This is a genomic window from Leptospira venezuelensis (assembly GCF_002150035.1).
GTDB classification, from domain to species: domain Bacteria; phylum Spirochaetota; class Leptospiria; order Leptospirales; family Leptospiraceae; genus Leptospira_B; species Leptospira_B venezuelensis.
This window is the reverse complement of the sequence record NZ_NETS01000007.1, coordinates 345057-402727: the sequence shown is the minus strand read 5'-3', so window position 1 is coordinate 402727 and position 57671 is coordinate 345057. Positions and strand designations below refer to the sequence as shown.

Sequence of the window (57671 nt, the reverse complement as noted above, 5' to 3'; positions counted from 1 at the left end):
ACTTTTGTACCTTTGGTTCTTAAGAGAGTCAATCCGAATGTTTAGATCCCGATCCATCCACCCTTTATTAGATAGTAATAAAGAATAAAACGGGGGATCCTAAAAAGTGCAGCAGCAAAAAAAAGATCGAGCCTCATCTTCATTGCACCTGCTGCAACTGAGGTCCAAGAGTAAGGCAACGGAGTAAGGGCTGCAAGTACCACGGCCCAGAACCCGAATCTTTTTACGTATACTTCTAACTTCTCTTCATGATTTCGAATGAACTTAGAGAATACGGTTAATTTAGGAAGAAGGAATCTTCCTTGTGAATAAGAACATCCTCCTGCAAGTAAAGACCCAAACGAAGCAAAGAAGATTACCCAGAAATCGGGCATCTTTGCAGCCACCGCTAAGATCAAAAATGTATCCGGAGGAAAAAATACATGCACTGAGTCTGCAATAAATATAGAAAGTCCTACTCCCCATACGCCAGTGTAATCCAAGAAGAGTCCTGCAACCTGAGTGACTCTTTCATTAAAAAATCTTGCGAGAATCAGAACGATGAGTAACAAGATCACGCTTGCGATCAATGTTTGTCTGACTAAAGAGGTGATCACATTCTCCGTGGAATTTTTAAGTTCTTGGGATTCGGTTTTCAAAATTTACCTGCGATGAAACATTCTTTCCAGATCTTCTCTGGTTAATTTGACTAAGGTTGGTCTGCCATGAGGGCAACGGGATGGGTTTTCACAATAACTCAAACGATTGAGCATTTCTGCGATCAGATGGTCTGAAAGTTGATCTCCCTTTTTAACTGCGGATCTACAAGCCACACATTTTGCCATAAGATCGTATAACTCAGGTTCGGGAACTTCCTTGCCTCCTGTACGATTTAGAAAATCCAGAACGATTTCCTTTTCATGTCCTGGCAGAAAGTAACCTGGTACTTCTCGAAGTACCATTGTATCTTCTCCGAGTGAATCCAGTTTTAGACCTACTTCTTGGTATTCTCCCAATCTATCTTTTATATCTTCCGCTTCTTGTTTAGAAACAGGAATACGTATTGGCGTGAGAAGAGGTTGTATCCCATAATTTTTCTTTTTAAGCTTTCTTAAAACTTCTTCGTAACGGATCCTTTCATGAGCAGTATGTTGGTCTATGATATAAAAACCATCTTCTCCTTCTGCCAAGATGAACGTTTCAAACAAAAGACCGAAATGTTTCTTAGGAATAAACTCCGAATGTTTGATCGGAATATCCGTCAAATCATCTAATCTGGAGCCAGGTCCAACTGCTTCTACTGGAAATGAAGGAGAATGTTTCACTTCTTCATAAAGTGCTCCTCCTAAAAGTTGTTGTTCTGTTCCTGCAGAGGAAGAACTGGAAAAAGAGTATAACGTAGATTCCATTTTCTTAGGTTCAGGTCTTAAAAGTCTGTTTTTTAACTCCAAAAAACTGACCGGAGTGCTGGATCTAAGTTCTTTCTGGATCAATTGTAAGAAGAATGTATTAAATCCTTCTTCGTCCAGAAATCGGATCTCCTTTTTAGCAGGATGAACATTTACATCGATTGATTCGGGATCTACTTCAAAGAATAAGAAGCAGTAAGGATGAGCATTTGGAGGAAGAAGTTCATCATAACATTTCTTTAATAGATGAGAAGAATATTTAATTTCTACAGGTCTTCCATTCACGAATATAAATTGGCCGGTACGATTGGATTTATAAAAGTCTGGATCACTAATATAACCTTTTGCCTTCCAACCTTTTCTTTCCAGTTGGACCTCCAACAAATGGTCCCTGAAATTTTCGCCGAATAGGTCTATAATTCTTTCTCTTTTATCTTTAGGGGGAAGTCGATAAATCTCTTTATGATCCTGAACGAATCTAAATCGAATATCCTCTCTTGCGAGAGCCTGAACAGTTACCTTATCTCGGATCTTCTTATCTTCGGAACGAACTGATTTTAGGAATTTCCTTCTGACTGGAGTGTTATAGAATAAATCTTCAACTAGGATCTTAGTTCCTTGAAAGCCAGGGATGGATTCTTTGGAAAGTATTTGTCCTTTTTCCGCTCTTACCTTCCAAGCGGTAGGTTGTCCTGTTCCAGTCTCAATCGTGAGTTTAGAAACGGAGGCAATGGATGCCAGTGCTTCTCCCCTGAATCCGTAAGAAGAAACTAATTCAAGATCTTTTAATGTACGGATCTTACTTGTAGCATGTCTTTGGATCGCAAGAGGAATATCCTCTTCTTCAATTCCGGATCCGTTATCCGAAAGAAGAAGTGAGGTCAATCCTCCGTCTCTGGATTCCACTTCGATCGTGTCTGCTCCCGCATCGACCGAGTTTTCCATCATTTCTTTCAGGACGGAGTGAGCCGATTCTATCACTTCCCCGGCGGCGATTTGGTTGATAAGTTCCGGACTGAGTTCTTGGATCCTTCCCATATACTTTGGACCCAGCTTGGAAGGAGGAAATCTTATGTCAAGATTGGATTTCTGGTTTGGATAGTGAGATTTCCAGTATGAATTCCGAACCTTTACCCGGCACACTTTGGACGGAAATATCCCCATCCATTTTCTGAGCGAGGGCCTTACAAAGTGCGAGTCCAAGTCCGGCTCCTTGAAAAGGTTTAGTTACTCCAGAATCCACCTGCTGGAATGGGTTGAATATAGAACTGAGTTTATCTTCCGGAATTCCTATGCCTGAATCTTGGACCCGAAATCTAAGACGGTAGTCTAAATTATTATCCTGGACCTTCTCCCCTATAAGTTTAACAAATCCTTTCATTGTAAACTTCTCTGCGTTTTCAAGAAGGACCAAAAGCATTGTTTTGAATCTTTCTTCGTCCCCTTCCACAGTTTCGGGGAGATTATCAGAAAGTGTCACACTGAAATCCAGGTTTTTTCTACGGATCTTATCTTCCACTCTCATAGCTGCTTCATATATAGAGGCCTTCAGACTAAAACGTTTATTCAAAAGATATAATGTATCTTTTTCCAAACTAGAAGCATCTATCATGGAGCCAAGGATCACCATCATCGCATCCCCACTTCTCTTAAGAAGCTCCAACATCTCCTGATGTTCTGGTTTAATATCTGAATCCAATAACATCTGGGTGATTCCCATGATCCCGTTCATAGGAGTTCGGACCTCATGATCTACGTTGATCAAAAATTCACTTTTTGCTTTATTCGCGGCTTCGGCTTCATCTCTTGCAAATTCTAATTCTCTGGTCCTTTTTCGAACCAGCTCTTCCAAATTAGTATTCAAGATTTCTTGGACCTTCTCCCTTTCCCTGAATCCACTTAACATTTTGCTGGATAAAGAGAGAGAATTTCCGAGTACAAATATTCCAACCCCTATTCCGCTCAGCTCCCAGGAATCCAATAACTCAGCATGGAATAATATCTCGCTCGTCATGAAGAATAGAAGGAAGATAAAACCTGTAAGATAGATATAAGCTCCCGGCATTTTCTGTGACACCGCTCTTGCTAATACAACGAGAGCGCAAGCACCATTAAAAACAAACAAAAGATATGAAGGATTGATCAAATAAGAATAGATTGCAGGTCCGGTAAACAAAGTGATGAGTGTAAATATTCCGGCGAAAATATATCCCAACTTCAGGAATTTTTTTCCGAAGTTCATTGGAAACACTTCCAATAAAAAGTGTTGGGCCAAAGGCATTCCCATAAACCAGGAGATAAATTCAGTTCTAAGATATATTTCGGGTCCTACCAGAAAATGTTCAGGGAATAATCTGACTCCAGTGGAATACAATCTAAGCCCTACTGTGATGGAAAGAATTCCTAGGATCAAAGCAGAAGAATCTTTTTTATAAAATACTGATACAAAAATATGGAATAGACCTAAAAAGAAAAGTCCCCCACAGAGTATTCCTTCTAAATCCCTTCTATCCATATAGTATCGGCCTACACATTCTGGAGTGCCTATGATAGGAGGTTTCCAAAGTCCTCCTTTTCTATACTGATAATTCGAAATTTCAAAATCAAGATGAGCTAGGCCTTGCCATGTAGGAAGAATAGAATAACTAGTCTTAAGTTCCAGGCCATCTTCGGTTGGATCTCCTACCTTTCCCACCTCATTGATTAATTTTCCGTTAAATAGTATTCTATAATTTGTTCCTTGGTCATAAGAAACCAAATGTAAATTTTCTACAGGAGTAGAAGAGACTAGATCCACTCTATACAATGCTTTTCCGTATTTTGGAAATTCTCCCTCGTCAGAACCGGGCCAATCATGTTTGGTCCAGCTACCTGGGATAACACTTAAGGAAAATTTTTCAGGTTCTTTGGGAAGACTTATATCAGGAACAGTGCCCAACCAGGCAAATTTCCAGTTTCCGGTCATTCGGAAACATTTTCCCTGCTGGAGGGATTTTTCCCAATCTATAACACCATTCTCTAATAAAGCTTTTTTAGGAGAAGGTGTACAGTATGCGAAAAATAAGAATGCCGCCAGTAGAAAGAACGGATCCTTTTTAGAGAAAATTCTCATAGAGTTGGCTATCTTTTATCGATTTGCTGGAAATCGTCCAGGAGAAAATACGGACCTCGTCTTTTAAACCGAATCCGCCTGAGAACTGATAAACGGAGCCTTAGGAGACAAGAAATAACCACTTAATGAGGCAAATAACACAGGAGTAAAATTGGAAACTCCAGTTAAACCAGTAAGTAATATAGTAGTGCTAATAGGTGTTTTTGTAACAGAGGCGTTCACGGATGCCATTAAACAAATCAGCAAAAAGGATTCGTTCTCGGATGGAAAGAAGTCCATGAAAAATCTACCAGCAACCGCTCCAACGAAGAATAACGGTATAATAATTCCCCCTCTCCAACCGCTAGAAACAGTGATATTGATCGCCAATATTTTTAATAAAGCAAGAGTTCCGAAAAAGATCCAATTCCCCTTAGTGACTACAATCTCATTCAACTGGTCATGACCGAAATAACGGGTTAGAGGTTCATAATACGCAATGCAGCCTAAGAGTAATCCACCGATAGTGGTTTTTACAAAGATGGGAAGAGTTATTTTAGAAAAAGAAAATTTAGTAATTCTGAATATTCCATAAAAGATCCATCCTACGAGCGCTCCAGCCATTCCAAATCCGATCGCATATTGAAAATCTTCTATTCCACCAGGAATATATTGAGGAAATTCCCAAGTTGGCCCAATTCCCATATCAGTCATAAACAAGAACACAAAGTATGCACTACAACTAGAAAGGAACGCAGGCAATAACGCTTCGTAATACTCTACCACATGTCTATGTTGTAGGATCTCCAAGGCAAATAGCGCTCCTCCTAAAGGAGAACCGAATAGAGAAGTAAATCCTGCGGCCATTCCGGCGATAGTCATGGATCGAAGTTCTTCTCCCTCTAATCCTAACTTCTCCGCAAACCAACTTCCGAAAGATCCAGTAATTTGTACAAGAGGAGCTTCGGGACCTGCACTTCCTCCTGAAGAAATACTAAGCAATGAAGATAAACTCATAGAAGCATTATTCTTAGGATCGAGCTTTCCTCCCCTGAAACGAATATTATCGATTACTAATGAAATTTCTCCGGGCTCCCCCAAAAAGTAAATAAGAAGACCTATCCCTAAACCTGCCGAGGTCATGATTAAAATAATGTAATGTCCCTGGAAATCAGCCAAAAGTTTGGTAAGATATTCTAGGATTTTCCAAAACACCGCGGAGAATACTCCCGCAAAGATTCCGAGGAGTACGTATAGAATACTCCATCTGGAAAGCATGAATGGATTCTTTTTAGATAAGATGAAAACTGGATTTTTTAATAGAGCTTGGATCCGATCCATAAATCTGCCGGTTTGAAAAATTCAGACAAAAAGAACAGACTCTTTATTTTTCGAAGTGATTACTCCGATTTTATGGACCAGTTCTCCTTTTTCTTCCAAAGCCGCAGTAGCATCAGCTACCGATTCTGGAGAAACGATGACTATGTATCCGATTCCCATATTAAAAGTGGAATACAATTCCTTTTCAGATAAATTCGGAAAATCTTTTTGAACTCTTGCAAAGAAAGGATTTTCAGGAAGTTTTTCTCTTTGGATCTCTACTGCTAAGGAATCAGAAAACACTCTAGGAATGTTTTCGTAAAAACCCCCACCAGTGATATGGACCATTCCTTTCACTTCCACCTTCTTGGTAAGATTTAGTATACTTTGGACATAGATCCTCGTAGGACGAAGTGCAAATTCCTTTAAGAAACCGACTAACCCTTGGTCTGCGGGAAGTTTTCTTCCTCCATCTAAATACAATTTACGAATAAGAGAAAATCCATTGCTATGAGGACCGGAAGATTCTAAACCTAAAACGATATCTCCGGGTTTAATCTTAGATCCATCTATTAAGTCTTCCTTCTCTACCGCACCTACTACGAATCCGCCTAAGTCGTATTCGTCGGGGTCCATAGTGCCGGGATGTTCCGCAGTTTCACCACCGAGCAATGCAGCACCTGAAAGTTTGCATCCTTTCACGATCCCCGCAACAATCCTTTCCATTCTTTCCGGGATCAATTTACCGCAGGCTATATAATCTAAGAAGAATAAAGGTTCTCCACCAGAGACAAGAATATCATTCACGCACATAGCAACCAGGTCTATGCCGATCGTATCATGGATATTGAATAAACGAGCAAGCTCTACCTTGGTGCCTACACCATCGGTACCACTGAGTAATATAGGATTTTTATAATTTTTAAGAAAGGAAACGTCAAAAGCGCCTGAAAATCCTCCAAGCCCGCCTAGAACTCTGGGGCCATGGGTGGATTCTACGTTTTGTTTGATCTTTTTGACGAATTCTTGGCCGGCTTCTGTATCGACTCCGGCGGATTTATAACTGATTTCTTCTTGCATGGACCCGCTCCAGAACAGAATTCCCGAATCGGATCTAATGCCCAGAAAAAAAGCTATTTCATTTGATCGATTTGTTCCATTGCGGAGAGCTCACCGGCAGCTGCAGGGCGAACTTTTAGGGCCTTAATCCCAGGTCCTAAGTCGACAGCTTCTCCAGCTTTTACCAAAACTCGTGCCTCGTCGTCCTTTCTTGTGATCTGAACACTCCCCTCTCTCACTGCAAATGTTCCTGTTTCGTTAGCAGGATTCACTTGGCCCCAAAATTGGGTTCCTCTAACAGCAGCTACTACGGTTGGAGTATCGATAGAGATAGATTCGTTCTTTTTCAGTTTGGCTACTTTTACCAAAATATTGCCTGAGTTGATCTTAATATAATTTTGATCCGCTCTCAATGCCGCGATGGAAGCCTCTGAACCACCTAAGAGACGAACTGTCCCTAGAGTAGTGGTTAGATCCAAGGTAGCATCCTTATCCGTTTTTACGATTTCGGATTCAATAACACGATCACTTGCTTTCAGAACGGAGCCTGCTTTTTCCGCAGTCGCTTTTCCTACGATAAAGGAGACGATTGCATCCGTAGTTTCCTCTTCTTTAGGTTTGCAGAAGAAGAACAAGCTCGGAACTAATAGGATCGTAACTAACTTTGAGATGGATATAGAGTTCATACGGATTCATAAAGCTAATACAAAGCACCTAGACCGGGAACTAAAAAAAAAGGCTGTAGGAAAAAAATTTCCACCTGTTATGGGGATACTTTTTGTAATAACTGGTAGGCTATACCTTCCGTTTCCTTTATGTTTACCGAGGAAGAAAAGAACAGATTGTAATTCGGATGACCTTGTTTTTCATCCAAATGAAGAGATCTGACTAAATGGCGGACGGTACCGAGGTTCCCATCATGTAGAATTGCTTCCGGATAGAGCTCTTTGATTTCGTTTTTCAGAAATACGTAATGAGTGCATCCCAACACAAGCGCACGGATCCCTTGTTCTTTAGGGACTTGTAATATGTTTTTGAGAAGAAGTTTTGCTTCTTCCCATTTTCCTTGATCCACTAGTGTAGCAAGACCGTCACAATTCAAGTGAACTACTCTTTCGGACGCGCCTAATTCGGACTTTAAGTCCTGCAATTTTTCTTCCCTATGAGTGACTGAAGTAGCGAGTAACGCAATTTTTTCACCAGGATGGGAAAGAAGTGCAGGTTTGATTGCAGGTTCCATACCAAATACTGGTACGGATAATTCTTCTCTTAATTTAGAAGCAGAAGCTGAGGTTGCGGTATTACATGCAAGAAGGATTGCATCTACTTCTTCCTTTAAGAAAATATTACATACATTGCGAGTGAGTTCCAAAACTTCGGAAGTCTTCTTCTCCCCATAAGGAGCATTTGCAAGATCTCCATAATAGATAAAGTTTGCAGAATACGGAAGTTCTAAGAGTTCCTTAAGAACGGAAAGTCCTCCCATTCCGGAATCCATTACTCCGATCTTAGGAACTCTTTCTTTATCGTTTTTCATATCCTAAACGGACGCTGTATAGTCCTCTATACTCTTTCTTAAAGTATTATAGATCCAACGGAATTTTTCCTCGTCTTCTTCCAGAAGAGTAACCCTAAAACCATCCCTATCCGTACAGAAAGAAGAAAGTGGAACCACACAAATACCTGTAGATGCCAGAAGATAATACACAAATCTACGATCTGGAGCACAATTTCCAAGTAGAGGGCGAATAAATTCTTCTGCCTTAGAATTGGAAATAGGAAGAGTCATCTTATCTCCCAAAATTCCCTTATCAAATGCAACAGTAAGATAGAATGCACCCTTAGGTTCCACAACTGTAACACCTTTCAGTCCTTTAAAAGAGTCGGTTGCAAGTTTTGCCTTCTTCTTGAACTTTTCATTTCTTTCTTTTAAGTGAGGAAGAAACTGAGGATGGGAATAAACTTCAGGAATTGACATTTGAGGAAGAGTGGTAGAACATACTTCCAACATCTTAGCATCCAAAAGAGATTTTACATAACGTGCAAAAACAGGATCTTTATCCTTGTTAAATATCTCCAACCAGCCGCATCTTCCACCCGGCCAAGGAAATTCTTTGGACACAGAACGAAGCGCCATTCCAGGGACCTTATTTCCGATCACTTCTGAAAGATGAATGGTTCCGGTTTCGGAATAATTCACATGAGCATAAGTCTCATCGCAGATAAGCATTACATCATATTTTTCCGCAATCTTAACTATCTCACGCATTACATTTTTATCATATACTGCGCCGGTTGGATTGTCCGGATTGATCAAAAGAATACCTGCAATCGAGTCATTATATTTGACCTTGTTCTCTATATCTTCCAGATCAGGCATCCACCCCTGCTCAGGATTTAAGTTATAGGTCATATGCTCATAACCGGAGTGAGCCGCTTCCGCAGAAGAAAGAGTAGAATATGCTGGACTTGGTCCTATAACTCGAGCCTCTCTTCTTAAGAAACCGAAAATTTTAGCGACTGCGTCACCGAGTCCATTAAAGAATAAAATATCATCGGCGGTGATTTGGGCCCCGCCTCTTTCGTTCACTTTGTCCGCTAAAAAATTTCTGGTCTTCTCAAATCCTTGCGTAGCCGTATAGGCCCAGGACTTGTCTTCGAGGATCAGATCAGATACAATTTTTTTCATCCAAGGAGCGACCTTTTCTCCTTTTTGGATGGGGTCCCCGATATTCTCGTACGTAATCGGAACTCCGAGAGCTTCTAACTTTTTAGCGACTCCTACGATCTGACGGATCTCGTAAATGAGAGCATCAGCACCGCTATGAACGATATTTCTTCTCATGTCTAGCCTTATGATTTTAGAAAAATTATTTCTGTATCAATCGAACGGTCAGTTCTTCCAGGTTTTTTTCCCTGTAGATCCTAAGTTTTAACCTGCCGCCTAATCCTACTATTCCGACCTGTTCCCTCAGATCATTAATATTTTTAACTTGGACTCCGTTTGCTTCCATAATGAAGTCATATCGTTTCAAACCGGAACTTTCTGCGGAAGAACCTGGATCCATATCATATACCAGAACTCCCTTCCAATCCGCAGGAATTCCGAGAGTCTTTCTATGATCCGGAAGTGGAACTGTGGCCATCACACCCAAGGTGGCAGGACGGATAATCCTCCCCTTATTCTCTTCGATGAGCTGGATAATTTTTTTGGCATAATTCATTGGAATGGCAAAACCAATGCCGGTGTTCCTACCTGAGTCGCTTCGGATCAAACGATTGATCCCGATGACTTCTCCGTAAATATTGAGAAGTGGCCCGCCGCTGGAACCTGGGTTGATCATGCTATCCGTTTGGATATGGGTCTGTCCGGTCTCATCCAAATCTTCTCTATACTTTGCAGAAACTACGCCAACTGAAAAAGATCTTTCCAAACCGAAAGGAGAGCCGATTGCGATCGCCCAATCGCCGACTTCTATTTTGTCGGAATCACCGAAGGATACAGGTTTGAGCCCACTTCCCTCTTTAATTTTGAGAAGAGCAATATCCGCTCTTTCATGGCTTCCCACAAATTTAGCTGGGAAAACACTACCATCTGAAGCGATCACTTCTATACTTTCCGCATCAGAGATCACATGAAAATTTGTGACAACGTATCCTTTTTCGTGGATGAGAAATCCGCTCCCGAAAGAGGAAAGTTTTTCTGTTCGATAATCGAAATATTGGTAAGGGCTTGTAATCGCTTCTGTTTTTTTGGTTCGAATAGAAACTACGGAATCCTTTGAAGAGTTATAAACATTTCGAAAAGCATTCTGTAATTGGATCCCGGCTTTTTGGTCGGAATAACCAAGAGGTTTGCTGCCGCGGAAAAAGGAGGACAAACCTCCTTCTCCGGGAAGAATAAGGACGAACAGGAATAAAACCAAAAGTCCGATATTGATCCATACGATTTTAGGAAGACGAATATTCATGCAATCAGACTCAACCCACCTTCTACCTAACGGAAAGAATCGTCGACTCCGATTCTTTTCCGGCATACCTGTTTTATTTTTTCTATTCTTTTCCGGCCAAGGATGTATTCCCTATCTCTATCATCTTGGAAAAGAACAGGCTAAGATATTACTACAAAGAAAACCAATCTCAGAAGTTTTAGGTGATCCTGAAATACCTGAGACCACCAAGACAAAATTGAAAGAAGTGGAGAAGATCAGAGATTTCGGAGTCCAAGAACTGGCTCTCTCTCCTGAAGGTGGATTTAAAAGTTTTGTTCAATTGGACAGACCTGCAATTGGTTGGCATGTAAGCGCTTGCCATCCTTTAAAATTCGAATCCTATACTTGGTGGTTCCCGATCGCAGGAACAGTTCCTTACAAAGGATATTTCCTATTAGAAAAAGCAAAAGAAGAAGAACAGTCCCTGAAAGAACAAGGCTTCGATACGAGAATACGTATCACTGCAGGGTATTCTACTTTGGGATGGTTCGAAGATCCGTTATTTTCTTCTCAACTTTACGAAGATCCAGGAGATCTAGCCTCGATTGTAATCCACGAAATGGCTCACGCTACAGTATATTTCCCTGGCGATACTTTATTTAATGAAAGTTATGCGAGTTTTGTAGAAGACCAAGGTTCGGACGAATATGTTTTAAAGATCGGTGGCTCAAAACTTTTAGAAGAAAGAAAAAGATCAGAAGAAGAAACTAAACTTTATAAAAATTTAATTATAGAAACTGCAAATTTACTCAAGACCGCATATTCAAAAGGTGGCGTAGAAGATGTCCTCCGTGCGAAAAAAGCGGAGATCATTTCCAACTTTCGAAAAAAGATCTTACAAACAAAATGGACTAAGATCAATTCCAAAAAGCTCGCTGAAAAAGATTGGAATAACGAAGACTTTATTGGAATGCTAAGATATAATTCTGGGTCAGGATATTTTAAACGAAGATTCGAGGAAGTGGGGAAAGATTTCTCCAAATTCCATGAAGAGATGAGAAAGCTGAAAGAGAAGAGCGCAGAAGAGAGGAAGGCACTATTGGAGGAGAAGTGATTCCGTTTTGGATGTTGGAATTCCAACAAAAGTAGGATCCAAAATTTAGTTGCGGAGTTGCTATTTTTGTGATATATGCGGATAACGCTCTCCCACGAGCCACTCCCCCCACCCGAACCAGGGTGGGGGCAATCTCAATCTCTGTGTTGGAGTTCCAACATAGTTTATTCTTTCGAAATAAATGATGTAGTAAACAATCTATACCCGTTCCAGTATTTATCTACTGGATAAACTTCTCTCATAGTTTCCATCGTTTTCAAAAAACGATTTCGAAGAGAAGTTTTAGAGTCTTCCTTTCTGGAAGAAATCTCTTTTAAAAATCTGGAATTATGAGTATCCGTCTGAAATCCAAGATTCACTATCCCTGGGCCTTTCCAGAATTTTCCTAAATAATATAATGAATCTCTTAAGTTTAAAGAAGCATTTCCAAAACCTTCCAAAAAAGAAGAAGATAACATCCAAACACCTTGCAAAGCTCCAGGTTCCGCTTCAGAAATGGAGCGATTTCCAAACAAAATTCCTTTTTCTCTATCTTCTACCAAAGGGATACGAACCACATGAAAAGGAGTGATCGATAGATTTCCCCTAGGAGAAAGTTCTAAGTTTTCCAACTGGAGTAATTTAGAATACCAATCCGGAGAATTCGAATCGTCTTTGGTTGCGATCCCAAATCCATCCCAGAATTCTTCCTTCTCTTTGTGTACAGGATTTTTAAGCAAAGTTTCAGGATCTGCAACATAATAGATTTCTTCTTCCGACTTAGGCAAAATAGGCGCCAAGAAATGATAAGAAGAAAGATACAAATACGTGGTCTTATTTTTAGCAGGACGAATATTCTGGCGAATTTCAGTTTCCAATGCTTCTCTCAATAAAACTTCTGCTCCGCCTTTATCTGCTTCTTCGTTGTATTTATAAATGGAAGCCCTTATTCTTCGATTGTCCTTAAAAGCAAGATCACCCTTAGATTTACCTTTTGTAAATTTAATATAGAAAGTTTTTAAGCCAAGGTCCATAAGAGCCAGGAACTCTTGGTTTTCAGGGATCCGATCTTCTAAAGCAAATGACACTTTATTAAAAAGAGGGAGATCAGAATAAGAAACTGAACGACCAAACATAGCAGAACGTACTCCCGAAATTTTATCCTTGATCAATCCTAGATCAAAGAATGTTTCTGAATCATTTTGCTGAAAGGAAAGTGTCTGTAAATATGTTATAAAATCGTTAAGCTCTCTTCTTTCAGACGGACTAAACTTCTTCTTTTTTCGATGCTTAACAAAACGATTTGTTAACTCCACAAATTCGGAAGATTTTTTAGAAGAAGCGTTTTCGTATTCGGAAAGATAATCCGAAAAGCCGGACTCAGAGATTTCGCCAGGCTTTTTGCCCTCTAAATAGTAAATTTTGGAATTAATAAATTCAATTTCGGAAGAGTAAAGTTCGTCTGAAATTCCTTTCGATTTAGAGATCCAATACTTCACCTTATCAAGATCTCCTCGGGAAAGATATGCTTTTGAAAACTCCAACATGATCTTCACTTGTCTTGGAAAATTTTTCTTAGACTTTTCCAGATCTACAAATGAATTCAAAAATTCTTCCATTTCCTTTCCGGTTTCCTCTGGAAGAGAATAGCGTAGGAGATCCAAAACAGAAGATCTGAACTCAGTATCCAAGGCCTCGAACAAAACCTTGGAAGAACTATGTATCTCCGAATATAAAGAAAGAGGAGAGAACCTGTGTCCTAATTTTTTACGATTTTCTAAAAAGGCCAAATGCCTCGGATAATTTCTATCTTGAGGATCTAACTCGATTTGATTCGAATTTTCGAACCAATCTTCCTCTTCTTCCAAAAGAGCCTTTTCTTTGCGAATCCTTTCCTCCATTTTCTTCCAGATCTCCAGATCTGATCCGGACGAGATGAATTGTTTAGCAAGTTCAAGTTGAGAAGAAGCCAGATCAGGATAATAAGCTTCCAAAGCTAAATTAGAAACTTTTAATCTAAATAAGAATGGGTCATATCTATCTACTGAAATATTCGTGTTAAGAGAATTACCTGGAAATTTTCCTTCTTTTAAAGTTAATATTCCGTTTATAATTTCATTCTTAGTTTCCGGCAGAGAGATCTCTCCACAATCCTTGTATTCAGTTTCCAGTAAGCGGGATAAACATAGGTTTAATCCTAATTCTTTTTGAGAATTTAGATCTCGATTTTCATAACGTAAGGAAAAAATTTTATCCAAAGAGGAATCAGGTTTTGATCTATGGTAGGCTCTTAATAAATCAGATTCAATTTTTAGAGCTAAACTTGAATTAGGTTCCGCATAAGAACGGGCCTTATGCAGACCAGAAAATACTTCAGATGAATCTGAAATTCTTTCGTCTTTCCTAGACTTAGCAAAAAGCCTTTCCGCTTCAACATTTCTATTTTCGGATCTTTCTAAAGCTCTTCCAAATCGAATTGCTGTGTTAGATGTTTTGCCCGTAAAAATTTCTTCCAAAGATTCTTTTATACAAGTTTCTCCAGGACATAGATACATCAGGTTTACGCCCGAACCTGAAAGCCCAGTAAATGCTTTTATGATCTGATGCCAGCTCGGTTTTTCGGAGTAAGTAAAGATTACAGCACCTATTCTATGTTCTCTGGAAAATATTTCCCTGAGCTCCATTACATCCTTCTTTCTTTCCCCAAAGGCAGAATCTCCTTTTAAATCTGGGAAAGGACTAATAAGAACATCAGTATCTTCTAATATATCTGTCCAAGAATCAGAATCTATCTTTCTATAATTCCAACCGGCAATAGGTAAAAAAGAAGAAATTACCTTAGGGGTTCTTTCATCTCTATTTAAAACAGAAGAAGAAAGCTTAAAACTGATTCCCGGGATTTGTGAACCTAATTTTTCACCTATAGATGTATTTCCCGGATCCAAAATAAGACTGCGGCCAGAATTTTCAAAATTGGACTTAATCCAGCTTTCCGCCTTGGATTCATTTTCAAAATTTTGGAATCTTAATGAAGAAACAGTTTTGATCCGCGCAAATATTGATCCCTTAGATTCTAACAAACGAATTTCAGTCTCGTTTTGTTTTATGACATCTTCTGCGACGATGCCAAAAGGATCTAAGAATGCAGCCTTCTTGGGAAATTTAGATCTTAAAACTTCTAGAGATTTAGAAACTTGAGAAGCTGCTTGGACAAGGGCAAGTTCTTCTCTTTTGATATCCCCCCTAGTTTCCAGTGCAAACTGATATTTTGAGTAAGTATTTTTGTAATATTTCCAATCGGATTCAAATTTTACATATTCTGTTCGAGCTTCTCTAAATTCCCAATTTCCTTTTTGAAAATTACGGAAATTTAATAATCTCTGGAGTCTGGTCCAATCGTTAAAAGCTGTATTTGTACTTCCAGAATCCAACTCGGCTCTTATTTTTGTTTCATATAAGTCCCTGAGGAGAAAACTTTTATTATCCGAGATGAGATGAAATTGTTTCTTAAGAAGTTCCTCTGCTTTGGATAATTTGACCTTTGCCTTATCTGGCTTTTTAGAATTCAGATCCAATCTTGCCTGTAAAACCCAGGTTTGAATGAGTTCAGCTCCAAAATAGAAGACGTTTGCCATCTCTTCTGCAGCTTTTAAACATTCCTCGGCTTTTTCTAAGTCACCTAATCTGTATAAAACGCTGGCCCTGCTTAGAAAGTGAAATACTCTTTCTTTCCTTTGAAATGGATCTTTAGAAAGCCCAACGATCTCCTTTGGCAACCCGGAAGGAGTTTCGAGCAATGAAGAAGAGATCCCTAATTTTTCAAAACCTTCTAACCATTCCCCTTTTTTAAAATTTTCCTCACCCAAATAATAAAGAACAGTCGCTTTCAATATATCAAAATCATAATATTGCTTATAGAATGCTTCTGAACAAACCAAATTCCCTTCCAACAGATCTTCCGACCAAGAAGAAAGGCAGTTTTCCATAGATTCTCTTTTAAATTTGTTTAGCTCTTTCAGAGCCTCGCTCAATTCTTCCGAATGACTAATTGGATCCTTTTGGTCAGTGGCTTCTATAGAAGCGAATAAAGAATATAAATATCTTTTAAAACTACTTGTCGATTTTCCGACAAGATTTGCAGAATCCTTGAGAAATTCATTTTCTTCTAAAAATGCTAATTTAGCTTTTTCGAATTCATTTCTTTTATATTGAAAAAATCCTAGATCGGCATAGGACTGGGACTGGATCAATTGTCCTGCCAAGGTCTTTCTCAAACCTTTTTTACTCGCATATTCTAATCGTTTATTTGTTTCTTCTGCGGCTAAGCGATAGTTTTGTTCTAATACAAGATTATTCACTCTTATCCCTGAAGATAATAATGGCTGGAAGACCGGAGGAATAGCTTCCGGAAATCTACCTGAACCGGAAATACGAACGGAGTCTGGAAGAACTGTGTCAAAAACAATATCCCAAATAGAATCCCAAACAGATTCCCAAAATTTGGGACTCACCTTCTTAGGAAGCCAAAGAGTGGTGCGAGAAGAAGCTTCCTTCTCTGCTTCTTTCAAATTCTCTTCGGATTTAGAAATATAACCTAATTTTTGATAAGAAATTGCTAATGCATTTCTGATATTGATCGGATCTACCAATTTAGAAGGATCATTCAACTCTAATGCTTCTGTCAGATAAGGAAGAGCCTGTGCATATTCCCCCAGTTCCATATGAGACAGGCCAGTCAGGGTCCGAAGAAGCGTCAATTTCTCTCTATAACTTTGTAAGTTCTTAGCGTAATCCGTTCCAGAATATAATTGTAAGAATTCATTTTTAGAATATAGATCCGATGCAGTTTTTAATTTTCTGACGGCATCCCCATACTTCGACATGTACATGGAAGCACGAGCTGAGTTAAATAAGAAGACGGCCTTCTGTCTGTAATCTTCAAATTGCGCTTTAGATATTATGTAATTAGAATAAGATTCTACTAATGAATATTGTTCATCTGCCTTGGGATAGTTCTTCAATAAAAAGTAATTATTGCCTAGATTCAATCTCAGATCTGAAAGTGCTTTTTTGTTATGGAAATTTTCTCCTAATAATTCCAAGATCTGGCTATATAATTCTATATTCTCTTCAAAGTTTTTTTCAGGGAAATATTTAGAATATTCATCCTTATATTTATCTTCATCAGCAGGCTCTTTGTCGTTAGGCTTTCTGGACTTCATAATGTCAACATATTGGTATAACCAACCTAAAAGTTGATAAGCATCATGATAGGTAGGTTCTGCAAATATGATCCATCTAAGCTCATACTCTGCTTGTTTAAAATCTCTAAGAGCTGCTTCTTTCTTAATCCGATCCATTGTACCGGAATTATAATAAAATGTTTCGCGAATTACGGAACGATTAATTAGATAATACGCATATCCATAAAGTGTGGCTAGATCCAAGAAGGCCCGAGCCCGAGGCAAAATCTTTTCTTTTTCGAAATATTGATCTATATAAACGAGTCCCTCTTTTTTATCTAATGGATCAAATTCAATAGGATTCAAATTTCCTAAAATGCCTGAGGCATTCTTTTCACTTACAGATCTCGCTAATTTAAAAGAAGTATCTACCATCAATTTTTGATAATAGATGGCGTAATCCTTATACACTGTATCCTGAAAGAGGCTTTTACTCTTTGCTAAGAACATATTTTCAGTATTATAGAAATAGTGGAGAGAAGCTTGGAAAAAGTCAGACCTGTTCTCGTAATTCCGGGCTAAATTCTCAAAATAGATAAAGAATCTTTCCATTTCCTTATCAGAGATTTCCACTCCTGAATCATGATCGTAATTTTCCAAAAATGTGCGAAGAGATTCTAGAGAATAGCGAACACTTCCCAGTCCTTTAAAATTAGAAGACCTTAATAGATGGATTCTAAGAAAGAGTGGGTCCTTAGGAGTGATATCTTTTAATAAGGGCTCCAGTATAGAATTACTTTCAACATATGCTCCTTGTCCAGAAAGCCCAGACGCCTTCGTATACATTAAAAATCTATACAATACAGGAGAGAGTTCTTTTATCTTATTTGATAATTCTATTTTTTCAGAGAGAGAAATTTTTTCAGAATCCGATTTTCCAACAAAAATCTGCTCCTCAAAAAGGCCGTATAAATTCCTGAGTTCTATCGTTTTAGATTCCGATTCATTTGCAGCTTGCAGAAGTGTAGAAGGAATAGCCCAATCCTTCCTCTTTGCTTCCTTAAGCTGAAGAGCTCCAATATTTCTTAAAATTTCATGAATATTATAATATCCCGGAAATCGAGCCACTAATTCCTGCTTCGAGTTCAGTGAGGCATCTATCTTGCCTGATCTCTCTTCCAAATTTCCGATCTCTTCTAAGATTGCGCCTGCCACTTGTGTATCCGCATGGTTTCGAATATTAGAAAAATATTCTTTGATCTCCGGGATCCCTTTGTTTTCCGATTCCAAATAGAATACATAGGCGAATCCCCATTTAGGATCCAAACGAGACGCATTCATCTCTTTTTTGATCTCTGAGGTTTTACCAGATTTCTTATAGATTGAATATTTTTCGTTTAGGACTTTCGCTTTAAAAACCGGATAAAGAGGATCTTCTTTATAATATAATTCTAAGGAATCCAACGCTAATAAATAATCATCTAATGACTGTTTCTTGCCGTATTCTTTAGCCAGCTCGAATTGTGCCGAAATATTAGAAGCCTTAGGAATAGATCCGCTTAAAGGAAGAAAATAAATATTTAAGGTTCCGTAATATGATGCGGTGAATAAAATACTTCCTCCATTAAAAGAGGAATATTTCGTATCAAATAAGGAAAAATTCCCGGATGTTAGCCTTCTCTCTTTCATATCAGAAAGATCCAACCGAATAATTAAGCTATTATCTCTCTCGTCTAATTTTCGATTTCCATCGGAATCGGAACGAATGGAAGTATAAAATAAATATCTACCATCAGGAGATAAGCTTGGAGAAAAATCTAAGTAAGAATCATTTGTCAGTCTTTTTGTTTTTCTGGTCGTTAGATCCAGAGAATAGATCTCACCTTCTCTGGAATCCGAATAAGATAGATAAACAATTGTGTTTCCATCTTGGGACCAATACGGATTTACTGCTCCGGACCTTGTAAGTAAGACAGGTTTTTCTTTTCCTTCTGTATCCCATAAGATCAAGTTTGGAGTTCCTGGAGTTAATCTATCCGAGGAAAACAATAGCACTCTACTGTCCTTTCCCCAAATGGGATCCGAATCTGAAAATTTATCGGACTTAGAAATATCAGAATATTCTAGATTCGTAATAAACTCGAAGTCATCGTTTAGAAATCGTTTTCCTTCTAATATCTTCTTTGCCCAGACTTCAGGTTCTATTTCTAAAAGAACTATATCTCCTGCTGTATCATATTGCTCCGATACAAATGCTAACTTTTTACCATCTGGACTGATCGCAGGTTTATATTCTGAAGAAGGATGCTCCGTAATAGGAACTACAATGGAACTCTTAAGATCTCTAAACCAAATATCATAATTTCCTTTTTGTCCCGTAGTATAAAAAAGATATCTTCCATCCTTGGTGGTGGAGTTATATAGGTTATTTCCTCTTTGTACAGTTAAAGGAAATGGTTTGTCATTTTCAGGATTAAAATAGTTTTTAGAGATGGGACCATAGTCGAATTCGATAGGCCTTACTCTTTGGGCCGGCATAAAAACGAGACAATTACAAAATAGAAATAGAGAGAAGAATAGAACCCCGCGTTTCATCAAAAACTATTCCTTCTTTTTCCAATTACCAGCAGAAGCCTCGTAATATTCCCCTATATCCGCTGAACGAAGCCAAGTTGTTTGGATACTTTCTTTGATTATGGCCTTCTCTTTTTCAGCAATTAAACGATTTGGATCCGAGAATGCCTTCTTTAACTTTTCTTTAATTACGATATCTCTATTTTCATTCGTGAGCTTAATTAGATCATCTATTCGAGATTTTCGTTTTTGATCTTGGAAAATTTTCTCCGCGCCCGCTTCCTTGATCTTAGGATTCCATCTGACTTTTCCATCTAACCCTTCGGCCAAAACTCCAAGACTTCTATATTCTCTCAGTTCTCTCGCTAAATAAGCCAGGATACGAAGCGCCATATAGAATTGATTATCAGAAGTATTTCCAAATTCTTCCTTGATCAGATCTCTTTCCCAGATCTCGGAGCCTGAAGAAGAAGTTTTGATAGAGGCTATAAGCCAGCCATCTTTTTCAAGATTTCGATCCTCTCCCAACATTTGTTTTTCCGCCGCAGTTTGTGTCTGGGTGAACGTGATAGGAGGAGCCTTTATGGGGCAATATACAAACAAGGGAAAGGATACAAAAAGAATAATATAGGATTTGAGAATATTCTTCATAAGTTCTACTGGTTGAAAGTTTCGATCTCGTTTTGGGCACGTTTGAGAAAGTTTGCCAAAGGCATTCTCTGTTGGGATACCTGGTTATTCTCCAACTGGATGATAGTTCCTAAAATAGAACGTTTGAATAGGATCACCGCGTAAACCAATCCTTTAGACAATTCCAATTCTATCTTATCTACTGCATAACTTCCGTAAATAAAATCAGTGAGGATATTAGAAGGTGCAAAAATATTGATCGCACTTTTTCCGAAATCGTTTCCGATCTGATAGATACTAAAGAACAAATTTAAATTTGGGACAGGATCTCCCAGATTCCTTCCCCAAAGATTCAGATCCGCCTTTACCTTTCCATCGTCAATTTTGGGCTGAGTTTTAGCAGGAAGTAATTGTTTTAGATCTATATCCTTGACTCTCAGAGAAACTGAATACTCCATTTTTTCAGGATCTCCAGAACCAACGTTAACGATCATATCTTTGCCCCAAATTTCCCCATCCAGAGTATATACTTTGAGATAATCCATTCGTAAATAATTTTCTGAATATTCTAAGTTAGCCGAAAGCCCTGGAACATCCGCCTTGGGCCGACTGTATTCGAAAGGAGTCCCTTTTAAGGAAGGATGATTTCCTATGATCTGTCGGATCGTAAAATTCGGAGCGGGAGTCCTACCGTAATTCATCACGAATTTTCTTTTATTTCCTTCGATTAGATTTTTGGTCTCTTTGACAGAAAGATCATGGGCAAAAGGAACATCTGCGTTCCACCCGTCTATTCGATACAGTTTGCAATCGTATCCGGGACAAACTCCACTTTGCACAAGTATATTAGAATTTTTAGATATTAGATTTCCTTGAACAATACTTCCGTACCAGTTGAATTTGGCCCCGGCCTCTCCCTGAAAAAATAATCCTCTAATAAGGCCACTTTCTTTAGGGGAAAGAAGTTTTAATTCTCCGTTCAAGCTTGGAATATAATCTCCCATAGACGGAAGAGGACCGTTTTTAGAAGCCCTGGCCAATTCTCCACTTAGTCCCAAATATAATTTTTTTGAAAATGCAGTTAATTCAAGTTTATCAATTTTTATCTTGGAGCTTGGACTTCCTATCATCTTTAGATCTAAAGAAAGTTTTCCATCTCGTAAATTCATTCCAGGAAGATCTACACCAAGACTTCCCTGGATATTCTGTCCTTGTTTTCCGAGTGAATAATAAAAATCCCCATCCAGTCCGATCTTTTTGCCTACTTGGTTTCTGACAGGGATCAATGTTTCTCGGAGTGATAAAGGAAGAAGAGGGACAAGATGTTCTAAATCTAGATCGAGTCCCGCTTTCTTCAGATCTAATACGAATGGTTCTCCAAGTCCGATCCTTCCACCTGTATTTAATTTTGCAGCGGAGTTTCCTTCAGGGGAGAAGGCTTGTAGGTTCAGATTAGATACTAATATTTCCTCAAGGCCCCATGCTTTTTTAGGGAAAAGGAATAGTGCTTTTAGACCTCCCTCCAAATTTATATTTCCGGAGTTCCCTCTGCCTAATGGAAATCTAAAACCTCTTGCTCTTAATTTTAAACCTGTATCCAACCCGGAAAAATCTTTTCCAAAGGCGGTAAGCTCCGCAGAAAATTTTCCGGAGTATCCAGTTAGATAATCTCCAAGTCCAAAATTGTCTAATTTCAAATTCAGATTCGGTCCTTCTGCTTGAGAATAATTTAAATTTCCCTCCAACAGAATTTCATTATAGATTACTTTCAAATTTTTGAATGAAAAAGATCTCATCCAAGGGAGCGGAATCTTGGATCCCGGATCTTTTTCACTCTGTGGATCGATCCGAATATCCCAATCCATATTGAATACTGGGATTGAATGTCTCTTCTTCCCCACTTTAAAATCTAGTGAATTTCCGCGGACTTCTCCTAGGACTCTAAGATTGTTCCAGCCACCTTCCGCCAAAATGGGAGCAAGACTTGCTTCTCCACTCATGGAGAAGGAGTTGAATCCAAGACTATGCAAAAAATCTGATAAAGGTGTGAGGCGTATACGCGACTTTTGAATCGCAAGATTTACGTTTCCTGAATCTGCGGCAAAGTCTGAAATTTTTCCGCTACCTTCTAACCAGGTGTCTTCTCCAACTTTCCATTCTAAATTTCTAAGTAGTAGTTCCTTCTTCTCCGGAGAAACATCTAAATCGTATTTTAAAGAAAAGCCGAAAGGTGCGCTGACTCTATTTGCAATTCGGATCGGTATTTTTTCTGAGCCAAGATCGAGCTTGGAATGGAACCCGGATTTGGAACCTTCTACCCTTTCCCAAATTAATGTACATCTAAACGGATGATCCAGTCCTCCGGAAGAATCTTGGAATCTAAGTTTGATCTGATTCTCCGGATTCAATTTTACTTTGAACTCATCTATCAGATCTAAAACTTTCAGATCAAATGGAATCCGAGTAAAACGATTCGTATCCAAAAGAAATCCAAGCTCCAACCCTTCTAACCCGGCGGAGTACGATTTGGATCCGTTTTCTGAATTTACTCGAACATTGATGTCTTTCAGATCTAATTCTAAGAATGCGCTGACTGGGAAATAAGTCCTGATCTCAGTAAGAGGTTCTGATTTTTCGGCGGGGGCTTCTTCTTTTTTGCTAGGAGGAAGAACGGAGGAGATATTCCAAAGGTTTCCTTTTTGCTTAAGGTCCAACTCCAATCCGTGGATGGAAATTTTAGAAATTTTCAATCTACCGAAGATGATAACTGGAAGATTATAGGAGATCCCCAGCTCTTTAGCGGTCATTACAGGCTTTTGACCCCAGTCGGTTGTGGGATATAATTTTACATCAGTGAATCTGAATCCATAGAATGGAGAGAAACTCCTGACATTCGCCTCAAACTTTCCCGCAAAAACGGAAGAGGCAATTTTATCGAATAGGATTTGTCCTGTGATTGAGTTGAAAAGGAGATGGTAGAAGAGAAAAACCCCCGCAATGATCCCAAGGCGGAGTTTTTTCTTTTTTAAATACTGTAGAAACTCGGAAGCCAACCGAAATGTTTAGGCTAATACTCGAAGGATTCGATAGCCTCTTCCAGCGTTTTGTAGATCTCGAAAATGCTGGCTAACTTTGTAATCTCCATTAGATTTTCGATATCGTTATTCAAATTGGTGAATACCATGCGACCTTTCAAACCGTCGATATGTTTGTAGATATTCAAAAACATCCCCAAACCTGCAGAGTTGATGAAAGGAACTTTTTTTAGGTCGATGATAAACTTCGGAACGTCACCTTTCGAGATATACTCCTCGATTTTTTGACCAAGTTCGAATTCATTGCCCGCTTTGATTGGGCCTTCGATCTTGACGATGTGAACGTCATTTTTAGTGGTGACTTTGATTTTCATAACCCTTTCTTGGATTTTTGTGCTTATATAAGATCTGCATTCCAGCCTCCTTGTAAAGCCCTTTTTTACAGAATTGACCAATAGTATCCTTGAAAGCTCCCAAAAATCAAAAAGACACAAGGTTATGACTCTGACAGAAATTACAGGAAATATTGTCGACATTTTGGCTGAATACAAACATCGTACCAAGGTCAGCAATGCCCGCAAAGCCCCCTCTTTTATCTCTAGTCATTCCCGTTTATAACGAGGAAAAAACCATCCCCGAACTTGTGAAAAGACTTCGGGGTCTACTCACTATCTTAAAAGAAAAACATCACTTCGGTAAAGAAGATGCAGAAATTCTTTTTGTAAACGATGGCTCAAGAGACGGGACCTTCGATGTCTTAAAAAAATTCTGCGAATCAGAGCCAGGCTTTTTTCTTTTAAACTTATCTAGAAACTATGGACACCAATTGGCAATCACTGCAGGGATCGATACTGCCAGAGGCGAAACAGTTGCCGTAATGGACGGTGATCTCCAGGATCCACCGGAATTTGTTGCGGACCTTTATGCAAAGATGTCAGAAGGTTACGATGTTGTCTATGCGAGAAGAAAGAAAAGAGAAGGTGAGTCCTTTTTCAAACTAATCACCGCTCATGTATTTTATAGGATCCTAAAAAAACTAACTAGGTTTGAAATCCCAATCGATACCGGAGATTTCAGGATCATGAGCAGAAGGGTGACTAATGTTTTAGTCTCCATGAAAGAACAACATCGTTATATCAGAGGATTGATCGCTTGGATTGGTTTCAGACAAACTGGTTTGGAGTATGATCGCGACGAACGTTTTGACGGAGAGACTAAATTTTCCGTTAGTAAGATGCTCAAGTTCGCTTTGGATGGGATCACTTCCTTCTCCTCTGCCCCGCTTAAATTTTCTTCTTATTTAGGATTTGCTTCTGCATTTTTCGGAGCATTATATACGATCTATATTCTATACTTAAAACTCTTTACTGATAATACCATCCAAGGCTGGACCTCGGTCATGATCGTAGTGTTGGTATTAGGTGGGATACAACTCATCGCGTTGGGTATGATAGGAGAATATCTAAGCAGAGTTCATGATCAATCCAAGAATCGCCCTCTTTATGTGATCGAAAAGATCTACTCTGTGAGATCAAAATCTAAAAAATGAATCGTATCTGGGATAAAGTTTTAGGAATTTTATTCGGCTTACTTGCCTTATTTGCCACCGGAGTAATGATCTCCAAGAATTGGCAGGCTTTCTTAGAGATCTGCCCGATTACGGATCTTTTGACCTGGGATGAGAATATACGCCTAACGGCCGTTTACGATCAATTCCAGGATTATAGAGACGGTAAGATCTGGAGAGCAACACTTCCATTTTTGGAATCCGCGACCTGGCCTCCTTTGCGCCCGATACTCTCTCTTTTACTCTTAGCAAGTCCTGGAGAATGGCCAATCACCTGGAAAGATTCCTTCCTGGGTTTGGCGTTTTACGCGCTTTGTTTTCCTTCAATCATCTATATTGTTTCCAGAATTTCAGGATCATTCCTTTTCGGGAGTTTGGTTTCTATATTTGTATTAGCGTTAAGCCTTCATACTTCTGAAACTCCCGCTTATAGTCTTTCTTCTATGTTGGAAACCCAAGGGATGTTTATCCTACTTTGGGTTTATTGGGGTTTATATAAACTTTATGATTCCGTAAAGGACCTAAAACCTGGAGAAAGTTTACCTGCCGGTTCAAAAGTGGCTGCTTTAGTCTCTGCGGTTCTCATCCTTTTATTTTTTACAAAGTATCCTTACGGACTTTTATTATTCATCTCTATCTTTTTATTCGAGTTGATCTCCAGATTTCCAGAATGGATCGGCTTTGTTCGATTCTCTGTCAAAGTCCATTACAAAGGGATCAGGCTCTTATTCTTGATCGTTGTTGTACTACTTGTTCTATCGCTTCCTGTTTTGAGAGTAGTGACAGATTGGAACCTTGACCAAAGATCTTTTAAAAAAGTTTTATATTTCCTGACAGTCATTCTTTTCTTGGATTTCAATTATTTCTTGTATAAGAACAGAAAGGACTTGGGAGAAATTTCGCCTCCTTCTATCAAAATACTTTATCTATATGCAATCCTCCCATGTTTTATCTGGCTGTTCACAAATATTGATAGGGTCATGAGTCTAGTTAACGCTCAGATGATCGTGAACAAATTTGTTCGCAGTTTTATCTTAAGTTTATTCGAGTCTCCAGAAGATAAATTTCCTGCGAGCCATGTGTTCAATGAGCCTTGGATCTTTAGGACCTTCTTCTTATTTTCTATGGCCGCAATCGGTTACTGGCTCTATTTAAATAGAAAAGAAAGAACTTCTTCCCCGGAAATAAAAGGAGAAGGAAGAATAGATTCTCTGCTTGCTAAGTTGCAAAATATAACCTGGCCTAAATTTCTAAAAGATCCGTTATTCGCGATTACTATGATTGTATTCTTGCAATATATAGTCATCGATGCTAGCACCGGAAACAAACAATTACGCCATGTATTCTATCCTTTACCCGCGTTACTTACGATCTTAAGTCTGTGGTCTTTCCGATTAATTCAAATTTCTAAGACAAATAGAAAGTTTTTATTCTCAGCGGTATTCCTATTTTTCTTAGTTTGGGCATCGAGTCTATTTATAAGAGAAGGTGGACTATTCAGCCAAACCTATCTTTCTAAAAACCAATTTTGTTTGAAAGGTTTCAATACTGCTGTATTTGAACCTGCCAGAGAGTTTGCAAAAGAGCTAGACCCAACTGGGAAATACGTCGCATTCAATGCATTCCATGACGAGGAAAACTTCCTGATGCCAGGAAGAATTCTCGCTTCGGAATTCGACCTTTTGTTCAAACAAAAAACGTTCGAAAAAGGGAAATACCGCAATGATAGCAAATACAAATGGAAATCCTGGGACGAATTTGACAAAGCTGTGTATATAGGTCCATCCTGCGACTTACCGCCTAAGATTCTTTCCAGAGCAGAAGGTTTTGGAATTACCCTGGAGCCGATTAAAGAAATTAAACACAAGACAGGAGATTATTGTTTCAAAGAATTTCGTCTTACTAAAAAATAATCGGACTTAACCGAAACCTGCTTTCGGTAAACGGCTGAAGGTATCGTGACTCATCTTTGGTTATTACCCACCATTATCGCGGCTACACCTTCCGCCTTTTTTCTATTCTTTATTTATCTATATTTATATAAGAAAGAAGGACAAAAGGCATTACTCGCCTGGTCCATCTGTTGGTTGTTCCATCTCTTTGGATACCTAGGAAATATTATGCAGGTAGGTGGAGCTGACTCTTACCGATATTTTCCCGCATTCTCTATTGATTTTATCCGAGCATTTTTCCAATTCTTAGGATGTTTTTATTTTTTAAATAAGTCATTCTCCAGACCTTTTCAGGCTTTATTCGCATTAACGGGTGTATGGGCATTATATTTGGATTTAGAAAAGATAAGAGATCCTTTTCTAATTTGGCCCATCTATATTCTGATAGGAGGATCCCAAATTTATACCGGGATCATTTTTCTCAGAACTAAAAATCTCATACCAAGCTTAGGAAAGATCATCGCTGGCTGGATCTTTATTCTCTGGGGACTTCATGTACTCAATTATCCTTTTGTCCGATTTCATCCGGAATATGGGTTTATTGGATTTTTTATCGCGGGCCTTTTTAGATTCTCGTCTGCAATCGTAATACTTCTAGTATTTTTTGAAGAAACAAAAGCCGCACTTTCTATAACGGAAGGAAATTATAAAAAGATTGTAGATACAACCTTAGAAGGAATTTGGCTGATAGATAAAGATGCCAAAACTAAATTCGTAAATTCTAAAATGGCTGAATTTTTAGGAATGAGCGAAAAAGAACTGATAGGCAAAAGTTTATTCGATTTTATACCGATGGATAATATCGATCTTGTGAACAAAAGATTAGAAGGAAGAAAGAAGGGAGAAGCAGAAGTCCATGATTTCTTTTTCAAACGTCCAGATGGAGAATCTGTCTGGCTTTTGATGTCTACAAATCCAGTTTTCGATCCTCAAGGTAATTACGAAGGTTCACTCGCAATGTGTACCGATATTACTTATTACAAAAAGACGGAAACTGCATTAAAAGAAAGTGAAAGACAACTTTCTACCTTGATCCGGAACCTTCCCGGCATTGCATATCGTTGCGCCTATGATCCAGAATGGACAATGGAATTTATAAGTGATGGTTGTTTCGAGCTTACTGGATATTCTCCATCGGACTTCGTTTCTAATCGTACAATCTCTTTTGGAGAGATCATCCATCCGGAGGATGCAGAAAGAGTTTTTAGCGAAGTTACTTCTGCAGTCAGCAAGAATATTCCATATCAATTACTATATCGGATCCACAAGAGAAGTGGAGAAATGCGCTGGGCATTCGAACAAGGTTCCTCGGTCAAAAGCGAGAATGGAGAATTGATCGCTCTCGAAGGTTTTATCATGGATTTCACTCAAGTAAAACTTGCGGAAGAAATTATGGCAAATTCTCTTCAAGAAAAGGATATCTTACTCAAAGAAGTTCATCATAGGGTCAAAAACTATCTGCAGGTTTTGTCCAGCTTACTGTCCATCCAATTGGAACAAGTAGATGAAAGTAATCCAACTCAGGTCCTGACAGAATCCCAAAATAGAATCTTATCCATGGCCTATGTGCATGAATCCTTGTATGGGAAGCATAGGATCAGCGATGAATTCTTCCCAGAATTCGTAAGTAGACTTGTAGACAGCCTTCTAAAATCATTTGGTCACCAAAAAGAAGAGATCCAAATCTTCTTAAACTGCGAATCTCTTCCAATCAAACAAAATTCTGCGATACCTATCGGCCTGATCCTGAACGAATTAGTAACCAATGTTTTAAAGCATGCATTCTCTTTTAAAAAACATTCAGAAGAAAAGATTATCAAAATCTCTTTTTACAAAGATGGAAATTGGATCCATTTGGATGTTACTGATAACGGAAAAGGGAAATCTTCCAATTCTAAATCTGAAGATTCGATGGGCCTGGAACTTGTGGATCTTCTGACTAAACAATTAAAGGGCTCAGTGATGGATCTTTCTTCTGAGCAAGGAACTGTAACAAGGATAAGATTCCCAGCTTCTTATTAGGATTATTTTGTTGGAGTTCCTACATAGGCTCGGGGGCGCCCCCACCCTGAACTTTGGGTGGGGGGAGTGGCCCGTGGGAGAGCTCTTTCGCACTTATCACAAAATTGCTATTTTAACAATCAAATTTTACTCTTCAAATCGTGTTGGAATTCCAACATTTAGGCTTATATCCCCTGAATTTTTGCCTCCCCCAAATTGGAATCCGCAACTATCTCAGGTTCTCTATGAGTAACTTCTCTAAATGTATCGAAATAATTTTCATGATTCGTCCCCATAATCCTATCCCAAATATTAAAATACAAACTGTAATTGCAGTTAAAATATTTATGATGCATATTGTGATGTGTTGTAGAATTATGAAGTCTTAATATTCTATTTTCAATAAAACCCTTTGGAAACAATTCAAAGGAAAGATGTCCTAACACATTTAAAAAATTGCTATAGAAGAAAAATATCACAAGAGCAGTTGTATGCACCGGTAAAAATAGTATCACGAGCGGAACAATTCCTGCTTCTACAATTGCTTCGTATGGATGAAAAGAAAACGCTGCCCAAGGAGAAGGATTCGTGGACTTATGATGGACCAAATGCATTCTTTTGAAAAGAAGAGGATGATGCATCAACCTATGAGTCCAATAAAAATACGTATCGTGCAGGAAGATTAATGCTACGATACTGAATAATAGATAAGGAATCCCATAGTCTTCTACCCTATCGTAGATAAAAGTCCAGCCGGCCTTCTTCATTAAGACTACTAAAATTCCAGAAGCGGCAAAGATCGCAAGTGAGATGGCTGAATATTTTAGCTCATGAGAAATTTTATCTTTTTCCGGAAGTTTTTTCTGAATTATCTTATGCTTGAGCTTGTCTCTAAATATCATCCAAATAAAAACATATGCGATCCCCGCCATTAAGATATAGCGGAACCATAATACACCTAAGGTCAGAAAATAATAAGCTGTATAGCCCATTTGATCCACAATTTCGTTCATCCCATTCTCTCCGTGTGCGCACAGTTTACACGATGAGACTACGATAAGCCTATCTGAATTTTAAAAATCTCTAGCTGATTTCGAAATCGGCGGTACTTTTTAGAACACCATCCCTGCCGCGGTTGCGACGGAATTCGGTTGGAGTGACCCCGGTTAATTCTTTAAATGCACGGTTGAAAGGTCCTAATGATTGATAACCCAAGTCCATAGCAACACGGATAATAGGTATCTCATCCTTTCCGGAATCCAAAAGGATTTCGCAAGCTTCTTGGATCCTATAACGATTTAAGAAGTCTGGAAAGTTTCTAAAGCCCATAGCCTGGTTGATTAACCTTCTGAGCTTGTATTCTTGCACTTCTAAATCTTCAGCAAGCTGCCCGATTGTCAGACCTTCCTTTCGATAAAGTTTAGTTTCTTCGAATGCAGAAACTAGTTTTTTCTTCAAGGCAGGATCGGCATAAATAGCTTTTTCTTCTTTGTCCTCTGACTCTTCAGGCCTCGGGTCTACGAGACCTTCTTTCAATTCAAAGACTAAATACATGAATGCTAGTATAAGTCCCCAGGCAAAAACCACATTTGCTAAATCTAAAATTTCAGATAAGATCTGACCTCTTAAGATCAGGTGCGAGAACATATTAAAAGTGATGACACTTCCAGTCATGAGAATATGGACTTCACGCAACCTTCTTCTCGTTTCAATCAAGTCATCCTTTCTTCCTGAATAGATCCGTATAATAGCAGCAACAACAAAGCCCAAGGATAGAAGTGTAGGAATTATAATATGAGCAAGAACAGCTTCCGAAACGATAGGTCCTCTCATATTGATCAGATCTAACACAGGATAAACTGACCAAGCAGAGACTCCAACCTTACTAAGAAGTAAAAGCCAATACCAATATTTAATCTCGAAATGATCCTCAAAGATTGCTAGGCTAATCATCCAGAAGAAAAAAGGTAAACTGATAAGACCTGCAAATAAAAATACGCGAATAGAATAAGGGATCTTTAGATCAGGATCCAAGGAAAGAACGATATAGCATACGATCCCGAAAGAAAAACCTCCGGCAATACGTATTCTCAAATCGTAAATGTACCTCCATCCTAATAGTCCAATGATGAAGATTAAATTCGAAAGACAGAATAAATGTAATATGTCCGTGATCTGTGAGATCAAATGAGTTCTTCCAGTTTTTCCAATTCTCCCCAAAAGTCCTTTGTTTGTAAACCAGGAAGAAATTTCCGGATCAAGCTGCTGTCTATAAAACTATCCTCTCTATCCATCTTTTCTTCGGGAAGAACCTGGATCTTACCATGATCTTCTAAAAATCGGAAGATCTCTAGCCATGTATGCCATTGCCCATCGGATAAAATTAGCTCAGAAGGTAGATCATTTTGGGGATAAGATAGAAGTAAACGTACTGCTTCTGAAATATCATCCCCATGTATTAAATTCAATTGTCGTTTAGTCTTTTTAACCGAGCCTTTTCTTGCCCAGTTTGCTGGATTCCGATCTGGTCCGTAAATCCCAGAAAGCCTAAGGATCTTACCACCCTTCTCTAAAAATCGTAATTCTGTTTCATAACGATCATGCCCAGGATCTAAAGGAGTTTTTTCAGTGATATCAGATGTAACCCTTTGATAGATGCTGGTAGATCCAAACAGCCAAACTGTTTTAGAAATAGAGAATAGAGTATCAAAAACCTGATCTCTATTTTCTAATTTTTGAGCGGGGAAGGTGATAAGGCTCGCGTCAAACCGAGTATTTTCATTATCCTTACGAAAATTTTCCAACGCAGCTGCATCGGATAGATCCAGAAGAATCGACCCTTCTGCTTGAGTTGCCCGAGAAACCCCAATAACAGTATTCTCTTTTCGTAATGTATTTAGAATCCGTAGGCCGGTATATCCCAGCCCGAAAACTGCAAACTTAGGCATTTACTCCAGACCGAGTCTTTTATAGATCAATCCGACTTTATCTAAGTAAGGAGCAATTTGAAAGATCGAATCCAGATCTCCCGGTTTCAAAACCTTCTGTACCTTAGGATCTTCAGCAAGTCTCGTCTTCAGATTCTGAGAAACATCTGCCCAAACTGCCATTGCATGACCTTGCACTATCGCATAAGCATCTTCTCTAGTGATCCCACCTTTTTCAATCAAGTGAAGAAGAACCTTTTGAGAGAAGATCAAACCTCTTGTAGTCCCCAAAGTTCTTTCGATAGCGTCAGGATACACATGTAGATTTTTTACTACGAATAACATCTTATCCAGAATATATTCCAGAGCAATCGTCGAATCCGGAACCACTATCCTTTCTGCGGAAGAATGAGAAATATCTCTTTCATGCCATAGGGCTACGTTTTGCAAAGCAGTCGAAACATTAGAACGGATCACTCTTGAAATTCCAGAAATTCTTTCACAAATCACAGGATTTCTTTTATGAGGCATTGCAGAAGATCCCTTTTGCCCTGGAGAAAAAGGTTCTTCTACTTCTCTACCTTCTGTTTTTTGAAGAAGACGAACTTCGGTTGCAAAACGATCTAGGCTCGCCGCAGTAACGCCTAACGCGGACATATAAGCAGCATGTCTATCCCTGGAAACTACTTGAGTTGCGATTGGATCAGGTTTGAGGCCTAATTTTTCACAAACGTATTCTTCAATGTCCGGTTCTATATTTGAATAAGTTCCGACTGCACCGGATAATTTTCCTACGGCCACTTCTTCTTTTGCCAGGGCCATACGCACCCTGTTTCTTTTCATTTCTTCATAGAATAATGCAAACTTCAAACCAAGAGTCATTGGTTCAGCGTGAATTCCATGAGATCTACCAATACAAGGAAGATCTCTATATTGAATTGCCTTCTCTTTGATCGCTTCAATCAATTGATCTGTTTTTCGCAGGATCAAATCCATTGCCTGGACCATCTGCACGCAAAGTGCTGTATCACCAATATCGGAGGAAGTGAGGCCATAATGCACATGGCGTCCTGCCGGTCCAATATAAGAATTCATATTAGTTAAGAATGCGATAACGTCATGGTGAACCTTGGCTTCAATCTCCAAAATTTCATCCACGTTGAATCTTGCTTTGGAACGTATCTCTTCGAAGTCCTCCTTTGGGACCTCTCCTTTTTTCATCCGGGCTTCGGTGGCCAATATTTCGATTTCTTTCCAAATATCAAATTTGTTCTCCAATTCCCAAATTTTAGAGATCTCAGGATTCGAATACCGATCAATCATTCCAGTTTCCTTGGGGAAATACCCCCATTGATAGGATTTTTATCCTGGGCCAATACGTAAACGGTTTTTGACTCGCATAGAGACCACGGAGTTTAAAGGAAAACGGGACATGTGGAGTTCCTACATGTCCAATCATTCTAATCTGCGCGATTAAACTCCCCCTTCTTCTATAATCGGAGCGGTTTTCGGCTCGGGGAATACTTTCATTAAAGAGCTCACCGATTCGCGCTCGCAAGATCAGCAGATGCAGAAATCGAACGATCTACCTTCTTTAAAATATCGAACTGGCCTTGTTTCAATTCCGGCCACCTCATCTTACGTTGGATCATAGATCGATATTTTCTGTAAGCGACTTGATTCACATATACAGAGTGTCTACCTGTATTCAGATAATTAATCCCTCCGTTTAATAACGGTCTATCTGTCCGAATCAACTTTTCGAATTTTTTAGCGGAACTATTTCCGTTTCGTTTCGCCTCAATATAAGATGAAATCAAATTAGCCATTTCATCGAACATTTTATAAGCCCCACCATCGGTTTCCATATACCCAAGAGCATAAAGATTTTCATACTTGCGATTAAATAGAGTAAGATAGAGTTCGGGGCGCCCATTTTTCCATTCGAAATATTTTTCTTCCATGTATGGAATTGCCCACTCGTATCCTGTCGCAAGTACAACTAAATCGATCTTTTCCTTAGTGCCGTCCTTAAACTCCACGAACTCTCCATTCAATCTAGAGATATCACCTTTTGCGATTACATCCCCATGACGCAAGTTATGTAGAAGCTGATCGTTGACTATAGGATGTGTTTCAAAAATTTTGTGATCGGGAGCGGGAAGACCAATCTTAGTTAAGTCCCCTACTAACAATTTTAAAATCGCCCCTAATACCCACTGAGAAAACCAGTTTGGGATCCAATGTGCTCTATCCCCAAATACATCGGCCGGCATTCCAAAAATATGTTTTGGAATAAAATAATAACCTCTCCTCACGCTGATGAATGCTTGGTCTGCAGCAACTCCTGCGTCGCATGCGATATCACATCCTGAATTTCCTGCTCCCACAACGAGCACTCTCTTTCCTCGAAAGGAGGAAATATCTTTATATTTTACGCTATGTATCACTTCTCCTGAAAATGTTTCTTCGCCTTCTAATTTTGGAATATTCGGAGACCAAGTAATCCCGCTCGCGCAAATGATTCCTTCATAAAGCCCCGATTCTCCAGTCGTAAGTGTGACCAACCATTTGTTTCCTTTCTGCCGTATAGACTGGACCGAAGAATTAAATTTAATATGTCGATACAGATCGTATTCTTTGGCAAAGGCTCTATGATACGCTAATATCTGCCGATTGGATGGATAATCCGGATACTCTTCCGGCATCGGATAATCCGCATAATTGGAAAGATACTTTGAAGAAATAAAATGCGCGCTCTCATACATGGGAGAACCTGGATTTTCGATATCCCAAATCCCTCCAACGTCCTTATATCTCTCGATCACGTGAAAAGGAATTCCTTTCAATTTCAAGGACCTCGCCATTGATAACCCGGCAGGTCCCGCTCCCACTATACAGTAATATCCTGAATAATCTTGGACTTCTTTGGAACTAGAAGTTTCGACTTGTTCTTTCATATTTCTCCTCACAAAAAAGTGATCATTGCTCTTTTTTATATATGATCATTGATCACTTTCTACAAAGAAGTCAAACAAAATTCGGTTCCGTCCAATAGAAAAAACTAGTCCGAGAATAAGAAATTCTCAAAGAATGTTAGGAAATATTTGGGTTCAGATTAAAATCTCTAACAGATCTCTCAAAGTCTTCGCGTAAGAAAAAGTCTAAACTTGCTCAAAAAGATTTAACAAATCTTACTTTGCACTTCTCAACCTAGTTCAAAGGAACTCACGAACTCTTTGATTAGATTAATATGATCCACTTCAGGAGAAGGGTTTTCCTTGCTAGGTTCATATAGATGTTCATCGAATACATGGTAATCGAAAATTTTGAGTTCAAAGTCAGGGATAGTAATAATGATATTTTCAGAATGAATATCGAAGATCAGTTTTTCTTCGGAAGCAAGATAACGAGTCACTTCTATAACCCTGTGAAAGTCCAAAGCGATTTTTTTAAGTTTAGACTTATTGATAATTCCAAATCTATGAGTATCAAAATTCAATTTCCATTTTGGGAAAAGTGCATCTTGGATCGGATTTTGTCTCACTTTCTCATTCAATCGAATGAATTCTTTTAAATGTTTTCCTGGCAGCAAATTCTGGTTATCGCAAGGAGTTAGTGTGACCACTGGAACACCGAAAGGACTTCTCCTATAACGTAAACCCATAAAGAATCTAGTAGGAAGTACGAGATCGGGGATCAGGCTTTTTAATTTCCAATAATGAAGTCTTTCCAATCCTAAACGAGCGAATTTAAAACGAATCTCGTCTCTTTTGGACTCTCCCCAAGCAGATTTTTGCAAATGATGCATTAAGCCGATTTCTTCCGCTTTTAAATAACGCTCCAGGTTATTCTGCACCTCTTTATATAAAGAACCAAAAATAGGATCCGATGGAAGTTTAGATTTTCCGATCTTGACTACTTGGTTCCAAGGAAGTGTGTATACAAATTTATAAGAGCCTCTTCCAATATAATTCTCCGAGGCGAGAGGCATAAAATTATCTAAAAATTCTCTACCATATCTATGCGTTATGCGAAACACGTGAGATACAGGAAAAAGTTTTTCGTAAAATTTTCTGGCAAAACCAGATTGCCTGAGACGGAAGTCGATGGGCAGATCCTCTTTTGGGATCTGAGAATCCGCCCTATCCGGATCAAAAAATAATTCTTTATCAAGACCCTTTTCCAGGATCTCGATAAAGCTGGGGATCCCGGGAGAGTTCCAAAAATTTCGGATTGCCTCTCCGAATTCGCTGAATCTTCCCTTCTTTGCCATTAAAATCTCAAACCTTATTTGGAATGGTAGTACAAGTCTCTTTTATAACTTGGAAGAGAAGTCTTATTCTTCTTAGAATTTTCCAATGCCTTATCTTTTTCTTCGTCTATCCACCATAAAGACTTAGCTGCACCCTCGCCAGAATATCTAGCGAGTGGATTTTCAGGAGTTCCGAATCGATTCCAATAAAGAACTCTTGTAGATTTAATTCCCCAAAGAAGAACGTAAGGAACTTCTTTCGTTAAGATCTTATCTATTTTCTTCAGGATTTCGGTTCTTTTTTTAATATCAAACTCTGTTTTTTGCTGCTCAATGAGTTTGTCTACTTCTGGATTTTTGAAACCGTTGTAATTGTTCTGCCCATTTTCATTTGCGTATTTAGAATCCCAATGATGTTCTGGGTCCGGGAAAGAACTTCCAGCTCCCCAAGCTGCCCAGGTAACATCAAAATCATATTTATCCATTCTTTCAGACCAGTTTGCAAGATCTGTGCTTTCAATAGTAACTTGGATTCCTAACTCTTTCACTCTTTCCATAAATAGAGTAAAATATTTCTCCACACTTCTATCTCTTTCCAGGATATGGATCACGAACTGCTGTCCATCTTTTTCCAAGAAACCTTTTGCATTCGGCTTCCAACCTGCTTCCGCAAAAAGTTTTTTCGCTGCTTCCGGATCATAATCTATCGAAGGATTTGGTAATTGTCCTTCTTCCCAAACAGAACCGTAATAAGAATCGGTGAGCTGGTATTCTCCGAAAGCGAGTTTATCCACCATCAGTTTACGATTTACTAAATGAGCGATTGCCTTTCTAATACGAACATCGTCGAAAGGTTTTCTTCTCATATTGAATGCCCAACCTTGAAAGCCTGACTTTTTATCATTATAGATCTTTTGTTTAATTATATAATTTTTATCAAAAGGTTCGCCAGTGGTTTCTTGGACCCAGGTCGCAGCCTTATACACAGGATAAAGATCTATATCACCTTTTTTGAATGCTTGGAATGCGACCGCATCGTCATTGAATACTTTAAAGATTAAAGTATCAAAGTTATCATTTCCTTTGTAAAAAGGATACGCTCTCATCCAATAATCATTTCTACGTTTCATTTTTACGTAGATCCCTTTTTTAGCGGATTGCAATTCATAAGGTCCGGAGGTCACAGGAAACTCAAAATTCTCCTTATTAAAATCTTTCCCGTTATAATAATGTTCCGGAAGAATAAAGAAATCATAAGCAATAAATTCGAAGTTTTTCCAATGGATCTCTTTTTGTGTGAATTCCACTTCGTATTCATTCACTAATTTAGGAGCCTCGAAACGAGAAAGATCAATCCTGTGAAGCGCAGTATTATTCTTCTTATTCATGATTATTTCATAAGTGAACAATACATCCTTAGCAGTGATCGATTTACCATCACTCCATCTAGCATTTTTATCCAGATTGAATGTGAATGTTCTTTTATCAGAAGAGATTTTCCAAGAAGAAGCAAGTTTAGGAAGAGGCTCCAGTGTAATAGGATGTCTTTCCAGAAGTGGTTCGAACATCTGACCAAATATCTCAGCGGTGGTGGAGAAATTTTCCAAATACCAGTTCAGAGATTTAGGATACTGATGGCTATAGATCCTGAAGATCCCTCCCCTTTTTGCGTTAGGAGAAACAGAAGGATTCGGCTTTCTCAATGCTTCCGGGATACTATTCGGATCTCCTTCCCAAGGGAGATCTTCAGTCGCTACTGAAATCTGGACTTCTTCCTTTTCTTTACAGCCGGTGGACAAGAAAGTAATTACGGATAATAAAAGTGTAAAATAGCAAATGTTTAGGAATTTGGAATTTTTTAGAGCAAGGTTCAAAGCACACCTCTTAGGAATGTTCGTGTTCGAAAGCTTCCGGGAAAACCCGATTTCAGGCAAACTTAAATGTAAAATTTTCGATGAAAAGATAAAAGGAGAAGCCTAATAGCTAATCCTTATTTTACCCTATGAGCAAAGACTACGTCTGGGATACGTTTTAAATTGTCGAGGATCTCCTTCAATTGGTCCAAATGTTCCACTTCTATCATGAAGCGAGCCATCAAAGTATCCTTTTGCACTGTAGAAGCTCCTGCTTCCAGAATATTTGTCTGGGTTCCGGAGATACTTTTTACCATCTCCAAATAAATTCCCTGACGATCCTTTGCTTTAACTTCTACACGAACTGGAACCGGCTCCGTTTGTCCGTAGTCCCAATCCACTGTAATCTGTCTGAGTTGTTCTTCTTCTCTTTGTTTTAAAGCAACGCTGCAGTTTTTTTTGTGAACAGAAACACCTCGTCCCCTAGTAACAAAACCAATGATCTGGTCTCCAGGAAGAGGAGAACAACATCCCGAAAGTCGAACCGGAATATCTCTTAGTCCCGCGACCAAAATTTTCCCGCCTGCAACTTGTCCTTGTGCCTGAGTTTGTTTAGAAACTTTTTCAGAAGGTTTACGCTTAAGTTCTTCTAATACTTCTGCGTTAAGAGTGAGTTCCGCCGCACTCTCAGCACCTTGCGCCAAATCCTTACTTGTCTCTTCTCTAAGTTTTCTAAAATAAGCGCGTAACTTTTGTCTCGCAGAAGGAGTTTTAACAATACGAAGCCAAATAGGGGAAGGTTTGGATCTTTTGTCGATAACAACTTCTACCTGGTCCCCACTACGCAATTCAGTACGAAGAGGAATCATTCTACCATTAATCTTAGCACCTTTACAATGCAAACCTACATCTGTATGGATCCTGAATGCAAAGTCAAGAACCGTTGCACCTTTTGGAAGTTGTATAATTTCCCCTTTAGGAGTGAAAACGAATACCTCATCCTCATGAAGATCGTATTTTAATTCTTCTAAAAATTCTTTAGGGTCTAGAGCGGAATCCTGCCAGGTCTGAAGGACTTCCAACCATTTCACGGTTAGATGTCTTTCGTTAGCATGGGTTTTACCTTCTTTATATACCCAGTGAGCTGCGATCCCGAATTCAGCGATCGCATTCATCTCTGCGGTACGGATCTGCACTTCCAAAGGTTTTCCGTCGGGACCAATCACAGTCGTATGAAGTGATTGATACATATTTGTTTTAGGAGTTGCGATATAATCCTTAAATCTACCTGGAACAGGAGACCAAAGTGTATGCACAATTCCTAATACTCCGTAACAGTCCTTGATCTCGTCTGTAACAATACGGATCGCTCTTAGATCGAAAATTTCGTCGAAAGTTTTTTCTTTCGTTTTCATTTTACGATAGATAGAGAAGAAATGTTTTGCTCTTCCTTCTACATTTGCATTGATCTGAATTTCGGCGAGTCTCTGTTTCAAGATCAGCTGAAGTTTTTCGATATAATCTTCTCTTTCCGATTTTTTAGCGCTTATACGCTTTTTAATATCTTGGTATTCTTCCGGAAAGATAACTTGGAATGCTAAATCTTCTAATTCGGATTTGACTGAGTAGATACCGAGTCTTCCGGCGATAGGTGCGTATAAAGAAAGAGTTTCGTTTGCAATCCTTCTCTGCTTTTCGGGCGGTTGGAAAGAAAGAGTCCTCATATTATGAGTTTTATCTGCAAGTTTAATCAAAATAACCCGAATATCTTGGATGGTCGCGATGATGATCTTTCGAATATTCTCAGCAGCTTCCGTTTCTTTGGATTGGCTTTTGATCTGAGAAATTTTAGTTACACCTTCCACAAGCTGAGTTATCTCAGTTCCGAAATCTCGGACCATATCATCTCTTGTGTATTTCGTATCTTCGATCACATCATGAAGGATCCCAGCAGAGATTACCTTCTCATCTAGACCTAACTCGTATAAAATAAAACCTACTTGGAGAGGATGAACAATATAAGGTTCTCCCGAAAGACGGAACTGCCCATGGTGAGAATCTTCGGAGACCTTATAGGCCTTCTCGATCATTTCCAGAGCTTCGGGACCCATAGTTTCCCGAACCCCTTCCATTAACATTTCTTTGGTAGCTGGAGCCTTAACAAATCCCATGTATTAGGTCCTTATATCCAAACCAAGATCCAAAAACCTGGTAGTGTGAGTCAGATATCCCATACTCACTCCTACTCCAGGAAATTCAGACAATGCGTCCAGCTTCTCCGGAGTAATCCTTCCGGAACATTCTATTAGAATTTTAGGATTTTTTTCTTTTACCCTTTGGAAAGCTTTGCGTGTATCAGGTATATTAAAATTATCTAACAGTAAAACATCTGGCTCCGCATCAAGTGCATCTTCCAGTTGGTCCAAGGAATCTATTTCCAGTTCCACCATTCTTCCGGGAAAATTAGATCTAATTTTTCCCACAGGGATTTTTGCAGATCCGAATAAAGCCAAATGATTGTCTTTGATCATTGCCATTTCAGAAAGATCCAATCTATGGTTGGAACCTCCGCCGCAGTACACAGCATACTTTGCAAGTTTTCTATAACCAGGTAGAGTCTTTCTGGTATCCAGGATCATTATACCCTTAGGCCCATACTGATCCACGACCTTTCGAGTCGAAGTCGAAATGCCGGAAAGATATTGTAGGAAGTTTAGAAGGATTCTTTCTACACGTAGCATGGAGAGAAGACTGCCTTGTATCTCTGCGATTTTATCTCCATTGACGAATTTTTCTCCGTCTTTAAAGAAGAAGTTAAACTGCAAATCTCCGTCGGAAAGTTTGGAGAGAACTTCAGCAACACCGCTGCCGCAGAGAATACCTTCTTCCCTTGCATTTAAATATGCGATCGCCTTCTGATCTGGAGAGAATAAGGAAACAGACGTTATATCTTGGTCAGGACAATCCTCGTCCCATGCCATTTTAGCCAGGGGAAAATAATCCGCTGCGCTCGTCTCTGATATAGGCTTAGTATAAGCCCTCTTCACTTGTAATTCACCGCTAAGTAAAACTGTTTCGGATAATAAATGAGGATCAAGCGGAATTCGAAATTTTCATACTTCGTAAAAAAGAAAGGCCCGGAAAAATCCGAGCCTCATATTTGTTAGAGTTGCTAAAATATTAGACTTATATTAACGAGCTTCTTCGTCGCTTTCCTGTTCACCAGAATCAGAAGGTTGCTCATTTTCTGTAGAAGGTGCCGGAGTAGAAGACTCTTCTTCTTCCGGTTCTTGCTCAGAAGTCGAAGAGGAAGGAGGCGTGGTTGTCTCTTCCTTCTTCTCTTCCGGTGTAGAAGCTTCTACCTTATCACTTCCTGTCTGCTTTTTAGGAGCCTTTTTAGGATCGAATTTAGTAGATCCTTTTGCAGGCGGAATTAACAATACTTGTTTAGGATAGATCAAGTTTGGATTTTTGATCTTACCGCGATTCGCATCGTAGATACGTTTCCAAAGTTTAGAAGTACCGTAATGTTGTTTGTAAGCGGAAATTCTCCAGAGGCAATCAGCAGGAATTTTCTTACGAACTACGTATTTTTTCCAGCCTTCAGGAAGTTCTCCGGAAGAAGAAGCCGTTGAATCTTCTCCTTTTTTGGTAGAAGAAGTTGAATCTCCCGCATCACCTTTACGACCCGCAACGGAAGATCCAGTGCGCAATCTTTCAGCGATATCATCAGACTGATCTACTACGATACGAGAAAGTCTGATCGCTTCTTCGGATCTACCAATAGAATCTTCGTATTTTTCGGAAGAATATAACTCTTCTGCAGAAACTAAAGACTCATCAGCAGCTTTCAAGTTCTCGTCAGCTCTTTGGTAAGAGGTTTGGAGATCCTTGCTGGATTTCAGTTTAGACTGATCGATTCCAGAGAGTTTATCCTTAGCTTTTCCGATAGAATCTTTTGCTTCTACCTTCTTCTTGAGAGCGTAAGCTTGGATATTTTTTGCTACTAGTTCAGCTGATTTTTTGCGGATATCATCGATTTCGGAATAACCTTCTTTGATTTTTCCTTCGTCGATTTTTGCCTTAGCAGCATTCAAACGTTCTCTTGTTTGAGAAACTTCTGGGTCTTGGCCGCCAGCATATCTGTCCGCATCATCCAGATTTTTTTCGATATCTGCAAGAGAATCGATTAGCTGTTGCTTTTGGGAAAGAGCCAAAGATTTAGCATCACTTGCTGCCTTTTTGGACTCCAGATATTTTTTATTACTTTGTTCGTACTGATCGAAAGCAGCAAGACGAGTTCTAAGCTTTGCGTCGTCTCCGGATTCCTTAGGATAGGATTCCAAAGTGCGATCAGCATTATCTCTTAGAGTGTCCCCTTCTTTCTTAAGCTCTACTGCATTATTATAAGGTTCTGCAGCGAGTTGAGAAGCATAAGCCTCATCCGCTTCATTGATAGCGGTATTAGCTTGTGTCTTGGACTCTTCAGTCAATTGAGGATAAGATTTTTCTAATGCATCATACGCTTTACTTTTTGCGTATTCAGCACTTTTCTTAGTCTCGCCTAAGTCTTCGTTAGAAGCTTTTTCATGAGCGGTCAAAAGACTTTTACGAGCTTCTTCGAATTCTCCGGAAGCGTATCTTTCTGCGCCTGCATCTTTTGCGCGAGTGATAGCGGTTTTTGCTTCCGCTAATTCTTTTACGGGTAGTTCCGACCCACAGGCAACTAGGAATCCTAAAACTCCCAGTACCAATGATGGGAACGATATAGCTCGAAAAGTTTTCATTTATTTTGCACCAGCCAGAGGATCGTTAAAAAAATGCCTTACTTATTTGAAGGCAGCGACTGCATCAGCTTCGTTATCAAAGATCTCGAAGAATGATGTTAATTTAGTTAATTCAAATACCTTTCTTACGGAACCCGCAACATTGATAATCTTAAGTCCACCCTGGTATTTTTTTAAGTTAGAGAGGCTGGAAATCAAAGCACCGATTCCGGATGAGTCAATATAAGAGACCTTTTCCAGATTGATAATAGTATAGTATTTCTGCTCTTCAATGAGCTTTGCGATCACATCCTTAATCTCAGGGGCATTGTATAAATCGATCTCCCCATTGATGTCCAGAATTACGATGTTACCGCTTTCCCTTCTGGTGATTTCCATAAAAAATCAGCAACTCCTTTCTTTATCTGTTTGAACCATCCTACAATAGGGGGGTCATTCTCTATATAGTCAACGAGAAATTTCCGGTCTTTCGTACAAATTTTTCCATTTAACGAAAAACTCGCTGAAATTTCCAACTTCGATGGAATGTCGAAGTTCTTTCATGAACTTTTTCATAAAATACAAATTATGGTACGTGCTCAAGGAAAATGCACTTAGCTCTTTCACGTGATGCAAGTGTCTGATATACCCAATACTGTATCTTTTACACACTTTACATCCGCATTCCGGGTCCATCGGCTCATCTCGAAACTTCCATTTTTCATTTCTGAGATTCACTTTGCCGAGAGAAGTGAATACTTGCCCATTTCTAGCGTTACGGGTGGGAAGAACGCAATCAAACATATCGACTCCGTTTCGAACTCCTTCCAAAATATCTGGAACAGTCCCTACTCCCATCAGATATAATGGTCTAGTCCTATCGGTGTACGAAGAAATTCCTTCCATGGTTCGGATAAAATCAGGTCTGGGTTCTCCTACCGAGAGACCTCCAATCGCAATTCCGGAGAACGGAAGCGAACGAATCTTCTCCAAACTTTCCAATCTTAGATCCAAATTGGTTCCACCTTGGAAAATTCCGAATAGGAATTGATTACGTTTGTCTTTCTCCCAGTAGTTTACCGCTACTTCTGCCCAGCGATGAGTTCTGTCCAAAGCATCTTTGATCCGAGAGACGGTTCCATCTCCGGGAGGACAATCATCTAAAACCATCATGATGTCTGAGCCAATCGTTCTTTGGATATCGATCACTTTCTCCGGAGTGAAAAAATGCGGACTGCCGTCGATATGCGAACGGAACTCCACTCCTTCTTTTTTAAATTTCACGAGAGAATTCAGACTGAAAACTTGGAAACCACCGCTGTCAGTGAGTAGAGCTTTTTTGTAAGAAACAAAGTTTTTGAGTCCGCCGAATTTTTCCAGAACCTCGGAACCCGGGCGAAGATAAAGATGATATGTATTCCCTAAGATCAGTTCATAACCTAACTCATCTATATCGTCAGAGTCCAATGACTTGACCGCACCTCTTGTGCCCACAGGCATGAATACTGGTGTCGGAATTTCTATTCCGTTGAGAGATAGGGTACCTGTTCGAGCAAATGAATTTGGATCTTCTACTCTGGATCTATAGATCATTTTTTGTTCGGACAATTCGGATCCAAACAAGTGCCGTAAATATTCAGGCTATGACCAGTGATCTTAAATCCGTTGCTTGCAGCAGCCTGCTCTTGCAACTGTTCGATCCTTTCATCCATAAATTCTACGATTCTACCACAATCTCCGCAGATAATATGATCATGATGAGTATGACCGATGATATGTTCGTAATATTTATAATCTTGTCCGAAATTATGCTCCTGCAATAACTTCGCTTCCACCATGATCGATAGAATTCTATAAATGGTAGCTTTAGAAATTTTATCCCTCTGGTCCTTAAATTCTTCCAGGAGGCTTTCCGCGGTGAAGTGATTGTGCAGGGAGAAAATACGTTCTGCTACTAACATCCTTTGGTTGGTGATCTTCAGTCCCTTCTTCTGTAAATAATCAGAAAAAGTTTTCATCTCCATCCGGATGGAATCGTCTACGGTTTTCAGAATTTCAGTTTCTCGGTCTTTATTCATTTTTTATGAGGAATGGAGCTCACTTGCAGAATCTTCCTTTCGGTTCAAGGAATCTGGGTGTTCACATTCTTTTCCACAATTTAAGATCCGGTTATGAGAATTATCAAGTGGAATTTCATTTTTAGGAAATGAAATACTTACTCTTCCTCACCTTCTATCTTGCCCGCTATAGAATAGTACCAGGCTCTTTCCATTTCTTCTGCAATACGGACCGCGAGAATTTTGAGTAATCTGGTCTGGGCCTGTCCTTCTGTTTCCATAAAACCAACTTGGTCCGAGTAAATAATTCTTGCGGGGATCTCGGTTCTTTCTAATGGAATTTTTTCTCCACCTGCTTTTTGGAGTTCCACCTTGCAGACTACAAACATCTCTTTACTGAGCTGTTGGCCACCCTGATCCAAAAGTGCTCCTACTTGTTGGTAATGACTGATCTCTCCGTAGATACGATATGCAGCTTGGGACTTCTCCCTAGTTTGGATAAATCTTCCCCTATAATTGATCTCTTGTTTAACTAAATCGGAAAGAGTAGTATGCATTGCAATCCCGTAGGAATTATTTCGAAAATTCTGCACATACACAGTACGTTTAGAATCTGGGATAGGAATGCCGTCGATTTTAGGAGGATTGCCAGGCTCCCGAGTAATATAGGTGCAAGAACTTAGGCAAAATACCAGAAAAATCGGAACAAGAAGCCTCATAACATCAGGCTTTTCTCCAAGTATTAGGCGGCAAGAAAATTTCTCAGATTTCAGGCTTTACAAATGAGAGGAACCGGATCTGAATTCGCAAATGGGAAAAAATTTCCTAAAACTTTTTCCGCAAATCCCCATTCGATTCGGACTTCTATCTCTACTACTTATACTCGCGTGGGGAGAAGGTAAAGCAGGCGAAACTGGCTCCAAAGTTTCAGCAGTTTCCCCCAGTATAAAAGCAGGTCCCCCTGCTCCAAAAAATATTTGGGACGACCTTACTCCTGAAGTTTTAGCAGATTTAGGAAATTTAGGTTTTCCCATGGAAATGGAAACTCCTATCTCAGGCTCTTACGCGGAATATAGAGTGCATCATCTTCATATGGGCTGCGATTTTAAGACATTTCATACAAATGGGATCTCTGCAATTTCTCCATTCCAAGGATATATAGAATCGATCGGCCAGTCCACGAAAGGATATGGATCCAATATAATTCTAAAATCTTCAGGTTCTAATCTAAAAGCGAAATTCGCTCACCTACTCGACTTCAAAGGTTTCAGAAAAGATTTAGATCTTTTGAGGGAAGCTTTGGCACTACTCAGCGGTGGAGAATTTCAGGTAAAACTTTCTCCAGGTTCTTATAATCTCCCCAAAGGAGAAAATATTGCAAGGTTAGGAGAATCCGGAACAGGAGTTAGCCATCTACATTTTGAGTTACATTTACCTAATGGAACCTTAAACCCTCTCCCCTATTTGCCCTTGAGAGGAAAAGACAGATATTCTCCTGAACTTTTACTGTTATATGTGGATTCTGAAGATGGAGTGCAGGCCAGACTACCATTAGAAAAAAAAGGAGAAGGTAAATTTGCTCTCCCAGGAAATCAAAAGCTAAATCTTGCAGGAGGGGTCCGTTTTAGATTAGGCGCCTACGATCAAATGACCTCTCGGAATAAAAACAATTTATTCTTTGCCGGGATCTATAAAGACGAAGTCCCATTGTATGAAAGATCATTTAGAGGAATGAGTTACGAAGAAGCTAGGATCCACCATGATATCTTTGATTCGAATCGTTCTTCTTTAAATCCTCCTGTTTATGTTTATAATCTCTTTCCTGCAAAAGGACCAAGTATCGATCTTAGGAATTTCGAAACTGGTAGCATTATCAAACTTGTCCTTAAAGCATCCGATCATGCTGGAAATCATTCCATTCTTCCTTTAGAAATAGAAGTCGGAACGATAAATACCAGAAAACCATCCATTACAAAAACTGAATTTAATTCCACAGATGGAATTCTGAAGATCAAAACTCCGAACAAAACTACCTACGGCCAAGGCCAATTGATTTTCAAAAAATTGGAAAAACTGGAAGAAGATCTAAAACTACCGGAAGGTCTTAAATCCAAGGGCTCTATTTATGAATTAGAATCTTCTGATCTATCATGGGTTGGAGAAGCTGAACTTACCTGGAGAGGTGCAGCCCTCGGTAAAAAAGACGGTATCTATATTTACGATAAGGCTTCTAAAAAATGGTCTGCTCTAAAACAGAAAGGGCAGATTGCTTTACTCACTAAACTTGGAGCTTTGGCAATTCTCACTGACGATGCAAAACCGGCCGTCAACTATCCATACCTAATCACAAGACATAGGAGGATCAAAGGCCAGGAAGAAGAGGGAATTGAAGAAAGATTATACACGGTTTCCGATACGGGCTCCGGCTACGCAGGCGGCGCAGAAGTTCTATTAGAAGGAGAAGTGTATCCCAGCGAATTCGATGCAGATCGCAAAATGCTTATAATCAAATTTCCTAAAACCTTTTCCGCTTGGAAAAAGTATATGCTGCTTCAGATCCGCATTAAGGATCGCGCAGGAAATACTTCCGATTGGTTTACTGATCTGGTAAGATTTTAGTTTACGCAGAGTCGCAAAGCCGCGGAGGGTTTTATGAATCAAAAACTAAAGCTGACACTTATAGTCGTAGCGGCCTTACTCTTATTCTAAATCGGTAAAATTCAAATTGGCATTTTCTTACGAGCCAAACCAACCCAAATTAGATAAAGAATTAGCAGATAGAATTACACAAATTCGTTCGCTTGTAAATCTGGTTGTCTCTTCTAAAACTTTGGGAGATTTTCAAAACATTCCAGCCCAGTTAGACTTAAGCGAAGAAATAAAGATGACCATAAATCATGTTTTGAGCGATGGAGAAATCTACTCAGCGCAGATCTCAGATATCCAAATCAAATAAAAAACCCCGCGAGTTGCGGGGTTTTTAGTTCGCACGGAGAACACAGAGTTCACGGAGTATTTTTAATTTAACAGAAGGAGCCAATCGCCCCTCAGTGAGCTCTGTGCGAAACTTTTTCTCTTAGTCCTGGTTTTGGAGAGAGTATCTGCTAATCTGCAAAACCTTAAACTTGGTTTCTGTTCCACCAAGATTTAAAGAAGCGTTATCTCCCACTTTTTTACCCAAAAGAGACTTAGCAAGCGGTGACTGATAAGAAATAATATTTCTTTCAGTATCCGCATCCCAAGCACCTAAGATAGAATAAGTTTGGTCTTCTCCGCTGGACTCGTTTTTGAGTTTTACGGTGGTTCCAATATTGATACGATCCGTTTTCACGTTGGATAGATCTAGAACGATAGCAGCTTTGAGTTCCGCTTCCAGTTTTTTGATCTGAGCTTGGAGCTGGACTTGTTTTTCCATAGCGGCTTTGTATTCCGCGTTCTCTCTTAAGTCCCCTCTTTCCTGAGCCTCTCCGATATCTCTGGAGTTTTCAGGCATCTCAACGTTCACCAAATGATCGAACTCTGCTTTTTTAGCGTTCAGCGCACGACGAGTAACGAGGACTGCATTTTCTGGGATTCTTGCCAGAACATCCTCTTCCTCTTCATCATCGTCCTCTTCTTCCCAAATCAAATCAGGTTTCAGAGCTCTGATGAGAGACATCAATTTGTCTTTTTCAGTCTCTTCGATATAAGGAACTTCTCTATAAAGAGCATAAACTTTGCGGATATATTCAGAATCTCCGTTTTGGATCGCCTCGCTAATTACAGCTGCATCGTTTCCGAAAAGGATTTCTTGGCAGGTGTTCTTAAGCTTGGTTCCTTTTTCCTCAATTTTGTTTAGAGGCTTTAATAAACGAAGAACTCTTAGGATTAGATCCTGTCTGGAAACGTTCATCCATTCTTCTTCCCAAGTTTTGAGAAGAATAGATTTTGCCACCCATAGGAAAACTTCAGGGTTTTCTTTGGCACGGCTAGATGAAGTTTCAATGAATAAGTTTAGTTCAGCGAATTTCCCGTCAGCTTCCAGAACGGAAACAACGTATCTGTTATTCTTAACTGGAACCTCGAATAGAAGTCCAACAAGGATATTGACCCAATCAGAATGCGATTTTTTCACTAAGTCTACGAAAGACTTTTTGATATCCAAGTTGCTGATCTTAGAAGAATATTCCAGGACCTCTTCTCTTTTGAGAGACTTAACAATCTTAGAAACATCATCCAATTTTTGGTATCTTTGGAAATCGTAAGGACTTCCGTCCTCTCCTTCCATGGTCGAAGCGACTTCATCCAAATACAAATATGCAACGATCTTGCGGAATGAATCGTGAGTTTGCTCTTCTTCAAAATAATGATGAGCGAAAGTATCAATCGCCGATTCAGCTTCTTCTTTGTTTCGAAGAGCTTCGATAGCGATGTCTAAACGTTTAGCAGGATCAGCATTCGCGTTGAATTTTTCGGTCAATTCTTCCGCGTAAGTGATCGGCTTTTCTCTATACCATAGTTCGTCTTTTTTCTTCGGGTTAAAGCCAAGGTTATCTTCTTTTTTGATAACATTTTTAGCTTTATTCCACCATTTAGACCAATCAACTACAGGTATAAATTTTCCAGCGATCTCTGCCTTCATTTCTGCAACCAACATATGGTTTTCGAAAGAAGTTAATAATTCTTTAAAGAAGCCAGGAACATCATTCTCAAATAAAGAAACAACGGAAGCTTTGTCCTCATAGAATCTTACCCAGATATGATCTCCTTTCAGAGGTTTCAAGCTGGTGATCGCCATTTGGATGGAAAGTTTATGATTCTTCTTATCTTTGAAGTCTACAAAGATAGAATCTCCGTTAGGCGAAATAGAAACTATCTTACCTACTCCCCAGTTTCTGTGAAGAACATAGTTACCAGTGTCGAATACGATGTTTCTTTCAAAGTTAGAAATACAAACTTTAACAGGTTTTCTGTTATTTCCTAACTCGGACATTTTTAAGAAATCTTCCAACAAGCTATGGTTGGCATATTTCAGTTTATAAACTCTGATCAGTTCGTTTCTTGCTTTGTTGGAAACAGGCTCATGATCCAAGATTTTTTTCAGAAGATAGATCACTCTATCCCAATCTTCAGTGATCTTGAATGGATCAACTAACGGATAAAGATAACCGGCAAGACGAGTCTTCTCACGATGACCTAAAAGGATACGCTCTACCTTTTCTACGAACTGGATATCGTCATAACTATTGGCTACAAAAATCGGCCAGATCTCTTCAAATTGTAGATAATCTTTTGTTTTTGCAAAAGTTTCGATCGCTTGTTTCAGATACGCGACCGCTTTCTCTTTGTTTTCATCAAGAATTGCTAATGCGTATTTTTTAGCAATCTCTGGATTCTTGCGATCTTGTTTTGCAAGTTTTTCCAGTATAGGCTTCAGCTCTTTATTCTTTTTTAGTTTTTCAAGAGCTTCTGCTTTGAAACGAAGAGCGTAACGATCCTCTCCGAATTTTAAAATATTATCAGTGATATGTTCAATGATGACCCATTTGCTGGCTTGTTTGAAAGAATCCAGTAGAGTCTTGAAGTAAGACGCAGCGTCTATACTTCCCTTTTGTAGTCCAAGTAATCCAAGCATATATCTTGCAGAAATACTTTCAGGATGATCAGCAAGATGTTCTTCTAATTTGGTTTTAGCTGAATCTATAAGTCCGGATGATTGAAAGGATTCTATAAGATCGTCGTAAATTTTAAATTTAGATGCTGGAATGGAATTTGCGTCCGAGCGTACATAAATCTCCTCGTTAAAAAGAGAAGTCAGCTTGTCCAGTTCGCTGGCAGGCTTAGTTTCCGCGGTTGTCGCAGTTTCGTTAGACATAGGAATTACTCCGCCGACGGGGTCGGCATTCAAAAATAGGTTCGGATGGGCGGTTTTTTTGTCTCTTAAGAGCCCTTTCAGATCAATTATAGCAGCTTAGGCTTATCCGTAAACTAGAATTTGGGAAGAGGACTCTACAAGAGGCTTTAGACCATTACTTAGGGATAAAATCGGCAGAAAAAGGAGTGATTTTCATAAGTTGCGACCCAATGAATTTTAAGAAAGTCGCGATGTTTCAAATATATCACCCGAGAGATTTAGTTGAGTACGTTTAGAATTTCTCCGCTTTCTCTCTGTATTTCTGCTCAAAACTATTTTGATCCATAAAACAAAAGATTTTTGCCAATTATAACTGGCAAAAACCAAAAAGAAAACAAAGCAAAAGCAAATCGATTGGCGACGGAGAAGCTGGTGGTTCACCCACTGTCCCGCCAGAACCATTATCATCGATACCAGGAGCAGGAGCTTCCGGAGGAGTATTCGGAATGTTCCAGCCCAAGCTTCTATATTTCTCTCCAATGGAAGCTCCCCAAGCTTGAAACCCTGCGGGAGTTGGATGAATTAAATCTAGAGCGGTATAATCTGGCCTTGGCACTGGCGCTCCAGGATATAAGGCCATGATGTCCCAAACTCGTAAGTATTCGATTTGCCTTCGACTGGAAATCTCAGGGTAATAACCTTCTAAACCGCCCATTCCAACGCTTGTCGCAAAACCAATACTTAATAAACCGCTTTTCAAAGGGTCCACAAAATCGTGCCCTACACTAACAATTCCTCCAGCCGGATAATTTCCGATAAGAAGAATTTTTTTATTTCTTCTTTGAAACACACTAATGATCCTCTCGATATTATCTTTTGCGACCAAGATTGCGGTCGGCATAGACCAAGGATATACATAGACAAAAGGGGCAACATGAAACATGTCATTTCCGCCTATCTCAAAGGCAACTTTTGTCGCAGTAATATAATTTGGATTAATTGGATTATGCGTCTGTGTATCAGGATCCACTTTTAAACAATTGAGTAAATGACCGAGCAGATCCGTCGTGGTCCATCCCGCCACCCCAAAGTTTTGCACGTTCCATGTAGTAGTATCGGTTCCAACCAATGCATTCATATTTGTATAATTATAAGGAGGAGCATCCGCAAAGTCGGATCGACTATCACCATACATGGTGATCAAAGTATTAGAATCATATTGTAAATACGCAATAGGGACCTGCCCTGGGAAATCCAAAGTAGTGTCACAATCCATCTGGTGACCATTACCCTCATAAAAGACCTCAGCCGAGGAATTTGAAACAACCAGCAAAAAAAGAACACACAAGATTACACGTTTCATTTAAAAATCTGTTACCTTAATCGTGTAATTGCATGCAGTAGGAATTGTTCCAGTAGAGTCGACTGAATATGTTTGTATCGCATATTTATAATAGTTAGAGCGATTAATAGAACAATTGAGCTGATTACCGGAAGGACCTTCTATATAGCTAAAATCGTTATTAGCACAGGTTCCCGGATCAGGTGGTGCATCAAATAAGTATAATGTATTATTAAAAACATCACAATAGTATAACTCGAAACGAACTTTACATCCGCTACTATCCTGAATTACAATTTCCAAATCTGTTCCGTTTGCGCCGGGTATCTTTTTGACACCTTGCCCAACGCTTACATTCACTACTTGCCCATTAGGAATGGTATTATTGACATTTCTGCAGAAATTTTCCCGAGGATTGAATACACCGTCATTATACATAACGAGTAGGTTTATTAGCAAATTATCATTTTTATCTTTCTTTAAAACGTCACAATTAAGAAGAAAAATGAATAAAGAGGAGAAAAGGAAAAATAGATTCGGTTTCATAATCTTTCACCATTACGAAGCTGTTCATTTATAATCTCTTCTCGAATTCGAGTCAACCAGTTCACATTTTCCTTTTGGAATTGCAAATCCATCTGGCAGTTACTCCAATTGGCTTCGATCATATAACTATTCATATAAATCCCGGCGGAAACATTTAACTTCAAGGCTTGCCTTTCACTTGCTTCTAAATTTGGAATTTCCATTAATCTTTCATTATAATAAGAACGCATTTGAGTTATCCGAATATTTCGTAACTCTTGTAATTTTTGCTCGGAAACCGGTTTTGGCCAAACTAAAGTCCCTTGGTCCCAAGCGTCCATGTCTGCCTGCATTTCACCTGCTGAAAGTCCCTCATAGATAAAAGTTTGAGAAAGAGCATCGACCGATTTTTGTATATTTTCCGGATTATTCCAGCCTGATTCTACTAAAGATTTTTCCAGATCGCCTAATGCCTGCAATTCGAACAAAGAAGGCCGCAATGAAGCTACATGAGAACCGTACAAAGAGATTAAAGCTTTTTCAAAACGACTCTTAGCCACACCATGAGATTCTAAATTTAAATCCGGATTAATGCTACAGTTAGCGAAATGAAAGAATGCAGGGAATAGTACTAGATATAAACATATCCTGACTAAAGTGTAAATATTAGAATTTCGCATTTTTATCTTCATATACAAATTAGTCAAAATTTGCAATATGCGGTCAAAAAAATTAAATTTCAGCTAACTGTCTTCAAAAAAACACAGATAAACTATTGCATAGCGTAAAAACTATCTAACAGGCCCTTTCATAAAGTCCCGACACGAGATCTAACAAATGGGATATAACGTGAAAGCTCAGAGGTATTTCTCACGCAGAGACGCTAAGACGCAGAGACTTTTAAAATTGTAGGAACTTTCTATTGTCTCAATACTCCGTGGCTCTGTGCCTCTACGTGCCTCTACGTGCCTTAAACACTACGACTCTTTCAAACTCTGCGTCTCCAAACAAAAAACGCGGGAGAGTTCCCGCGTTTTGTTAGAGTTGGATTGTGGGAAAGGCTTACTTGCCGTTTCCACCACCTTCACATTCTTTCTCAGCTTTCACTTTCAACATCTTATCCAACTTACGTTTAGAGCGGCAATCATCCGCATCGAAGTCGATAGAAGCTCCGTCGAAGTGAACCTCGAATACGTCGGAAAGAACTCTTAGTTCATCAAAGAATAGATAAACAGTTTCTCCGCTTGTATCGTTACGAGAGCGAATTTTAAATTGTTTAAATACAAGTGTCTTCACCTGTGGGAAAGAGTTTACGTCCTGAGGAACTCCCGGAGGAATTTCAAAGGTAAGAGGTCTCCAACCGATAAAGTCCAGATCTCCGAATTGGAAGATATGAGAATCACCTTTCCAATCTTCTAACCAACCTTCCAGGTTATACTCGTTACCACGGCCACAAACCCAAACGGAAACCGCTTTTACGATCCCTGGGAATTCAACACCATAGATCTTGAATTCTTTTCTTTTGTTGTTCGCGTCTAAGTATGCCATTTTACGAGTGATCTCGTATTCAGGTGTGCGAGGAGGACGGATGCTTACTGTGTTATCTCCTGGGAAAGTGAATGCAAACTTCACTCCTAAAACTTTTCCAGTTCCAGCATCTACGTTCTTGATGTCTCCAGGTTTTCCAGGAAGAAGTTTAACTTCTCTCAATGCTTGTGCATTAGAAGCTGTTGGCTGATATTGAGACTGCTGTCCTTGAGGAACAAGAGTATCCTTATCAGTAGCAACTTCCCAACCGTAAGGAGCAGAACCTGGAGGATTATCCCAAGATTCTACTGTGATGGAGCGTAACTCCATTCCACTTACGTCGATACCGGTAGGAGATTCGATCCCGCCTTTTTTCTTTTTGATAAATTGCGCGCTTACGGTCCCGAGAAGAAGGATGGAAGAAATACCTACTACTACTGCCGCGGTGATTTTAGTTTTTTTGCTGAGGTTTTTCATACGTGTCCTACCGGAAGATCACCAATTGTCCTTAATTTCAGAACCAGGATACTTCGTATCAGATTTATCGGCACGAACTTCTAAATCATCTACATAAAAGTAGAAGCTTCCGCCCACTTCATGAACATCAGAGGTCACAAAGATGGAAACGAATCTTAAGTTCTTATCCAATAATGCAAATCTAGTACTTTGAGGAACGAATCCTGGAACAGTTGCAGTTAACTTTCTCCAACCGAAATAATCCAAGCGACCCATTCTAATATTATGGGTTTTTCCTCTATAGTCTCTCAGTTTAACGAATAGAGTATGACGGAATTTTCTTCCCAGAGCCCAAATGGAGATCTGGCGAGCTTTTCCCTTTACGATATATTCGTGAGGAGGGAAAACTTCTACACGATCGAATCCTCTATCGTTATAAAAAGTTTTGATTCCAAGGATATGGTTCTTTTCTAATTGGTCTCCACCATTGTCCGGAACAGTATTCTCGTCGAACACGTCACGGATAAGACCTCTTTGAACCATCTTAAGAGTTTTAGTCTCTCCCAGGGGAGTAGTAGACTTAGCTCTCCAGTCTTCGGACTCTTCGAAGTTTTCGAGTATAATTTTCTCGAGGGGATCCGGTGCTTGGCCGCCTTGACCACCGCCTTGGTTCCCTCCCGCTGGCTGCTGACCGGAAGTTCCGGTAATCGCCAAGAAAAAGAGAACGCTAGCTAATAAGTACGTCTTTTTCCCCATGAGAACATCTCCTAAAGATTTAGTGCAATCCAATCTAATTCTGAGAGGGAGGGATGTCCGTAATATCTCCATCCTGAATCAGGTCTTGGAATTTACGTAATACCTCGATCATCTTTCCGACACCTTCTGCCGGAATGAATATGGAAGATTTTTTGCTATTGGACCATTCGGAAACTTTTAAGTAGTATCCGTTCTCATTCCGTTTTAGATCTACCAGAAACTTTTTGTTCTGGGTGGCGACCTTCTCCGTTAGGATTTCGGGGTCCAAATAGATTTCTCCTTCCCGTCTCTGTGTATAAATATCGGTAGCCTAAGTTCCAAAATTAGCCAAGTAAAAAGTTTTTTGCAATCTTGAAGAAAAAATCGAAAAAACCCATTCGAAGACCGAAGAGCGGCCCGCGCCTCCGCGGGCTTTATGAGACATAACCATCCTCAGCTCCCTTTTTCTCACGCAGAGGCACGGAGTCGCGGAGAATTGGGATAATAGGAATTCCTACAAACTCAACATTCTCTCTGCGTCTTGGCGTCTCTGCGTGCCTTTCAAACTCCGCGTCTTTTATTCCAAACAAGGATACCAATGATCCAAATATAGTTTAAGGCGAGAAGGCTAGCAAGTCCCAGGACTCCCATATTGAACAAAACTTCTTCCGGATTGGAGATCGGCAGAAGAATACGTGGACTTTTGGGAAGATCGAAGCCAAACTTTTTACAGGCTTCCTGTACAGCTTCCGCATAATATGAGCTCAGACCTGCGATATTAGAATGAGCCAGAGACTGCCCTACTCTGGAGTTCTGCTTATCCCAATCACATACTTTTTCGGAGAATTGCGGGCAGACCGCCCAGGTTAGGACCTCGTCGCCTTCTTTCCAATCCGAAGAAACCCAGGGTGCCACATGGAAATACAATGTTTTCTTAATAGAACCTGGAGTGGTTTTTGTGACCTGGTATTTGTATAAAAACTTAGAATCTGTGAATCTATAGATATGAGAATTAGAAGGTCCGCTCTCTTTTTGGAAGATGGTTTGCTCCGGAGATTTTAGGCCGAGGAAGAAGCCAAATGCATGGCTTAAATACAGAGAAGAAACAGGCGCCGAGATAAATCCCAGGAATAAAGCGAAGAATATACTATTTCCGTAAAACTTGGTCAGCCTTAAGGTCATAAAGAACATCGGAAGAAATAAAAAACCGAGGCAGGCTATCGTTGAAATCAAGGTCCCAAAAAGACCGATTGGCAGGAACAGTGCAGCCATTCCATTTACGAACAGAAGACCTAAACCGAGTAATCTCCAAGGTGGTTCCGGTTTTTTAGGTTTTTGGTTTTCCCAGTTTTTAACTAAGGCAAACATCTCCTCTATTCTACGACGACAGAGGAAGAAAATCCACTCCAGATTTTGGCGCCAAGGGCCTCTAATTTGCTAGGGTAGGCCAAAGAGAATAATATTCCTCTGGTCCCTCTTAAATAAAATTTTTCCAAAACGATGATCTGGCTCTTGCGACCATCTTCTCCCACAAAATCGAAACTCGTTCTATATAGATCCCCTTCTCTTTTGCGAAGATAATTCCACTCTCTCATTGTCCTGGAATTAATTCCTCTAAGCGAATCCCAAATTAAATAATAGTTTTGTGCATTAAAGATAGAAGGATGAAAGTGAAGAGTGGTTCCTACGGTGAACACAATACGATCCGGTCGAAAGAATAAGATTCCTTCACTATTTTTTCTATATTCTTTTTCCCAATTAGAAGGTCCGCCTTCCACTGGAAAGTTTTGATAGAATCTATGCACTTGCCAAAGATAATCCGAGTCCTCTCCGGAAAACTCCCTGTCTTCGTCCGGAAATAAATATGTAAGATCGGGCGGAAGATCGAATGAATATGCAAAGTCGGAACTTCTGATCTTTAAAACTTCAGGCGTCCAACAACCGAATGGATCTGTAAGCCTTTGTAATTCTTTTTCCTTATGAGAGTATTGGTCTAAAAATTTTCCGAGAAGTTTTGCTGTTTTTTCATAACCTTCTGGGACTAATTTTCCGTATCTCAATCGATAACAGTACATGGATCCCCTAAGCAAACGAATTGCAGAATAGGGATTTGCATGTTTTTGTAAACTTTCGGCTTCGCTATAATGCAGATCTAATTCTTGTCTGTTCGGAAATACTTCTTTATAATTCCGATCCAGGATCATTTCAACTTTTCCGTCTTTGTAAAAACGATAATTGCGGGATCTTGAGTCAGTTTTCCAAACATAATGTGCGCTTAATCTAAATGCAGTTTGAAGTCTGTTAAATAGAAGCTCTTCTTTTTTTTCCTGATCCGGAAACCAAGGTTGGCGAAGGAGTGGATCCAATTCTTGGGAAAATATCGGAGCAGAAAACACGCAAAGAAAGAACAGGACAATAGTATATAATGATTTTATAATATATTGGACACAGGGGAACAAAAATACAGAAGGGACGGGTCTCACTTAAACAGACCTTCTAATTCTCGGAGAGCACTAATCCCTACAATTTCCATTCCTGGGATTTTTTCGAGCTCTGCCAAATTTCCTTTA

The 57671-nt window shown here is 39.4% G+C and carries 42 protein-coding genes and 1 pseudogene (1 of these 43 only partly in view); 6 read left to right on the top strand and 37 right to left on the bottom strand.

Annotated elements, in window-relative coordinates:
• Positions 1–41: 41 nt before the first annotated feature.
• The 9 genes from B1C82_RS03845 to B1C82_RS03805 form a co-directional block, all read right to left on the bottom strand.
• Positions 42–638, bottom strand: coding sequence for a YqaA family protein (locus B1C82_RS03845; RefSeq protein ID WP_086446280.1), 597 nt, complete (start codon positions 636–638; stop codon positions 42–44).
• 3 nt (positions 639–641) lie between these two features.
• Positions 642–2426, bottom strand: coding sequence for a DNA mismatch repair endonuclease MutL (mutL, locus tag B1C82_RS03840; protein WP_086446279.1), 1785 nt, complete (start codon positions 2424–2426; stop codon positions 642–644).
• A 37-nt stretch (positions 2427–2463) separates the two neighbouring features.
• The gene (locus tag B1C82_RS03835) at positions 2464–4500 is read right to left on the bottom strand and encodes a sensor histidine kinase (protein WP_086446278.1); all 2037 of its coding nucleotides are present in this window, start codon (positions 4498–4500) and stop codon (positions 2464–2466) included.
• 63 nt (positions 4501–4563) lie between these two features.
• Positions 4564–5820: a chloride channel protein gene (locus tag B1C82_RS03830; protein ID WP_086446277.1), complete on the bottom strand. Its 1257-nt coding sequence runs from the start codon at positions 5818–5820 to the stop codon at positions 4564–4566.
• Positions 5821–5841: 21 nt separating this feature from the next.
• Complete coding sequence (purM, locus tag B1C82_RS03825) at positions 5842–6879, bottom strand: phosphoribosylformylglycinamidine cyclo-ligase (RefSeq protein WP_086446276.1); 1038 nt, start codon at positions 6877–6879, stop codon at positions 5842–5844.
• Between the two features lie 53 nt (positions 6880–6932).
• Positions 6933–7544, bottom strand: coding sequence for an adhesin Lsa19 (gene lsa19, locus B1C82_RS03820; RefSeq protein WP_086446275.1), 612 nt, complete (start codon positions 7542–7544; stop codon positions 6933–6935).
• 77 nt (positions 7545–7621) lie between these two features.
• The gene (gene murI / locus B1C82_RS03815; RefSeq protein WP_086446274.1) at positions 7622–8395 is read right to left on the bottom strand and encodes a glutamate racemase; all 774 of its coding nucleotides are present in this window, start codon (positions 8393–8395) and stop codon (positions 7622–7624) included.
• Between the two features lie 3 nt (positions 8396–8398).
• Positions 8399–9703, bottom strand: coding sequence for a pyridoxal phosphate-dependent aminotransferase (locus B1C82_RS03810; protein ID WP_086446273.1), 1305 nt, complete (start codon positions 9701–9703; stop codon positions 8399–8401).
• 25 nt (positions 9704–9728) lie between these two features.
• Positions 9729–10829: a S1C family serine protease gene (locus tag B1C82_RS03805; protein ID WP_086446272.1), complete on the bottom strand. Its 1101-nt coding sequence runs from the start codon at positions 10827–10829 to the stop codon at positions 9729–9731.
• Here B1C82_RS03805 and B1C82_RS03800 point away from each other — a divergent pair.
• On the top strand, positions 10828–11904 hold the full coding sequence (locus B1C82_RS03800) for an aminopeptidase (protein ID WP_086446271.1): 1077 nt from the start codon (positions 10828–10830) through the stop codon (positions 11902–11904). The two genes, B1C82_RS03805 and B1C82_RS03800, sit on opposite strands and share 2 nt — an antisense overlap.
• Before the next feature lie 164 nt (positions 11905–12068).
• On the opposite strand, the gene B1C82_RS03795 is transcribed toward B1C82_RS03800, so the two are convergent.
• Genes B1C82_RS03795 through B1C82_RS03780 form a run of 4 tightly spaced genes read right to left on the bottom strand, consistent with a single transcriptional unit; the run spans position 12069 to position 23679 of the window.
• Positions 12069–19661 carry a TolB-like translocation protein gene (locus tag B1C82_RS03795; RefSeq protein ID WP_086446270.1) on the bottom strand — a complete coding sequence of 2531 codons (7593 nt, stop codon included), beginning with the start codon at positions 19659–19661 and terminating at the stop codon, positions 12069–12071.
• Between the two features lie 6 nt (positions 19662–19667).
• Positions 19668–20291, bottom strand: a complete 624-nt coding sequence (locus B1C82_RS03790) for a DUF1318 domain-containing protein (protein WP_086446269.1) — start codon at positions 20289–20291, stop codon at positions 19668–19670.
• A 5-nt stretch (positions 20292–20296) separates the two neighbouring features.
• The gene (locus B1C82_RS03785) at positions 20297–23323 is read right to left on the bottom strand and encodes an LIC_11026 family protein (protein WP_086446268.1); all 3027 of its coding nucleotides are present in this window, start codon (positions 23321–23323) and stop codon (positions 20297–20299) included.
• Between the two features lie 14 nt (positions 23324–23337).
• Positions 23338–23679 carry an STAS domain-containing protein gene (locus B1C82_RS03780; protein WP_086446267.1) on the bottom strand — a complete coding sequence of 114 codons (342 nt, stop codon included), beginning with the start codon at positions 23677–23679 and terminating at the stop codon, positions 23338–23340.
• A gap of 197 nt (positions 23680–23876) precedes the next feature.
• Here B1C82_RS03780 and B1C82_RS03775 point away from each other — a divergent pair, with 197 nt between their 5' ends.
• The 3 genes from B1C82_RS03775 to B1C82_RS03765 are packed head-to-tail and all read left to right on the top strand — an operon-like array spanning position 23877 to position 28846.
• Positions 23877–24854: a glycosyltransferase family 2 protein gene (locus B1C82_RS03775; RefSeq protein ID WP_086446266.1), complete on the top strand. Its 978-nt coding sequence runs from the start codon at positions 23877–23879 to the stop codon at positions 24852–24854.
• Complete coding sequence (locus tag B1C82_RS03770) at positions 24851–26785, top strand: hypothetical protein (protein WP_086446265.1); 1935 nt, start codon at positions 24851–24853, stop codon at positions 26783–26785. Before B1C82_RS03775 ends, B1C82_RS03770 begins: the two co-directional genes overlap by 4 nt.
• A 45-nt stretch (positions 26786–26830) precedes the next feature.
• Positions 26831–28846: a PAS domain S-box protein gene (locus B1C82_RS03765; RefSeq protein WP_086446264.1), complete on the top strand. Its 2016-nt coding sequence runs from the start codon at positions 26831–26833 to the stop codon at positions 28844–28846.
• Positions 28847–29010: 164 nt separating this feature from the next.
• On the opposite strand, the gene B1C82_RS03760 is transcribed toward B1C82_RS03765, so the two are convergent.
• The 14 genes from B1C82_RS03760 to B1C82_RS03695 form a co-directional block, all read right to left on the bottom strand.
• Entirely contained in the window at positions 29011–29838 is an 828-nt protein-coding gene (locus tag B1C82_RS03760; protein WP_086446263.1) for a sterol desaturase family protein, read from the bottom strand.
• Positions 29839–29908: 70 nt separating this feature from the next.
• The gene (locus B1C82_RS03755; RefSeq protein ID WP_086446345.1) at positions 29909–31012 is read right to left on the bottom strand and encodes an AraC family transcriptional regulator; all 1104 of its coding nucleotides are present in this window, start codon (positions 31010–31012) and stop codon (positions 29909–29911) included.
• Positions 31009–31773: a Rossmann-fold NAD(P)-binding domain-containing protein gene (locus B1C82_RS03750; protein ID WP_086446262.1), complete on the bottom strand. Its 765-nt coding sequence runs from the start codon at positions 31771–31773 to the stop codon at positions 31009–31011. The genes B1C82_RS03755 and B1C82_RS03750 overlap by 4 nt, the downstream gene beginning before the upstream one ends.
• Positions 31774–33075 carry an adenylosuccinate lyase gene (gene purB, locus B1C82_RS03745; protein WP_086446261.1) on the bottom strand — a complete coding sequence of 434 codons (1302 nt, stop codon included), beginning with the start codon at positions 33073–33075 and terminating at the stop codon, positions 31774–31776.
• 215 nt (positions 33076–33290) lie between these two features.
• On the bottom strand, positions 33291–34712 hold the full coding sequence (locus B1C82_RS03740) for a flavin-containing monooxygenase (RefSeq protein WP_086446260.1): 1422 nt from the start codon (positions 34710–34712) through the stop codon (positions 33291–33293).
• A gap of 248 nt (positions 34713–34960) precedes the next feature.
• The gene (locus B1C82_RS03735; protein ID WP_086446259.1) at positions 34961–36028 is read right to left on the bottom strand and encodes a hypothetical protein; all 1068 of its coding nucleotides are present in this window, start codon (positions 36026–36028) and stop codon (positions 34961–34963) included.
• A 14-nt stretch (positions 36029–36042) separates the two neighbouring features.
• Positions 36043–37881, bottom strand: a complete 1839-nt coding sequence (locus B1C82_RS03730; RefSeq protein WP_086446258.1) for an extracellular solute-binding protein — start codon at positions 37879–37881, stop codon at positions 36043–36045.
• Between the two features lie 116 nt (positions 37882–37997).
• Positions 37998–40031: a RelA/SpoT family protein gene (locus tag B1C82_RS03725; RefSeq protein ID WP_086446257.1), complete on the bottom strand. Its 2034-nt coding sequence runs from the start codon at positions 40029–40031 to the stop codon at positions 37998–38000.
• A 3-nt stretch (positions 40032–40034) separates the two neighbouring features.
• The gene (gene nadC / locus B1C82_RS03720) at positions 40035–40907 is read right to left on the bottom strand and encodes a carboxylating nicotinate-nucleotide diphosphorylase (protein ID WP_086446256.1); all 873 of its coding nucleotides are present in this window, start codon (positions 40905–40907) and stop codon (positions 40035–40037) included.
• A 144-nt stretch (positions 40908–41051) separates the two neighbouring features.
• The gene (locus B1C82_RS03715) at positions 41052–42647 is read right to left on the bottom strand and encodes a lipoprotein LipL71 (RefSeq protein ID WP_086446255.1); all 1596 of its coding nucleotides are present in this window, start codon (positions 42645–42647) and stop codon (positions 41052–41054) included.
• A gap of 42 nt (positions 42648–42689) precedes the next feature.
• Complete coding sequence (locus tag B1C82_RS03710) at positions 42690–43025, bottom strand: STAS domain-containing protein (RefSeq protein WP_008595243.1); 336 nt, start codon at positions 43023–43025, stop codon at positions 42690–42692.
• Between the two features lie 69 nt (positions 43026–43094).
• Positions 43095–44219, bottom strand: coding sequence for a tRNA guanosine(34) transglycosylase Tgt (gene tgt / locus B1C82_RS03705; RefSeq protein WP_162494909.1), 1125 nt, complete (start codon positions 44217–44219; stop codon positions 43095–43097).
• Positions 44216–44704 carry a Fur family transcriptional regulator gene (locus tag B1C82_RS03700; protein ID WP_008595524.1) on the bottom strand — a complete coding sequence of 163 codons (489 nt, stop codon included), beginning with the start codon at positions 44702–44704 and terminating at the stop codon, positions 44216–44218. Before B1C82_RS03700 ends, tgt begins: the two co-directional genes overlap by 4 nt.
• A 137-nt stretch (positions 44705–44841) precedes the next feature.
• The gene (locus tag B1C82_RS03695; RefSeq protein WP_086446253.1) at positions 44842–45402 is read right to left on the bottom strand and encodes an LPS assembly lipoprotein LptE; all 561 of its coding nucleotides are present in this window, start codon (positions 45400–45402) and stop codon (positions 44842–44844) included.
• A 91-nt stretch (positions 45403–45493) separates the two neighbouring features.
• Between B1C82_RS03695 and B1C82_RS03690 the strand changes: the two genes are divergently transcribed.
• Together B1C82_RS03690 and B1C82_RS03685 are read left to right on the top strand one after the other, a co-directional pair.
• A complete protein-coding gene (locus B1C82_RS03690; protein WP_086446252.1) occupies positions 45494–47302 on the top strand; it encodes a M23 family metallopeptidase in 1809 nt (602 codons plus the stop codon).
• Between the two features lie 103 nt (positions 47303–47405).
• Positions 47406–47639 (top strand): annotated as a pseudogene (locus B1C82_RS03685) (flagellar basal body-associated FliL family protein); the annotation flags it as partial.
• 120 nt (positions 47640–47759) lie between these two features.
• Here B1C82_RS03685 and greA read toward each other — a convergent pair.
• From greA to radA, 10 genes are all read right to left on the bottom strand, one after another.
• On the bottom strand, positions 47760–50537 hold the full coding sequence (gene greA / locus B1C82_RS03680) for a transcription elongation factor GreA (protein WP_086446250.1): 2778 nt from the start codon (positions 50535–50537) through the stop codon (positions 47760–47762).
• Positions 50538–50883: 346 nt separating this feature from the next.
• Positions 50884–51879 (bottom strand): SGNH/GDSL hydrolase family protein, encoded by a 996-nt coding sequence (locus B1C82_RS03675; protein WP_086446249.1) that lies wholly within the window; start codon positions 51877–51879, stop codon positions 50884–50886.
• On the bottom strand, positions 51880–52404 hold the full coding sequence (locus tag B1C82_RS03670) for a hypothetical protein (protein ID WP_086446248.1): 525 nt from the start codon (positions 52402–52404) through the stop codon (positions 51880–51882).
• Complete coding sequence (locus B1C82_RS03665) at positions 52401–53063, bottom strand: hypothetical protein (RefSeq protein ID WP_086446247.1); 663 nt, start codon at positions 53061–53063, stop codon at positions 52401–52403. Before B1C82_RS03665 ends, B1C82_RS03670 begins: the two co-directional genes overlap by 4 nt.
• 382 nt (positions 53064–53445) lie before the next feature.
• Positions 53446–54387, bottom strand: a complete 942-nt coding sequence (gene flaA1 / locus B1C82_RS03660; RefSeq protein ID WP_086446246.1) for a flagellar filament outer layer protein FlaA1 — start codon at positions 54385–54387, stop codon at positions 53446–53448.
• 18 nt (positions 54388–54405) lie between these two features.
• Entirely contained in the window at positions 54406–55122 is a 717-nt protein-coding gene (gene flaA2 / locus B1C82_RS03655; RefSeq protein WP_086446344.1) for a flagellar filament outer layer protein FlaA2, read from the bottom strand.
• 34 nt (positions 55123–55156) lie between these two features.
• Positions 55157–55390, bottom strand: coding sequence for a DNA-binding protein (locus B1C82_RS03650; protein ID WP_086446245.1), 234 nt, complete (start codon positions 55388–55390; stop codon positions 55157–55159).
• 272 nt (positions 55391–55662) lie between these two features.
• The gene (locus B1C82_RS03645; RefSeq protein WP_086446244.1) at positions 55663–56469 is read right to left on the bottom strand and encodes a hypothetical protein; all 807 of its coding nucleotides are present in this window, start codon (positions 56467–56469) and stop codon (positions 55663–55665) included.
• Between the two features lie 5 nt (positions 56470–56474).
• Positions 56475–57467 carry an LIC10775 family protein gene (locus tag B1C82_RS03640; protein WP_234008464.1) on the bottom strand — a complete coding sequence of 331 codons (993 nt, stop codon included), beginning with the start codon at positions 57465–57467 and terminating at the stop codon, positions 56475–56477.
• Between the two features lie 113 nt (positions 57468–57580).
• Positions 57581–57671, bottom strand: the 3' portion of a protein-coding gene (gene radA, locus B1C82_RS03635) for a DNA repair protein RadA (RefSeq protein WP_086446242.1). The gene runs 1277 nt beyond the window's last position; 91 of the gene's 1368 nt are visible here — the last part of the coding sequence; the start codon falls outside the window, past its right edge; its stop codon occupies positions 57581–57583.

Bases quoted from the DNA above. Each gene is read 5' to 3' on its own strand.
- tgt (WP_162494909.1), bottom strand. From the start codon at position 44,219: ATGATCTATAGATCCAGAGTAGAAGATCCAAATTCATTTGCTCGAACA.
- murI (WP_086446274.1), bottom strand. From the start codon at position 8,395: ATGAAAAACGATAAAGAAAGAGTTCCTAAGATCGGAGTAATGGATTCC.
- B1C82_RS03760 (WP_086446263.1), bottom strand. From the start codon at position 29,838: ATGAACGAAATTGTGGATCAAATGGGCTATACAGCTTATTATTTTCTG.
- B1C82_RS03665 (WP_086446247.1), bottom strand. From the start codon at position 53,063: ATGCGAAATTCTAATATTTACACTTTAGTCAGGATATGTTTATATCTA.
- greA (WP_086446250.1), bottom strand. From the start codon at position 50,537: ATGTCTAACGAAACTGCGACAACCGCGGAAACTAAGCCTGCCAGCGAA.
- mutL (WP_086446279.1), bottom strand. From the start codon at position 2,426: ATGGGAAGGATCCAAGAACTCAGTCCGGAACTTATCAACCAAATCGCC.
- B1C82_RS03690 (WP_086446252.1), top strand. From the start codon at position 45,494: ATGGGAAAAAATTTCCTAAAACTTTTTCCGCAAATCCCCATTCGATTC.
- B1C82_RS03675 (WP_086446249.1), bottom strand. From the start codon at position 51,879: ATGAAACGTGTAATCTTGTGTGTTCTTTTTTTGCTGGTTGTTTCAAAT.
- B1C82_RS03740 (WP_086446260.1), bottom strand. From the start codon at position 34,712: ATGAAAGAACAAGTCGAAACTTCTAGTTCCAAAGAAGTCCAAGATTAT.
- B1C82_RS03700 (WP_008595524.1), bottom strand. From the start codon at position 44,704: ATGAATAAAGACCGAGAAACTGAAATTCTGAAAACCGTAGACGATTCC.
- purB (WP_086446261.1), bottom strand. From the start codon at position 33,075: ATGATTGATCGGTATTCGAATCCTGAGATCTCTAAAATTTGGGAATTG.
- B1C82_RS03735 (WP_086446259.1), bottom strand. From the start codon at position 36,028: ATGGCAAAGAAGGGAAGATTCAGCGAATTCGGAGAGGCAATCCGAAAT.
- B1C82_RS03790 (WP_086446269.1), bottom strand. From the start codon at position 20,291: ATGAAGAATATTCTCAAATCCTATATTATTCTTTTTGTATCCTTTCCC.
- B1C82_RS03775 (WP_086446266.1), top strand. From the start codon at position 23,877: ATGCCCGCAAAGCCCCCTCTTTTATCTCTAGTCATTCCCGTTTATAAC.
- B1C82_RS03780 (WP_086446267.1), bottom strand. From the start codon at position 23,679: ATGAAAATCAAAGTCACCACTAAAAATGACGTTCACATCGTCAAGATC.
- B1C82_RS03645 (WP_086446244.1), bottom strand. From the start codon at position 56,469: ATGTTTGCCTTAGTTAAAAACTGGGAAAACCAAAAACCTAAAAAACCG.
- B1C82_RS03710 (WP_008595243.1), bottom strand. From the start codon at position 43,025: ATGGAAATCACCAGAAGGGAAAGCGGTAACATCGTAATTCTGGACATC.
- B1C82_RS03670 (WP_086446248.1), bottom strand. From the start codon at position 52,404: ATGAAACCGAATCTATTTTTCCTTTTCTCCTCTTTATTCATTTTTCTT.
- B1C82_RS03750 (WP_086446262.1), bottom strand. From the start codon at position 31,773: ATGCCTAAGTTTGCAGTTTTCGGGCTGGGATATACCGGCCTACGGATT.
- B1C82_RS03725 (WP_086446257.1), bottom strand. From the start codon at position 40,031: ATGGGATTTGTTAAGGCTCCAGCTACCAAAGAAATGTTAATGGAAGGG.
- B1C82_RS03830 (WP_086446277.1), bottom strand. From the start codon at position 5,820: ATGGATCGGATCCAAGCTCTATTAAAAAATCCAGTTTTCATCTTATCT.
- flaA2 (WP_086446344.1), bottom strand. From the start codon at position 55,122: ATGGGGAAAAAGACGTACTTATTAGCTAGCGTTCTCTTTTTCTTGGCG.
- B1C82_RS03770 (WP_086446265.1), top strand. From the start codon at position 24,851: ATGAATCGTATCTGGGATAAAGTTTTAGGAATTTTATTCGGCTTACTT.
- B1C82_RS03695 (WP_086446253.1), bottom strand. From the start codon at position 45,402: ATGAGGCTTCTTGTTCCGATTTTTCTGGTATTTTGCCTAAGTTCTTGC.
- B1C82_RS03715 (WP_086446255.1), bottom strand. From the start codon at position 42,647: ATGAAAACTTTTCGAGCTATATCGTTCCCATCATTGGTACTGGGAGTT.
- lsa19 (WP_086446275.1), bottom strand. From the start codon at position 7,544: ATGAACTCTATATCCATCTCAAAGTTAGTTACGATCCTATTAGTTCCG.
- B1C82_RS03805 (WP_086446272.1), bottom strand. From the start codon at position 10,829: ATGAATATTCGTCTTCCTAAAATCGTATGGATCAATATCGGACTTTTG.
- B1C82_RS03835 (WP_086446278.1), bottom strand. From the start codon at position 4,500: ATGAGAATTTTCTCTAAAAAGGATCCGTTCTTTCTACTGGCGGCATTC.
- flaA1 (WP_086446246.1), bottom strand. From the start codon at position 54,387: ATGAAAAACCTCAGCAAAAAAACTAAAATCACCGCGGCAGTAGTAGTA.
- B1C82_RS03795 (WP_086446270.1), bottom strand. From the start codon at position 19,661: ATGAAACGCGGGGTTCTATTCTTCTCTCTATTTCTATTTTGTAATTGT.
- purM (WP_086446276.1), bottom strand. From the start codon at position 6,879: ATGCAAGAAGAAATCAGTTATAAATCCGCCGGAGTCGATACAGAAGCC.
- B1C82_RS03800 (WP_086446271.1), top strand. From the start codon at position 10,828: ATGCAATCAGACTCAACCCACCTTCTACCTAACGGAAAGAATCGTCGA.
- B1C82_RS03810 (WP_086446273.1), bottom strand. From the start codon at position 9,703: ATGAGAAGAAATATCGTTCATAGCGGTGCTGATGCTCTCATTTACGAG.